Origin of the sequence: Aquitalea sp. LB_tupeE, from assembly GCF_013391415.1 — a bacterium.
Classification (GTDB): domain Bacteria; phylum Pseudomonadota; class Gammaproteobacteria; order Burkholderiales; family Chromobacteriaceae; genus Aquitalea.
Genome location: NZ_JACAXB010000026.1, coordinates 172,505 through 228,908 on the forward strand (window position 1 = coordinate 172,505; position 56,404 = coordinate 228,908).

General features: G+C 60.6%; 52 protein-coding genes and 4 tRNA genes (1 of these 56 only partly in view). 20 read left to right on the top strand and 36 right to left on the bottom strand.

Annotated elements, in window-relative coordinates; translation table 11 throughout:
- The 5 genes from HWX34_RS13655 to HWX34_RS13675 form a co-directional block, all read right to left on the bottom strand.
- Complete coding sequence (locus HWX34_RS13655; RefSeq protein WP_062789410.1) at window positions 1–672, bottom strand: GntR family transcriptional regulator; 672 nt, start codon at window positions 670–672, stop codon at window positions 1–3.
- Window positions 673–839: 167 nt separating this feature from the next.
- Window positions 840–915, bottom strand: a tRNA-His gene (locus HWX34_RS13660).
- Window positions 916–965: 50 nt separating this feature from the next.
- Window positions 966–1,041: transfer RNA gene (locus HWX34_RS13665), tRNA-His, on the bottom strand.
- A gap of 71 nt (window positions 1,042–1,112) precedes the next feature.
- Window positions 1,113–1,189, bottom strand: a tRNA-Arg gene (locus HWX34_RS13670).
- Between the two features lie 19 nt (window positions 1,190–1,208).
- A tRNA-Pro gene (locus HWX34_RS13675) sits at window positions 1,209–1,285 on the bottom strand.
- Between the two features lie 261 nt (window positions 1,286–1,546).
- Here HWX34_RS13675 and folD point away from each other — a divergent pair.
- The 3 genes from folD (at window position 1,547) to HWX34_RS13690 (ending at window position 4,032) form a co-directional block, all read left to right on the top strand.
- Complete coding sequence (gene folD / locus HWX34_RS13680; RefSeq protein ID WP_178972752.1) at window positions 1,547–2,398, top strand: bifunctional methylenetetrahydrofolate dehydrogenase/methenyltetrahydrofolate cyclohydrolase FolD; 852 nt, start codon at window positions 1,547–1,549, stop codon at window positions 2,396–2,398.
- 155 nt (window positions 2,399–2,553) lie between these two features.
- Complete coding sequence (purU, locus tag HWX34_RS13685) at window positions 2,554–3,417, top strand: formyltetrahydrofolate deformylase (RefSeq protein WP_178972753.1); 864 nt, start codon at window positions 2,554–2,556, stop codon at window positions 3,415–3,417.
- Window positions 3,418–3,426: 9 nt separating this feature from the next.
- Window positions 3,427–4,032, top strand: a complete 606-nt coding sequence (locus tag HWX34_RS13690) for a hypothetical protein (RefSeq protein ID WP_178972754.1) — start codon at window positions 3,427–3,429, stop codon at window positions 4,030–4,032.
- 268 nt (window positions 4,033–4,300) lie between these two features.
- On the opposite strand, the gene HWX34_RS13695 is transcribed toward HWX34_RS13690, so the two are convergent.
- From HWX34_RS13695 to recA, 19 genes are all read right to left on the bottom strand, one after another.
- Entirely contained in the window at window positions 4,301–4,657 is a 357-nt protein-coding gene (locus HWX34_RS13695) for a co-chaperone YbbN (RefSeq protein WP_178972755.1), read from the bottom strand.
- Window positions 4,658–4,663: 6 nt separating this feature from the next.
- A complete protein-coding gene (locus HWX34_RS13700) occupies window positions 4,664–5,137 on the bottom strand; it encodes an NUDIX hydrolase (RefSeq protein WP_131359005.1) in 474 nt (157 codons plus the stop codon).
- Window positions 5,138–5,298: 161 nt separating this feature from the next.
- On the bottom strand, window positions 5,299–6,126 hold the full coding sequence (locus tag HWX34_RS13705) for an undecaprenyl-diphosphate phosphatase (protein ID WP_178972756.1): 828 nt from the start codon (window positions 6,124–6,126) through the stop codon (window positions 5,299–5,301).
- Window positions 6,127–6,181: 55 nt separating this feature from the next.
- Window positions 6,182–7,252, bottom strand: coding sequence for an alginate lyase family protein (locus HWX34_RS13710; RefSeq protein WP_178972757.1), 1,071 nt, complete (start codon window positions 7,250–7,252; stop codon window positions 6,182–6,184).
- Between the two features lie 112 nt (window positions 7,253–7,364).
- A complete protein-coding gene (locus HWX34_RS13715; RefSeq protein ID WP_178972758.1) occupies window positions 7,365–7,988 on the bottom strand; it encodes a YecA family protein in 624 nt (207 codons plus the stop codon).
- A gap of 72 nt (window positions 7,989–8,060) precedes the next feature.
- Window positions 8,061–8,795: a proteasome-type protease gene (locus HWX34_RS13720; RefSeq protein ID WP_178972759.1), complete on the bottom strand. Its 735-nt coding sequence runs from the start codon at window positions 8,793–8,795 to the stop codon at window positions 8,061–8,063.
- Window positions 8,796–8,841: 46 nt separating this feature from the next.
- Window positions 8,842–9,630 (bottom strand): transglutaminase family protein, encoded by a 789-nt coding sequence (locus tag HWX34_RS13725; RefSeq protein WP_178972760.1) that lies wholly within the window; start codon window positions 9,628–9,630, stop codon window positions 8,842–8,844.
- Between the two features lie 37 nt (window positions 9,631–9,667).
- The gene (locus tag HWX34_RS13730; protein WP_178972761.1) at window positions 9,668–10,600 is read right to left on the bottom strand and encodes an alpha-E domain-containing protein; all 933 of its coding nucleotides are present in this window, start codon (window positions 10,598–10,600) and stop codon (window positions 9,668–9,670) included.
- Entirely contained in the window at window positions 10,594–12,039 is a 1,446-nt protein-coding gene (locus HWX34_RS13735; RefSeq protein WP_178972762.1) for a circularly permuted type 2 ATP-grasp protein, read from the bottom strand. Before HWX34_RS13735 ends, HWX34_RS13730 begins: the two co-directional genes overlap by 7 nt.
- 359 nt (window positions 12,040–12,398) lie before the next feature.
- On the bottom strand, window positions 12,399–12,761 hold the full coding sequence (locus HWX34_RS13740; RefSeq protein WP_045846088.1) for a roadblock/LC7 domain-containing protein: 363 nt from the start codon (window positions 12,759–12,761) through the stop codon (window positions 12,399–12,401).
- A 49-nt stretch (window positions 12,762–12,810) separates the two neighbouring features.
- Window positions 12,811–13,446 (bottom strand): peptidase M23, encoded by a 636-nt coding sequence (locus HWX34_RS13745; protein ID WP_255496738.1) that lies wholly within the window; start codon window positions 13,444–13,446, stop codon window positions 12,811–12,813.
- Window positions 13,446–13,988, bottom strand: coding sequence for an ATP/GTP-binding protein (locus HWX34_RS13750; RefSeq protein WP_178972763.1), 543 nt, complete (start codon window positions 13,986–13,988; stop codon window positions 13,446–13,448). Before HWX34_RS13750 ends, HWX34_RS13745 begins: the two co-directional genes overlap by 1 nt.
- Window positions 13,989–14,006: 18 nt before the next feature.
- Window positions 14,007–15,458: a hypothetical protein gene (locus tag HWX34_RS13755; protein ID WP_178972764.1), complete on the bottom strand. Its 1,452-nt coding sequence runs from the start codon at window positions 15,456–15,458 to the stop codon at window positions 14,007–14,009.
- An 11-nt stretch (window positions 15,459–15,469) separates the two neighbouring features.
- Window positions 15,470–16,978 carry a hypothetical protein gene (locus HWX34_RS13760; protein WP_178972765.1) on the bottom strand — a complete coding sequence of 503 codons (1,509 nt, stop codon included), beginning with the start codon at window positions 16,976–16,978 and terminating at the stop codon, window positions 15,470–15,472.
- Window positions 16,979–16,990: 12 nt separating this feature from the next.
- Entirely contained in the window at window positions 16,991–17,758 is a 768-nt protein-coding gene (locus tag HWX34_RS13765; RefSeq protein WP_178972766.1) for an MBL fold metallo-hydrolase, read from the bottom strand.
- A gap of 336 nt (window positions 17,759–18,094) precedes the next feature.
- A complete protein-coding gene (locus HWX34_RS13770; RefSeq protein ID WP_178972767.1) occupies window positions 18,095–18,832 on the bottom strand; it encodes an ABC transporter substrate-binding protein in 738 nt (245 codons plus the stop codon).
- A 93-nt stretch (window positions 18,833–18,925) separates the two neighbouring features.
- Complete coding sequence (alaS, locus tag HWX34_RS13775) at window positions 18,926–21,559, bottom strand: alanine--tRNA ligase (protein WP_178972833.1); 2,634 nt, start codon at window positions 21,557–21,559, stop codon at window positions 18,926–18,928.
- Window positions 21,560–21,671: 112 nt separating this feature from the next.
- Window positions 21,672–22,130, bottom strand: a complete 459-nt coding sequence (gene recX, locus HWX34_RS13780) for a recombination regulator RecX (protein ID WP_178972768.1) — start codon at window positions 22,128–22,130, stop codon at window positions 21,672–21,674.
- Between the two features lie 15 nt (window positions 22,131–22,145).
- On the bottom strand, window positions 22,146–23,195 hold the full coding sequence (gene recA, locus HWX34_RS13785; protein ID WP_178972769.1) for a recombinase RecA: 1,050 nt from the start codon (window positions 23,193–23,195) through the stop codon (window positions 22,146–22,148).
- Between the two features lie 160 nt (window positions 23,196–23,355).
- On the opposite strand from recA, the gene hrcA reads away from it, so the two are divergent.
- From hrcA to recR, 6 genes are all read left to right on the top strand, one after another.
- Complete coding sequence (gene hrcA, locus HWX34_RS13790; protein ID WP_178972770.1) at window positions 23,356–24,372, top strand: heat-inducible transcriptional repressor HrcA; 1,017 nt, start codon at window positions 23,356–23,358, stop codon at window positions 24,370–24,372.
- A 31-nt stretch (window positions 24,373–24,403) separates the two neighbouring features.
- Window positions 24,404–25,447 carry a lytic murein transglycosylase B gene (mltB, locus tag HWX34_RS13795; RefSeq protein WP_178972771.1) on the top strand — a complete coding sequence of 348 codons (1,044 nt, stop codon included), beginning with the start codon at window positions 24,404–24,406 and terminating at the stop codon, window positions 25,445–25,447.
- Between the two features lie 75 nt (window positions 25,448–25,522).
- On the top strand, window positions 25,523–27,490 hold the full coding sequence (dnaX, locus tag HWX34_RS13800; protein ID WP_178972772.1) for a DNA polymerase III subunit gamma/tau: 1,968 nt from the start codon (window positions 25,523–25,525) through the stop codon (window positions 27,488–27,490).
- A gap of 1 nt (window position 27,491) precedes the next feature.
- Window positions 27,492–27,830 (top strand): YbaB/EbfC family nucleoid-associated protein, encoded by a 339-nt coding sequence (locus HWX34_RS13805; RefSeq protein ID WP_045846077.1) that lies wholly within the window; start codon window positions 27,492–27,494, stop codon window positions 27,828–27,830.
- A gap of 174 nt (window positions 27,831–28,004) precedes the next feature.
- Window positions 28,005–28,409 carry a GFA family protein gene (locus HWX34_RS13810; RefSeq protein WP_178972773.1) on the top strand — a complete coding sequence of 135 codons (405 nt, stop codon included), beginning with the start codon at window positions 28,005–28,007 and terminating at the stop codon, window positions 28,407–28,409.
- A gap of 45 nt (window positions 28,410–28,454) precedes the next feature.
- A complete protein-coding gene (recR, locus tag HWX34_RS13815) occupies window positions 28,455–29,084 on the top strand; it encodes a recombination mediator RecR (RefSeq protein ID WP_178972774.1) in 630 nt (209 codons plus the stop codon).
- Between the two features lie 18 nt (window positions 29,085–29,102).
- On the opposite strand, the gene HWX34_RS13820 is transcribed toward recR, so the two are convergent.
- From HWX34_RS13820 to HWX34_RS21500, 7 genes are all read right to left on the bottom strand, one after another.
- A complete protein-coding gene (locus tag HWX34_RS13820) occupies window positions 29,103–30,482 on the bottom strand; it encodes a PLP-dependent aminotransferase family protein (RefSeq protein ID WP_178972775.1) in 1,380 nt (459 codons plus the stop codon).
- A 26-nt stretch (window positions 30,483–30,508) separates the two neighbouring features.
- Window positions 30,509–31,849: a cytochrome c oxidase accessory protein CcoG gene (gene ccoG, locus HWX34_RS13825; RefSeq protein ID WP_178972776.1), complete on the bottom strand. Its 1,341-nt coding sequence runs from the start codon at window positions 31,847–31,849 to the stop codon at window positions 30,509–30,511.
- Between the two features lie 201 nt (window positions 31,850–32,050).
- Window positions 32,051–32,680 carry a MarC family protein gene (locus HWX34_RS13830; RefSeq protein ID WP_178972777.1) on the bottom strand — a complete coding sequence of 210 codons (630 nt, stop codon included), beginning with the start codon at window positions 32,678–32,680 and terminating at the stop codon, window positions 32,051–32,053.
- Window positions 32,681–32,804: 124 nt separating this feature from the next.
- A complete protein-coding gene (locus HWX34_RS13835; protein ID WP_218645180.1) occupies window positions 32,805–34,721 on the bottom strand; it encodes a cation-translocating P-type ATPase in 1,917 nt (638 codons plus the stop codon).
- Window positions 34,718–35,761 (bottom strand): SPFH domain-containing protein, encoded by a 1,044-nt coding sequence (locus HWX34_RS13840; protein ID WP_178972778.1) that lies wholly within the window; start codon window positions 35,759–35,761, stop codon window positions 34,718–34,720. Before HWX34_RS13840 ends, HWX34_RS13835 begins: the two co-directional genes overlap by 4 nt.
- Window positions 35,758–36,735, bottom strand: a complete 978-nt coding sequence (gene hflC, locus HWX34_RS13845) for a protease modulator HflC (RefSeq protein ID WP_218645181.1) — start codon at window positions 36,733–36,735, stop codon at window positions 35,758–35,760. Before hflC ends, HWX34_RS13840 begins: the two co-directional genes overlap by 4 nt.
- Window positions 36,736–36,745: 10 nt before the next feature.
- Entirely contained in the window at window positions 36,746–38,722 is a 1,977-nt protein-coding gene (locus HWX34_RS21500; RefSeq protein WP_178972780.1) for an SPFH domain-containing protein, read from the bottom strand.
- Between the two features lie 91 nt (window positions 38,723–38,813).
- On the opposite strand from HWX34_RS21500, the gene HWX34_RS13855 reads away from it, so the two are divergent.
- Window positions 38,814–39,047 (top strand): hypothetical protein, encoded by a 234-nt coding sequence (locus tag HWX34_RS13855; RefSeq protein ID WP_178972781.1) that lies wholly within the window; start codon window positions 38,814–38,816, stop codon window positions 39,045–39,047.
- 4 nt (window positions 39,048–39,051) lie between these two features.
- Here the strand turns inward: HWX34_RS13855 and dapE are convergent, their stop codons facing one another.
- The 4 genes from dapE to HWX34_RS13875 form a co-directional block, all read right to left on the bottom strand.
- Window positions 39,052–40,179 (bottom strand): succinyl-diaminopimelate desuccinylase, encoded by a 1,128-nt coding sequence (gene dapE, locus HWX34_RS13860; protein WP_178972782.1) that lies wholly within the window; start codon window positions 40,177–40,179, stop codon window positions 39,052–39,054.
- Complete coding sequence (locus tag HWX34_RS13865; RefSeq protein ID WP_178972783.1) at window positions 40,176–40,526, bottom strand: ArsC family reductase; 351 nt, start codon at window positions 40,524–40,526, stop codon at window positions 40,176–40,178. Before HWX34_RS13865 ends, dapE begins: the two co-directional genes overlap by 4 nt.
- A gap of 13 nt (window positions 40,527–40,539) precedes the next feature.
- The gene (locus HWX34_RS13870; RefSeq protein ID WP_178972784.1) at window positions 40,540–41,697 is read right to left on the bottom strand and encodes a PilT/PilU family type 4a pilus ATPase; all 1,158 of its coding nucleotides are present in this window, start codon (window positions 41,695–41,697) and stop codon (window positions 40,540–40,542) included.
- A 141-nt stretch (window positions 41,698–41,838) separates the two neighbouring features.
- The gene (locus HWX34_RS13875) at window positions 41,839–43,518 is read right to left on the bottom strand and encodes a long-chain-fatty-acid--CoA ligase (RefSeq protein ID WP_178972785.1); all 1,680 of its coding nucleotides are present in this window, start codon (window positions 43,516–43,518) and stop codon (window positions 41,839–41,841) included.
- 307 nt (window positions 43,519–43,825) lie between these two features.
- Between HWX34_RS13875 and rimP the strand changes: the two genes are divergently transcribed.
- The 7 genes from rimP to pnp all read left to right on the top strand — a co-directional run bounded on the left by rimP (window position 43,826) and on the right by pnp (window position 52,950).
- A complete protein-coding gene (gene rimP, locus HWX34_RS13880) occupies window positions 43,826–44,254 on the top strand; it encodes a ribosome maturation factor RimP (protein ID WP_045846116.1) in 429 nt (142 codons plus the stop codon).
- A 51-nt stretch (window positions 44,255–44,305) separates the two neighbouring features.
- Complete coding sequence (gene nusA / locus HWX34_RS13885) at window positions 44,306–45,784, top strand: transcription termination factor NusA (protein WP_045846064.1); 1,479 nt, start codon at window positions 44,306–44,308, stop codon at window positions 45,782–45,784.
- Window positions 45,785–45,823: 39 nt separating this feature from the next.
- On the top strand, window positions 45,824–48,793 hold the full coding sequence (gene infB, locus HWX34_RS13890; protein ID WP_178972786.1) for a translation initiation factor IF-2: 2,970 nt from the start codon (window positions 45,824–45,826) through the stop codon (window positions 48,791–48,793).
- Between the two features lie 134 nt (window positions 48,794–48,927).
- Window positions 48,928–49,350, top strand: a complete 423-nt coding sequence (gene rbfA, locus HWX34_RS13895) for a 30S ribosome-binding factor RbfA (RefSeq protein ID WP_178972787.1) — start codon at window positions 48,928–48,930, stop codon at window positions 49,348–49,350.
- Window positions 49,347–50,270 carry a tRNA pseudouridine(55) synthase TruB gene (truB, locus tag HWX34_RS13900; protein ID WP_178972788.1) on the top strand — a complete coding sequence of 308 codons (924 nt, stop codon included), beginning with the start codon at window positions 49,347–49,349 and terminating at the stop codon, window positions 50,268–50,270. Before rbfA ends, truB begins: the two co-directional genes overlap by 4 nt.
- An 80-nt stretch (window positions 50,271–50,350) precedes the next feature.
- The gene (rpsO, locus tag HWX34_RS13905; RefSeq protein WP_045845302.1) at window positions 50,351–50,620 is read left to right on the top strand and encodes a 30S ribosomal protein S15; all 270 of its coding nucleotides are present in this window, start codon (window positions 50,351–50,353) and stop codon (window positions 50,618–50,620) included.
- A gap of 182 nt (window positions 50,621–50,802) precedes the next feature.
- The gene (gene pnp / locus HWX34_RS13910; protein WP_178972789.1) at window positions 50,803–52,950 is read left to right on the top strand and encodes a polyribonucleotide nucleotidyltransferase; all 2,148 of its coding nucleotides are present in this window, start codon (window positions 50,803–50,805) and stop codon (window positions 52,948–52,950) included.
- On the opposite strand, the gene HWX34_RS13915 is transcribed toward pnp, so the two are convergent.
- Complete coding sequence (locus HWX34_RS13915; RefSeq protein ID WP_178972790.1) at window positions 52,941–53,168, bottom strand: hypothetical protein; 228 nt, start codon at window positions 53,166–53,168, stop codon at window positions 52,941–52,943. The two genes, pnp and HWX34_RS13915, sit on opposite strands and share 10 nt — an antisense overlap.
- A 151-nt stretch (window positions 53,169–53,319) precedes the next feature.
- Here HWX34_RS13915 and HWX34_RS13920 point away from each other — a divergent pair, with 151 nt between their 5' ends.
- From HWX34_RS13920 to astA, 3 genes are all read left to right on the top strand, one after another.
- On the top strand, window positions 53,320–54,534 hold the full coding sequence (locus tag HWX34_RS13920) for an aspartate aminotransferase family protein (RefSeq protein ID WP_178972791.1): 1,215 nt from the start codon (window positions 53,320–53,322) through the stop codon (window positions 54,532–54,534).
- A 108-nt stretch (window positions 54,535–54,642) separates the two neighbouring features.
- A complete protein-coding gene (gene aruF, locus HWX34_RS13925; RefSeq protein WP_178972792.1) occupies window positions 54,643–55,662 on the top strand; it encodes an arginine/ornithine succinyltransferase subunit alpha in 1,020 nt (339 codons plus the stop codon).
- Window positions 55,663–55,673: 11 nt separating this feature from the next.
- Window positions 55,674–56,404 carry the 5' portion of an arginine N-succinyltransferase gene (gene astA, locus HWX34_RS13930; RefSeq protein ID WP_178972793.1) on the top strand. The gene runs 304 nt beyond the window's last position, so only the first 731 of its 1,035 coding nucleotides appear in the window; it begins with the start codon at window positions 55,674–55,676; the stop codon falls past the right edge of the window.

Here is a 56,404-nt window from a genome sequence, read left to right on the forward strand (position 1 = left end):
TCAATGGCCTTGCTGGCCTTGCAGATAGTGTTCCAGCGCATGACCGGCCGACAGGATGTGAAAGCGGATGAACTCGGCCGCTTCTTCCGCTGCGCCTTGCTTGCATAATTCCAGCAGGCGGGTGTGTTCCTCGTGGGCGCGTTCCATGGTGCGGGTGAACAGAATCTGCATGCGGGTGTAGCGGTCGGTCTTGTTGTGCAGTTGTTCAATCAGCGCCAGCGTGTTGGGGCGCTTGGCCGCGCGGTACAGGGCCAGGTGAAAGCGGGAGTTGAGTTCGCCCCAGTGGCGGACATCATTCTTTTGCAGTGCCAGCTCGAATTCGTGCAGGGTTTGCTCCGCCAGCACGATGTCGGCCGGAGTCTGACAGGGAATGGATGCCTTCAGCACCGCACTTTCCAGCATGGCACGGATTTCCAGCAGTTCCAGCACGTCTTCCAGCGACAGCTTGGAGACCACGGCACCCTTGTGGTCGATGATCTGGATCAGTCCTTCGGCTTCCAGCTGGCGCAGGGCTTCACGTACCGGCACCCGGCTGACGCCGTATTCGTTGGATAGGGCTTCCTGGCGCAATTGCTGGCCATCAACAAACTCACCGGAGAGTAGGCGCTGGCGAAGCGATTCGGTTACGGCACTGGTCAGCGTCTGGCGCTTGATCGGCTGCAGGGTAGTCATGGTTTTTTAGGATCTGTCAGTCAATCGGATAAATGCAAATGGATTCGATTATACGGTGCTTCCATTGTCAGACAAGAGGGGATCGCGATGCTTTTTGTCGCAAAAGTGAAAGATTTTGCCAAACGGAAAAGAAAAACCCGGCCGAAGCCGGGTTTTTCTTGTAAGACTGGGGTGGATGATGGGGCTCGAACCCACGACAACAGGAATCACAATCCTGGACTCTACCAACTGAGCTACATCCACCGCCGAAGCGGGTTGACTTGCCAGCCATGAGCTGACCGTCTGAAAGAGGGTGGGGTGGATGATGGGGCTCGAACCCACGACAACAGGAATCACAATCCTGGACTCTACCAACTGAGCTACATCCACCACAGGGTACTGCATTCTACTACCACAGCCAGTTACTACAAAAGCTGAGGTTACTGCAAAAACTGGGATACTGGCGCGCCCGACAGGAATCGAACCTGTAACCCCCGGCTTAGAAGGCCGGTGCTCTATCCAGTTGAGCTACGGGCACTCACTTATCGGGCTTTGTCTGGTCGGGGCGGCGGGATTCGAACTCGCGACCCCCTGATCCCAAATCAGGTGCGCTACCAGGCTGCGCTACGCCCCGACGACAGAGACCGCAACTATACGGATAGCCCTCTTTTCTGTCAACACCGTAGTGCAATCTTTTTTGCAGGGCGTTCTGCCCGGCTATGTTGTAAGCGACATCCGGCTGTCCCTGTGCCATGACTAACTTCATGATAAATAGATGCTTATTCTGTGAATTTTGCTTTACGTGAAATTATTCCTAATGTATTTTTGTAGTTTCGTAAAAAGCCAAAAAATGAGAAAATTGCCGCCTCTTTTCAAGTTCCATACGGAATCAGGCATGGCGGCGCAACTCATTGATGGTAAGGCAGTAGCAGAACAACTCATCGCCAAGGTAGGCGAAGGGGTAAAACAGCGTGTGGCGGCAGGTAAGCGCGCCCCCGCGCTGGCAGTGATCCTGGTGGGCAACGACCCGGCTTCCAGTGTTTATGTAGGTAGCAAGAAGCGTTCTTGCGAAAAGGCTGGTATTCGTTCGGTTGCTTACGACCTGCCGGCCGAAACCAGCCAGCAGGAATTGCTGGACATCATTGACACCCTGAATGCCGATGCAACGGTAGACGGCATTCTGGTTCAACTGCCACTGCCCAAGCAGATCGATCCGCAAGCCGTGATCGAACGCATCGACCCCAAAAAGGACGTTGATGGCTTCCATCCCTATAATATGGGGCGTCTGGCCATCAAGATGCCGCTGCTGCGTCCGTGCACGCCGCGTGGCGTGATGACCCTGCTGGAAGAATACGGCATCGACCCCAAGGGCAAGAAGGCAGTGATTGTTGGCGCTTCCAATATTGTGGGTCGCCCGCAGGCCCTGGAAATGCTGTTGGCGCGTGCCACGGTGACTGTGTGCCACAGTGCCACTGCCGACCTGGCACATGAAGTGGCCCAGGCTGACATCGTGGTGGCTGCCGTTGGTATCCCTGGCTTCATCAAGGGTGAGTGGATCAAGCCCGGTGCCGTGGTGATTGATGTGGGCATCAACCGCCTGGATACCGGCAAGCTGGCTGGCGATGTGGAATTTACCACCGCTGCCGAGCGCGCCAGTTTCATCACCCCGGTGCCGGGCGGTGTCGGTCCGATGACCGTGGCAACGCTGTTGCAGAATACGCTGGATTCGGCCAATCTGAACGCCTGATTCCATTATTGGCAACCAGCGCCACAGGCTGCAGGGGTAATCATCCCTGCTGCGTGTGGCGTTTGTCTTTTGCCAGATGGTGACGGCGAAGCGGAATGGGCAAGTGACAGCCGCAAGGCTGCCGTTGATCATGTAATGACAAAGAGACTGTAATAATGAGCAATACCCGACAATCGGCCACACTGCTGATCAGTGCGCCGGACAAGAAGGGCCTGGTAGCGGCCCTGGCCAATTTCCTGATGACATACAACGCCAACATCATGCATGCGGACCAGCATCAGGATACCAGTGAAAACCTGTTCCTGATGCGTATCCAGTGGGAGCTGGACGGCTTTACCCTGCCGATGGATGCCTTTGCTGCTGCGTTTCAGCCGATTGCGGCCGAACACAACATGACCTGGAAGGTTTCCCTGTCCAGCCGCAAGCCGCGCATGGCCATTTTCGTGTCCAAGTATGAACACTGCCTGGTGGATTTGCTGCACCGCTGGCGTATTGGCGAGCTGAACTGCGATATTCCGCTGGTGATTTCCAACCATGAAGACTGCCGTCGTCTGGTTGAATTCAACGGCATTCCCTTCCATGTTGTCCCGGTGAAGCGCGAGAACAAGGTCGAGGCCGAGGCCGAACAGTTCCGCCTGCTGGAAGAAGCGGGTGCCGATTTCATCGTACTGGCGCGTTACATGCAGGTATTGTCCGGCGAGTTCGTCAAGCGCTATCCGGACCGCGTCATCAACATCCACCACAGCTTCCTGCCGGCATTTGACGGCGCCAAGCCTTATCACCGCGCTTTTGCCCGCGGCGTGAAGCTGATTGGTGCCACCAGCCATTACGTGACGGAAGATCTGGACGAAGGCCCGATCATCGAGCAGGAAGTCACCCGTATTTCACACCGTGACGATGTGGAAGACCTGATCCAGAAAGGCCGCGACCTGGAGAAAGTAGTGCTGTCGCGTGCGGTGCGCTGGCATGTTGACGACCGCATCCTGTCTTACAGCAACAAAACCGTTGTTTTTGACTGAGCCGGCATCATGCACCGTCTGATTGATGATTTGCTGGGGCTGCTGCGTTTCCGGGTGGGGCCGCTGGAGCAATACCAGTACCCGCGCTGGATGCCAGCCTTGTTGCTGACGGTACTCGGGCTGGTTGCCAGCGGCGGCACCGGTGAGCTGGGCAATAACGTGCTTGGCCGCATGCTGTTCATGCTGCTGTTTACCTGGCTGGAAACCTTGCTGTTCACCCAGTTCATCACGGTGTGGCTGCGCTTGGCCAAGTGGCGGCCCGAAGGTTCGCTGTTCGGCCTGATCGTGCTGTGCAACAGCTTGCAGTTTGTCGAGCCGCTGACCAGCTGGCTGCCGGATGACGCCGCTCTAGGTGCTGACCTGGCGCTGTCTTTGCTGACCATCGCCCTGATGGTGAACAGCATGGCGGTGGTGTCCGGCGTTGGCCGGGTGCGCGTGCTGTTGGGGGTGATGCTGTTTGCTCCGGTGGCCATGCTGACACTGGCCATGAGCTTGCAGCTGGCCAGCAGCATGGGCTGGGTGACCATTCCGCAGGACATGCTCAGCGCCGTGGGTGAGGTCTCGGCTCCGGCTGACAGCGCGCCTGCAGGCGGCAAGAGCAGTAGCGATTTGTAATACGCAGCAGCGTATTTGTCAGCAGCCTGGGCTGCCCACGGGCAGCCCAGGCTGCTGACAAAGTGATTTGCTGCGATTTCAGCGGACCCGGCAAAGCCGGGCCTTTTGATGAAGTGACTGATTCCGCAGCCTTCCCATCTATTCCCTATTCCCCCGCCCTTACCCTGTAAGGGAGCCTCGCTTTCTGAAAGGAAAGCGAGAAGGGGTTGCCAGCGACAAGGGCTGCCCATGGGCAGCCCTTGTCGCTATATGCGGCGCATGGCCCGCTTCAGGGTTCTTCGCTGGCCGGTGCCGCCAGCAACTGTTGTAGTACCTGGTTGATGGCGTGGCGCTGCATGGGGCTGTGCAGTTGGCCGTGATACTGGCCATTCACAAACAGCAGCAAGGTGGGCAGGTGGAAAATTTCAAAGGCATGGGCCAAGGCCATGCTTGCTTGCACATCGACATAGGCCAGTTGTTGCAGGCCGTCGGGTTGCCATGTCTCCAGTAGCTGGTGCCAGGCGTGGCAAGCAGAGCAGCCCGGCTGGCCAAACAGCACCAGGGTATTGCCGGGCAGGGCAGCCAGTGTGTGATGAAAACCGAATTCGTCCAGCTGAAGCCAGCGGGCGCTGTCCGTGCCGGACATGGTGGCTCAGTCTACCTTGGCGATATAGCGTGCCAGGCCCAGAATGGCACGTAATGCCTGGCCTTTGGCGGTTTCTTCATTACGCAGGCGGGCGTAGCGGCGCAGGATGGCGCGGCTTTCCACGAACAGGTCCAGCTCGGTGTCTGGTGAGGAAACCAGCGCAATCCGTTCGATTTCGCCTTGCGGGCGTGCCTGGCCCTGCGCAATGCACAGGTAAACCTTGTGGGCATTGTGCGGGGTGATGTGGTCGAACAGGTAGAGCATGGAGTTGATGCGCAGCCCGGTTTCCTCGCGGATTTCGCGAATCAGCGCCTGGGAGCGTAACTCTCCCCGATTGGCCTTGCCTCCCGGCAGGTTGTAGCGGCTGCCACGCGCAGCGGTAACCAGAACGCCGTCGGGCAATTCGATAATGGCGGTGGCACGTCGTGCCAGATCAGCCGGCAGGCGTTGATCGGGCTTTTTGTCGTCCTGATTTCTCATGCGTCTCGATATAACAGATACGGGCCGCAAATGGCGGCCCAGTTCTGTCGACTATTCTAATGGAAGCCCTTGGCCGGGACAAACAGTCAATGTGTCTTTATGCCTGTCCTGGACGATTTGATGGCATGTACTGCCATGCATCCAGAAAACCCCCACATTGCTTATAGCCAGTGTAGTGCCAGCCCACCCAAGCCCAGCAGCAGACAATACCAGCCGAAGGGGCGCAGCGATTCGAATTCGCTTTTCTTGAAATAGCGCATGAGAAACCAGGTGCTGGCATAGGCACAGGCCCCGGACAGCAGTCCGCAGCTCAGTAACAAACCCCAGGGCTGGGCATGGCCGCTGTGTGCCAGTTTGGGCAGTTCCAGCACGCCGGCCGCCAGGATGATGGGGGTGGCCAGCAGGAAGGAGAAGCGCGCTGCGGCGGCGTGGTTCAAACCATGGGCCAGGCCGCTGAGCAAGGTGACGCCGGAGCGGGAAATGCCAGGCAGCAGGGCCAATGCCTGGCCGCTACCAATCTTGATGGCACCCATCCAGCTCAGTTCGTCCAGCGTCTTGACGCTGGACGCCTGTTGTTTACGGTCGCCCCACAGCAGGAGTAGGCCGTTGATACTGAGAAAAACCAACACGGCCGTAGCACTGCTGAACAGCACGCGCAGTTGCTTTTCCAGCAGCAGCCCCAGCAGGCCGGCCGGAATGGTGCCAGCTACCAGTCGCCACATCAGCCGGGCTTCCGGATTGCTGTTGCTGCCACGCGCACGGATGAAGCCGGTGATGAGCGCGCGCCAGTCGCGATGGAAATACAGCAGCAAGGCAAGGGCGGTGCCCAGGTGCAGCATCACCATGAAGGGAAGGAAGTCAGGGTGATTACGATTGAGAGACCAGTGCAGCCAGTCCGGAATCAGGATGCCATGTCCCAGGCTGCTGATCGGAAACAGTTCACTGATACCCTGGATGACGGCAAACAAGAGTGCTTCAACTGGATTCATGATTCTGATGTGTAGGTACGGTATGGAATGGGAAAGCTTTTACCAGACAAATAAGTCATTTTGATGACGTGTCATCTGGCCCACCTGGCCAACATTGCTGAATCCAGTCTGGCAGTTGAGGGCCGGTCAGCAGTGTGCTGTCGTAGTCGGGCGAGAGCCGGGAGGCCAGTGCATACAGTTTGCGACTGGTGTTCGCTTGCCAGTTACCGGCATAACCTGGCAGTCCGGCCTCACGCCGGACGAAGTCGAAGCGAACCTGGGAATGGACAAATTCCTGATGCTGCAACTGGCCTTCGGCATAGGGGCGTAACCAGTTGAGTGCCAATTGCAGACTGCCGCCAGAGGGCGCCTTGTCGTGCAGCCAGTCCTGCTGCCACTGCCGTGCGGCAATCGCCGCCCGTACCAGCGGTTCCAGATCGTAGGTGACATAGTGCAGGGCATCGCGTTCGCGGTAGTCCAGCGTTTCACCCTGGGCATTGATATTGCGTTCCAGATGCTGACGGAACAGCTCGCCAGCCGTTTTTTGCAGGCTGGCATCCTGCAGGGCAAGGGCCGACAGGGTAATCAGCTTGATGCGGTGACTGTTCCAGTTGTTCTTGAAGGTGGCACCCAGCGGCTGACTGGCCGTACGAATCCGCCAGATATAGCCTTCGGCCAGCTGTCGTAGCAGTTGCCGTGTCTGACTGGCGGTGGCAGCGGGTAACTGATTGGCGGTAATGGCGTAGGCGTCAATCAGGGCTTCCAGATCGGTTTCGTCAATGGGGTTGAAGGATGGTTGATACACCGGGGTCCAGGCATCCAGCTGTCTTGCCACTCCGTCCAGATAGCGAGAGTCGCCAGTGCCGCGCCAGGCCAGTGCCAGGTCGCGCATGCGGAACCAGTCCTGTTTGGCCTTGACGCTTTGGTCGAAAATGCCCTGGTGCGGCAATGTTCCTTCGGTATGGATCTGCGGCAAGGGGGAGGGCGCTTGCTTGAGCGCGGCCTCTGCCCTGTGCAGTAAGGAGGGGGCAGCATTGCCAGCCATGCACCAAGGGGCTGGCTGGCTGGCAATGGCCATGCTTGTCCCCGCAAGCCAGCACAGCAGCATGCTCAGGGAAATGGGCAGTGAACGCCAGTTAGTCAGCATGTCTGGGAGTCTGGCAGCAGCTGGGGAAGCCAGACTGCATGCACGCAGGGCCATCAAGGGTGAAGATTTGCTGAGTCTAGCAAATATTTACGCTTGCTGCGGCACTGGGCGCTCAGTGTTCCGGGTCGAGGGCGTCCTGCTCCAGCTCGGCTTCCATCTGGGCGCGGATGGCGGCAAAAAACTGGTGGATTTCCTGTACGGCGGGGGAGATGGCGGCCAGCCATTGTTCGCGCTGGCTGCTGTCGCTGTTGTCGATGTAGGGGCGCATTTCCGGGTCCGGGTGGCGTTCGAAGGCCAGTGCCATGATGGCTTCCAGTGCTGTTGCATGTTCGGCATCGTCAAACAGCAGGTTCCAGTCGTCTTGCTGTAGTTGCATGCCTTCGACAAAACCTTCGGCCCAGTCATTGCCATGCACCACGCCTTGTTCATCCGCATCCAGCCAGGGCTGGAATTCCGCGCCTTGTTGCAGGGTGTGGGCGATATCCAGCCAGTGGCCCATCAGCAGGCCGACGAATTTTTCCAGATCCTTTTCACTGCGAAAAGCCTGCTCGTCATCAAAGGCTTCGCCCAGGATCAGCGGCAGGCATTCGGTGGGTTTGATGGCTTCGGGGCCACACAGCAAGGCGGTGAAAAAGCCGTCCAGCTTTTCCAGGTTCATGCACTGCAGGCGGGAGAAACGTTGCAGGGTAGTGGACAGGCGCTGGTAGTCGGCCTCGGTCAGCGGAGCGTGTTTCATCGGCGGGTCTTTCGGTCTCAATGCGCCATTATCGCTGATCGCGGGCCGGACTGCCCACTTCCCTGTTCTGGTTTACTCCTTCCAGCGCATCGGTGGCAGGGCGGCAAAGGCATCGCGCAGTGCCCGGCCCCAGCCGGTGTGCAGTTGCTGGTAGTAGGGGTCGTGCTCGGTAATGCGCTGGTGGATGCCGGGGCCGAAGTCGTCCTTGTCATACACCAGCATATCGATGGGCAGGCCGACCGACAGATTGCTCTTCATGGTGGAGTCAAAGCTGATCAGTGCACACTTGGCGGCGTCTTCCACCGGGGTGTGGTAGTTCACCACCCGGTCGATGATGGGCTTGCCGTACTTGGCTTCGCCGATCTGGAAGTAGGGTGTGTCCTGCGTGGCCTCGATGAAATTGCCCTGCGGGTAGATGTTGAACAGGCGCGGCGCCTCGCCGCGGATTTGCCCGCCCAGCAGGAAGGAACAGCCGACTTCGATCTTGGACTGGCTGAGGGTAGGGCCGTCACGTTCGACAATTTCCCGCAGGGTGTCACCCACCAGGCAGGCGGCATCGTACATGGACGGCACATTCAGGATGTTGCGCTCACTGCTGCTGGCACTGGCGCGCTGGCGCAACAGGCTGACCACGCTTTGGGTGGTGGCCAGGTTGCCGGCGGACAGCATCACCAGCAGGCGCTCGTCCGGTTGCTGGAAAAATTGCATCTTGCGAAAGGTGGACACGTGGTCCACCCCGGCATTGGTACGGGAGTCCGAGGCAAACAGCATGCCGGACGCAAGATTCATGGCGACGCAGTAAGTCATGATGCAGCTACTTGTGTGGTGGAGTTGAGTCAATCTAGCTGCTGTGTCACTGGCCGTCCAGCCAGACGCGCGCCTGAGCGGTCATGCTTTCGGTGCCACCGCCAAAGCGCACACCGCGCACCGGGCAGGCATCGAGATAATCCATGCCGATGGCCAGCTTCAGGTGATGCTCGTTGGCTGCCACGGCATTGGCCACGTCAAAACTGTGCCAGGCTCCATCCACCCAGGCTTCGGCCCAGGCATGGCTGGATACATGGTCTGCCGCATGTGCGGGCGAGTAGACATAGCCGCTGACATAGCGCGCCGGAATACCCAGCTGACGGGCGCAGCAGAGAAAGACGTGGGTATGGTCCTGGCACACACCGGCACCTTTGGCAAAGGCCGCCGCCGCCGGGGTGTGGCTTTGGGTTTCGCCGGGCAAGAAGGGCATGCGCTCGCGAATGCCTTCCACCAGCGATTGCAGCTGGGCGAGGCTGGGCGTTGTCTGGCGGTAAGCGGCGGCAAAGCGGCACAGGGCTTCATCCGGTGTGGTCAGCTCGGTCTGGCGCAGGAAGAACAGCGGCGGCAGGTCGTCGCTCAAGGGCGCGGTGTCGTCGGTTTCCACTGTGCCGCTCACCTTGATGCGGATTTCCTGGTGCGGGTAGTCCAGGGTGAGGACGTGCAGGATGTTGCCGTAGCTGTCGGTGCTGCGATGGGCAGCCACCGGTAGCTCCAGTTGCCAGTCCAGAATGTTCAGGCCGTTGCCGCCTTGTGGGGTCAGGCGCAGGTATTGGGTGCTGTGACGTACCGGGCTGTCGTAGCGATACAGCGTTTCGTGGCTGATGGCGAGTCTCATGGCTATCCCTTTCTGTGTGATGCGGACCGGTCTGCACTCAGGCAGCTTCCAGATAACTATGGTGGATGGTGTTGCCCAGCAGGATGATGTCGTTGATCAGGCTGTCCAGTGTTTGCTCCAGCCCGTCGGCAAAGATGTCCTCGATGCTGCTGTAGGTCAGCCGTGCCTGGATTTCACTGGCGCGACGGCGTGCGCTGCGACCGGCATGGCCTTCGATACGTGCCAGTACCTTGTTGATTTCGCCAAAGCAGGCGCGCAGGCTGCGCGGCATGTCGTGGCGCAGGATCAGCAGTTCGGCCACCCGCTCCGGAGTGATGCTGTCGCGGTAGATGTCGCGGTAGGCCTCGAAGCCGGACACCGAGCGCAGCAGCGCCGCCCACTGGTAGTAGTCGAGGATGTTTTCCGCTTCCGGCTCGTTGTCACTGATCTGCTTGGTTTTCACGTTCAGGATGCGCGCGGTGTTGTCGGCGCGTTCGATGAAGGTGCCCAGGCGGGAAAAGTGGAAGGTGTCGTTGCGCAACATGGTGCCGTAGCCTGCGCCACGGAACAGGTGGGAGCGTTCGCGCACCCATTCCAGAAAGGTGGAAGCGCTGCGGGTATCCATGCCGCGGGCATGCCATTCGCGCATTTCCAGCCAGGTGCCGTTGACCTGTTCCCACATTTCGGTGGTGATTTTCACCCGCACCACATGGGCGTTTTCCCGTGCATTGCGCATGCAGTTGTAAATACTGCCAGGGTTCTCACTGTCCAGTGCCAGGTAGTGCAGCACGGCTTGCGGGGTGGGGGTGTGGTGACGGCGCAGAAAATCCGCCGTGCTGCCGGTGACATCCAGCGGTACCAGCAAATCGTCTTGCGAAGACGCATGCAGCAGCGACATCTGCAAGCTGACATCCAGCAAGCGCGCAGTATTTTCGGCGCGTTCCATATTGCGTGCCATCCAGTACAGGCACCCTGCCATTCGGCTCAACATGTGATGTCCTCCTTCAGTATCCAGGTATCTTTGGTGCCGCCGCCTTGCGACGAGTTGACCACCAGCGAGCCTTCTCGCAGTGCCACACGGGTAAGGCCGCCGGCCACCAGCTGCACTTTCTTGCCCGACAGCACGAAGGGGCGCAGGTCGATATGGCGCGGCGCAATGCCGGATTCGACAAAAGTGGGGCAGGTGGACAAGGACAGCGTGGGCTGGGCAATGAAGTTGGCCGGGTCTTCCAGAATACGCAGGCGATAGGCTTCGATTTCCGCCTGGGTGGCGGCCGGGCCCACCAGCATGCCGTAGCCACCGGCACCGTGGACTTCCTTCACCACCAGCTCGGCCAGATGCTCCAGCACGTAGGCCAGGTCGTCCGGCTTACGCAACTGCCAGGTGGGCACGTTATGCAGGATGGGCTCCTCGCCCAGATAAAAGCGGATCATGTCCGGCACATAGGGGTAGATGGACTTGTCATCCGCCACGCCGGTGCCCACCGCATTGCATACGGTGACGCGGCCTTCGCGGTACACCGACATCAGGCCGGGCACGCCCAGCATGGAGTCGGGATTGAAGGCCAGCGGGTCCAGATAGGCATCGTCCAGTCGGCGGTAAATGACATCCACCTGTTGCGGGCCGGAGGTGGTGCGCATGTAGACATAGCCGTTCTTGACGAACAAGTCCTGGCCCTCTACCAGCTCCACCCCCATCTGGCTGGCCAGGAAGGCGTGCTCGAAATAGGCGCTGTTGTACTGACCGGGTGTGAGTACCACTACCGTGGGGTTGTCCACTTCGGCAGGCGATACCGAGCGCAAGGTATCCAGCAGCATGTTGGGGTAGTGCTCCACCGGGGTGATGTCATGGCTGGCAAACAGCTCGGGGAACAGCCGCATCATCATCTTGCGGTTTTCCAGCATGTAGCTCACGCCGGATGGGGTGCGCAGATTGTCCTCCAGCACATAAAAGCCACCGTCGTTGTGGCGGATGATGTCCACCCCGGCAATGTGGGCGTATACCTGGCGCGGCAGGTCTATGCCCTGCATGGCCAGCTGGTAGCCGGCATTGGTGAGGATTTGCTCGGGCGGGATGATGCCGGCCTTGAGGATCTCCTGTTCGTGGTAAATGTCGTGCAAGAAGCGGTTGAGTGCCGTGACGCGCTGGATGCAGCCTGCTTCCAGGGTTTTCCATTCACTGGCAGAAATGATGCGTGGAATGGTGTCAAACGGAATCAGCCGTTCCGAGCCGCTCTCGTCGCCGTATACGGCAAAGGTGATGCCCACGCGGCGAAACAGGGTGTCAGCCTCGCTTTGCTTGTCGCGCAGCCAGGCCAGTGGCGCCTGGTTCAGCCAGTTGGCAAAACGCTGGTAGGACGGGCGGGTGTCTTGCCCGGGCATCAGCATTTCGTCGTAGTGGGTGTGGTCTAGCGGTGTAATCCGGTGCATCGCGCATTCCCCCTTGTTGGCTTGTAAAGGGAGTAAGGCAATAAGCGTGCCCAGAAATGCCGGGCAACCGTCATTTTGACCGTGACCCAGGCAGGGCGCAGGCCTGAAGCAGGTAAAGCGCTGGGCGAGCAGGTGGGAGGTCGTGGTGCTGAGCGCCGTTTTTCAGCGCTGCATTGAAAATTGATTGATTAATGCTGCTGTAAAAAATAAAGAAAGATGGCGGTGCTGCACCTTAATGACACATGGGTGCAAACTGTGGTGCAGGCTGTGGCTGAGAATGGTGCAGGGCGGTGCAGTCCGGGTTGGCGATGCCGGGGCAGGTGGGCGTGAAGGCCACCTGCCACCGGCTGTCCGGGTGATCAGAGGATTTCGGCGATATTGCGTGCGGCGCGTTTGGCATCGAGGAAAATCAGGCCCAGCTTGGCTTCACGCCGGGCAATCACGGTGAGTACGGCATCCTTGCCGGCATAACTCATCAGGATGTAGCCGTTGTCCCCTTTTACCATGACTTGTTCCAGTTCACCGCGAGCCAGTTCCTTGGCGGTGCGCTCACCCAGTGACAGCATGGCGGCGGCCATGGCACCTACCCGGTCTTCGTCCACATCCTGTGGCAGCAGAGCGGCCATGGTCAGGCCGTCGGACGAGATGATGGCCGAAGCTTCGATATCGGCCGAGGCACCGTTGAGGTCACTCAGGATGGATTTGAGCATTTGTTCACGCATGGTTTTCTCCAGGGGATATTCTGTGGCCCGTGTCGGGGCGGGCGCTTGTTCAGGCGTAACGACGGCTGAGCAATTCGATCAGCGTCACGAAGTGTTCGTCTTGCAATTGCGGTGTACCGCCTATCACCAGCACGAATGACTGCTGGCCCACATGCAAGGGGAAAAAGCCCAGCTCGCTATGACCGGCCGGGTTGCTGACCGCCCAGGCGAGACTATGGATGTTGAGATTGTTTTTCAGCAGCAAACCATGGCGGCGATTGAGCGACATGATGTCGCCGGCCAGTGCGGCAATTTCTTCGGCCGATTCGTGGTGAAAACCCGCGGTGGCGTAGTACAGGCCGTTGTCGTCGGCCAGCAAGGCCCGGCCGGTATCGGACAATGCGGCCAGCAGCGTGGGCAACTGGCTTTCCAGATTCATCGCCAGTGCGGGGCGCGGCTCGGTGGTGCCGTGGACAAAATCCAGTCGTTGCAGGCGATACAGGGTTTCCAGCCCGCGTTCCAGATTGTTGTCATGCCATTCGGCCAGCAAATCGGTGGTGAGCGGAACTGCATGTCCAAGGCGCAGGATATGGGTGAGCAGCACGCGCGCGGCATCCTGATCCGGGCTGGATACCGCGTAATAGGCACCGGCCGGACTGGTGATCGGATACAAGGCGTCCTTGAGCGCAAGGTGGTCTGACATCATCAGCTTTCCAGCCCGGGATCAATGGAGAACAGCAAGGCCAGCACCAGTTTTTTGACGTCCTCCCGGGAGCGGGCGTCAATTTCGAAAATGGGCGGGCGCATATCGAATTTTTCCAGCAGCGCGGCATAGGTTTCGATGCTGGGCGTGGCGCGCACATCGGTCTTGGTGACGCCAATCACCAGCGGGGCGACTTTCAGCATGTCGCGAAAGGCATTCAGGAAGAATTGCAGGTCTTTCACCGGGTTGGCCCGGGTATTGTCCAGCAGCAGGATCAGCCCGATACCGCCATGGCTGAGAATGTCCCACATGAAGTCAAAGCGTTCCTGACCTGGTGTGCCATACAGGTGCACCTTGGTGGCCTCGTCCAGCATCAGCACCCCGTAGTCCAGTGCTACGGTGGTGGTGTCTTTGCGGTTGAGCGTCATGTCGGATGCGCGGGCATCGGTCGTAACCGGTGCAATATCACTGATGGCGCCAATGGCGGTGGTTTTGCCAGCGCCTACCGGTCCGGCAAAGATGATTTTGTTATCGTAAGCTCGCATGGATAAGGGGGTTCCTGGTTACAGGCCAATGACTTTTTTCAGCAGTCGCGACAGCAAGCTGCCACTGCCTGGTGCGGTCTGGATGCTGGCCGGGGCTGTATCCGTCGCGGATACGGCAGCAGCGGCTTCCTTGCGTGGCGGGGGGCGCACCGGTTCGGTGCTCATCACCTGCAAGGTGGTGTTGCGGTTTGGCAAGTCCAGGATGCCGATGCCATAGGCGGCTGCCAGATAGTTGAACAGATGCTCCGGCGGCACTTTCAGCAAGCGGGTGATCAGCTTGAGATTCACCGGGGTACGCGTCAGAAAGGCAGTGATGCGCATGGCTTCCGGAATGGGGGCCAGCCGCGTCAGATTTGGCCAGTAGCGCAGGCGTATAGGGGTGTCGGCGGAGATGCCACGCATCAGCCTCCCCTGACAGGTCCAGATGGCAAGCTGCCAGGCCAGGGTTTGCGGGCGGATTTCCTCCCCTTTGGCGGGGGCGCTGCCGTCGTTCCAGGCTTGATGGTCCACTTCCTGGCTGCTGTGGGCGCATAGCGCTTGCAGGCTGTCCAGTGGTTGCAGCAGCCAGGCCTTGTCTTGCGCTGCCTGTACGATCAGCACCGGCACCTCGCGCACGCGCACTACCGCATTGCTGCGCTGGCGCAACAGGCGCGCCACCAGGCCGAACAGGCCGGCATGCGGATCGAAACGGGCATAGTTGATGATGTGTGTTTCGGCATGGGCTGCAGGCTGAGTGGGGCTGGTGTGATTCGTACTGCTCGGCGGCAGCATGCTGCGCACCACGTCGTCATGGCTGTTTGCCTGCGCGGTATCCTGCTGCTCTGCTGCGCTATCCGCCGCGGTCGAGTCATCCGGCAAGTCCATCAGCTGGGGCAAATCGGATGCTGCCACCTTGTGGCTTTCCTGCTGGCGGGCGGCGGCCTCGGCACGATGGGCGGCCTGTGACTGGCTGATCACCGCATCCAGCGTGGGGGCCACGCTGGCCACATAGGCTGCGGCATCGCTGACCGTAGCGTGGCTGCTGGTGTCCGCCTGGTTTGTAGTCCTGGCTGGGTGTGCAGCGGCATGCGCTGGCCGCTGTGCGGGTGTTTGCTCCAGCATGGTGCGCAGCGGGCTGGTTTGCGGCGGCTGGCGTAGCAGCTCGCGCATTTGCGGAAACAGGGTTTCAATGCGGATAGGCTTGCGCAGTACCGCTGCCGGGGCGTCACTGGGTGGCGTGGTGGTGACGATCAGCGCAGGCAGGTGCGGGTGTTCGGCGCGGAAATCATGCCAGGCATTCCAGCCGGTGATGCTGTCCACATCGACAATGGCCAGGTCCGGATTCAGGCCCGGGGCCTCATCCAGCAGCTGGTAGTGCTGATGCGAGTGGTGCATGCGAAACGCCATGCGGAATACCGACAGTTTGCGGGTATCCATGCCCACCGGCATGACGGTGATGGATTGGGTTTGTGCAGTGTTGCTGGGCATCATGGTCTGGTTTCTCAGGCCGCAAGACGTGGCTGGTTGAGGCGTTGCTTCATGGCTTGTACGAACTGGCCCAGCATGGCGGTGATTTCGATGGGCGGGCAGGCCAACTGCTCGCGCACTTGGCGGGTCAGCCAGGTAAAGCGCGCCAGATCGCCCAGGTGTTCGTACAGCTTGAGCAGCGGCGGGTAGAGCGTGGCATCAGCCGGATTCGCCAGTACTGCCGCTTCCAGCGTCTTGATGGCCATGTCGATCTGGCCGAATTCAACAAACTGCTCGGCTTCGGCCAGTGCATCATCCAGCACCTGTCCAGCCTGTTGCGGCTGACCGACCAGCAGTAGCGGCAGGCGCTGAGTGCTTGGTGCCTGCGCGTGGATATACCCCATGCGACGGCCGATTTCTTCCAGCGCCATACGGTCTGGCTGGGCTTCCAGTGCCAGTAACAGCGGGTGTTCACCCAGCCGGTAGCCCAGTTGCAGCAACTGTTGCTTCAGATTGAGCCCGGCGTTGCCAATGGCCACGTGAAATTGCCACAGATAGCGGCAGAACAGGGACAGCTTGCGCGTCATGTAGCAGGCTCGCAGGGTGTCGATCAGCCGGGACAGCGAGACGCCTTCTTCAGCGGCCATGCTTTGCAGGGCGGGCAGGGCAGCGGCCGGTTCGTGGCAGGCCAGCAGGATGCTGGCCTGACGGGCCGCAGGCAGCAGGGCGGTGAGCGTAGCCAGTTCGCGCGGGTTCAGCGGAGAGAGTTCGGTGCTGCCTTCCACCAGCACTACGCGGGGAAGTTGCGCGGCAATCTGCACGGCTTCACTGGTGGATACCACCGGCTGATCCGGTGTCTGGCCGACAGCACGCAGCAGCAGTTCTTCATGACTGTGCTGGGGCAGGTGATCGCCCAGTTGCTGGTTGACCGCGTCTATGCCCAAGCCCAGCCGGCTTTCGGCCACCACGCGCAGCGACAGGTTTTGCGGGTCTTCCTGCAAGCCCAGGAACACCGCGTCGGTCAGCTGCTGCCGGTCCAGCAGGCTGCGTTCATGCAGGCGTTCGAGCATGTCGCTGTAGTCATCAATCCAGCGCAGGCTGAGATAAAGCTCGGACAGGCGCTTGAGCTGGCTGGGCGCATTGACCGAACTGCCATCCACATAGCTGCGCAGGGCCAGAGCGGCCTGTTCCAGATAGCCAAACTGCAAAAACACGTCAACTTCGGCCAGGATGTCCAGGTCGTCAACGGCGTAGGACAGTGTTTGTTCGCCCTCATCTTCGCTGTCGGCTTCGCTGAGCTCTGCTGTCTCGGCCAGTACGTCGGCCTGGATGGTGGGCTGAGGCGCTGCCTGGGGGCGAGGCTGGCGGATGACAGCTTCCGGCAGCAATTGCCCTTGTTGCAGAGGCGCAGGGCCGCTGGCCTCGGGCTGACGGCGCAACAGCACCACCAGCAGCATGCCCACCAGCAATAGCAGGACGAGGCTGGCGGCCATGGCTTCTGGTGATGCGCTTAATTGGGCAAGCAAGGTGCTAAGGGAGTCCATGGGGCAGGCTGCTCAATCCAGCGTGTAATCGGCGGCGGTAATCAGGTCGGTACCGCATTCCAGGGTTTCAAACCAGTCGAGGAAACGCTTGACCATGTCCTTGCCCTTGAACGAGCCGCCGTGCTGCGGCACGATCCATTCCACATCCAGCTGGCGAATCATGTTCACCCACAGGCGGCAGGCCTTGTTATTGGTCATGTAACGCTTGTGAAAGCCCAGCATGTGCCGGTCGATCAGGTGGGCGTCGAAGTCGGCCACCGGTTTGCCGGCGTCGTGGCCGTCCATCAGCGAGGCACCGATGTCGCCGGAGAACAGGATTTTGCTGATCGGGTCGTACACCTGGAAAAAGCCGACGGTGTGCAGGTAATGCGCCGGAATGATCTTGAGGGTGGACTCCCCCAGTGTGATGTCCATGCCACGTGGCGGGATGGGAATCAGCCGGCCTTCGGTGGCCCCGCGAATGCAGAAGTGCGGCAAGAAGCGCACCCATTCCTGCGCGATGATGATCTGGGCATCGGTAATCAGCAGCCAGCCATTGGCCGAGGCGATGATGTCCGGGTCCTGGTGGGAGGCGAAAATGTAGCGGGTGTGCGAGGGCAGGAAGTAGTCGGCCAGCTCGGCAATCAGGTGCTTGTAAGTCAGGTTGCCGCCCGGGTCCAGCAGCATGCCGTCGCCTTTGTCGATGATGGCAAACTGATTGGACTGGATGCCTTCTCCCTGTACCAGCTCGGTAAATGCAACGCACTTGTGATTACCATCATCATAAAGCACCAGAGCCATGACTGTTCCTTGCGTGAAATTGCCGCCCGGACGTGGTGCGCAGAAGGAATGCAGCCGATTACGGCAAAATCGGCAGCAGTCTGCTTGTCAACGTCATCGGGACTTGTGAGAAGCTGTTTATTATTTTCATTTGGCTCTAAACGGTTTTGATATGAGTCAATAATGGCATAAATGCATGATGAATATGCATATGGAATATAAATTTTACATGGCCGGTGAAATGTGGAAGTAGATTCAAAGACTTCCAGAGGCAGATGGCAAAGCAGATGTGAACCAAGCAGAAGCAGGCCTGTCCGGGCTGCTGCCCGGACCAGCAGACAATCAGGCGATGATGGCTTAGCGTTGTCTGAGTGCGTGCGCGGCTTCGCTGATGGCTTGCAGCAGTTGTGGGTCGCTGGCCGGATTGGCGGCCAGGTATAAGGGGTCGCCCTGTGGCAGGGTGAATACCGCGTCAAATTGCTGCTCGGGCAGCTTCAGTCGTATCAGCTGGCTGCGCAGCTGGTCCGGGTCGGCAATCAGCAGCTGGGCAGCCCCGCTCTGAAGCAAACGCGGGCACTCCTGCTGACTGTTGGTGGTGATGTACTGGCTGTTTTCCTGGAATCCGGCCTTGACCAGGAATTCCTCTTGTACGTCACGATTGCCCACGCACACCTTGCAGCAGTTTTTTACCTGTTCCAGGTTTTGTGGAGCAACGGAGGTTTCGCCGTGCAGCCGGTAGAACACCCGTTGCATGTAGGCAATCTGACTGAGCCAGACAAACTGGTTTTCCCGGATGCTGGTACGGGCAATCGAGTAAATCAGGGTGTTGGGACGGGTGGATGCAATACGATAGGCACGGGCCCAGGGCAGGACCTGAAAATCGGCTTTCAGCCCGGCGCGAGCCAGGATGTCTTTGACCTTGCGCGTACTGGCACCAACCAGGCTGCCCTGGCCATCCACCGTATTCAGCCAGGACTCGTTTTCCGTGACCACCAGCAGCCGCGCTTCCGCCACGGCAGGCTGGGCCAGGCTGTTCAGCAACAATACCGTGCAGACGAGGTTCAGGCATGACAGAAGGCGGCGAATGACTGGCATGGGAGACTCCGGCAAGCACGCGATAATGAATACACTATAAACGACAACAGCCGCAGGGTTGCCCCTACGGCTGTTCTCATCCTGCGGCAATGCTTACAGCTTGCCTTCCAGCCAGGACGGCAGGCTTTCCAGTGCTGCAGCCAGGTTTTCCGGCTGGGTGCCGCCGGCCTGTGCCATGTCCGGGCGGCCACCGCCCTTGCCGCCTACTTGCAGGGCAACCTGATTCACCAGCTCACCGGCCTTGACCTTGCCGGTCAGGTCCTTCGAGACACGGGCAATCAGGCTGACCTTGCCGTCGGCCACGCAGGCCAGCAGTGCCAGGCCGCTTGCCAGCTTGTCCATCACCTTGTCGCTCATGTCGCGCAGGGTGGCAGCGTCGATGTCGTCGATCTTGCTGATCAGGCAGGCCACGCCCTTGATGCTTTGCTGTTTGCCGGCCAGCAGTTGGTCGAGCTGACCCAGTGCCAATTGGCCCTTCAACTGCTGCGCCTGTTTCTGCGCGGCTTTCAGTTCAGCCTGCAGTTTTTCCAGCTTGGACAGCAGTTCGCCCGGTTGGGCCTGGGCGATGGCCGCGGCGGCTTTCAGTTCGCCATCCTGTGCCTGCACCAGTGCCACGGCACCTTCGCCGGTGACGGCTTCGATACGACGTACGCCAGCAGCCACGCCGGTTTCGGCGATGATCTTGAACAGGCCGATGTCGCCGGTGCGCTGAACGTGAGTACCGCCGCACAGTTCGGTGGAGAAGTCGCCCATTTTCAGCACGCGCACGGTGTCGCCGTATTTTTCGCCAAACAGGGCAATGGCACCGGCCTTGATGGCGTCGTCGTAGGACATGTGAGCAACGCTGACTGCCACGTTGTGGATCACCACGCGGTTGACGATACGCTCTACCTCGGCCAATTGCTCGGCAGAAACCGGTTCGTTGTGGGCAAAGTCGAAGCGGGCACGTTCCGGGTTCACCAGCGAACCCTTCTGCGCCACATGTTCACCCAGTACATGACGCAGCGCGGCATGCAACAGGTGCGTGGCAGAGTGGTTGCGTGCGGTGGCGGCACGCTTGTGCAGGTCGATGGTGGCGGTCACGCTGTCGCCCACCTTCAGGCTGCCACGTGCCAGACGGCCCTTGTGACCGAATACCGCAGCCTGCACCTTCTGGGTGTCGGCCACATCGAACAGCGCAGCGACGCCGCCCTGGGCGGAGATTTCACCCACATCGCCCACCTGCCCGCCGCCTTCTGCATAGAAGGCGGTATTGTCCAGCACTACGATGCCTTCGTCGCCGGCTTCCAGCTGCTGTACGGCTTCATTGCCCTTGTACAGCGCCAGAACCTTGGCATCCACGCTGGTGGATTCGTAGCCGTTGAACACGGTGTCGGCACCGCTGTAATCCACATTGCCGGCCATCTTGAAGGACGAAGCGGCACGGGCGCGTTCGCGCTGGGCTTCCATCGCCTTGTCGAAGCCGTCCTGATCCACTTCCACTTCGCGTTCGCGGCAGATGTCGGCGGTCAGGTCCAGCGGGAAACCGAAGGTGTCGTACAGCTTGAAGGCGGTTTCGCCATCCAGCACCTTGCTGTTGGCTGCCAGAGCGGTTTCCAGCAGGGCCATGCCCTTGTCCAGGGTTTCGGCAAAGCGCAGTTCTTCCTGGCGCAGGGTGTCTTCGATTTCGGCCTGCTTCTGGCGCAGTTCCGGATAAGCCTGACCCATTTCCTCGGCCAGATCAGCCACCAGCTTGTGGAAGAACAGGCCTTTCTGACCCAGCTTGTAACCGTGGCGGATGGCGCGACGGATAATGCGACGCAGCACATAGCCACGACCGTCGTTGGACGGAATCACGCCATCGGCAATCAGGAAGGAACAGGCACGGATGTGGTCGGCAATCACTTTCAGCGACGGCACGTCCATGCTGAAGGGCACGCCGGTTTCGCGGGCGGCGGCTTTCAGCAGGTTCTGGAACAGGTCGATCTCGTAGTTGGCGTGTACGTGTTGCAGCACGGCCGAGATGCGTTCCAGGCCCATGCCGGTATCCACCGACGGCTTGGGCAGCGGATGCATGGTACCGGTTTCGTCGCGGTTGAACTGCATGAACACGTTGTTCCAGATTTCGATGAAGCGGTCACCGTCTTCTTCCGGGCTTCCCGGCGGGCCGCCCCAGATATGGTCGCCGTGATCGTAGAAGATTTCGGTACACGGGCCGCAAGGACCAGTGTCGCCCATTTGCCAGAAGTTGTCCGAAGCGTAGGGTGCGCCCTTGTTGTCGCCGATGCGGACAATCTTGTCAGCCGGAACGCCGATTTCCTTGTTCCAGATGTCGAAGGCTTCGTCGTCGGTGGCGTACACCGTCACCATCAGCTTGTCCTTCGGCAGGGCCAGCCATTGTTCGCCGGTGAGGAATTCCCAGGCGAAGTGGATGGCGTCGCGCTTGAAGTAGTCGCCGAAGCTGAAGTTGCCCAGCATTTCGAAGAAGGTATGGTGACGTGCGGTGTAGCCGACGTTTTCCAGGTCGTTGTGCTTGCCACCGGCGCGTACGCATTTCTGGCTGGTGGTGGCACGGGTGTAGGGGCGCTTGTCAAAGCCGAGGAACACGTCCTTGAACTGGTTCATGCCGGCATTGGTAAACAGCAAGGTGGGGTCTTCCCACGGTACCAGCGAACTGGAGGCTACTACCTGGTGGCCTTTGGAGGCGAAGAAATCCAGGAATTTCTGGCGAATTTCGGAGGTTTTCATGTCGTTTTCGTCAAGATTGAATTCGTTGGCATCGGCGTGGGGGCTGATGCTGAGCATGCTGGATTGTGTCAAGCCGCAACAAGGCTGGCAAGGGCTTCGGCTCAGGCTGCGTCTAGTCCGGGTTGTCCGGAGGGAAATCATCATCGCCGCTGCCTGCCATCACCTGCCGGATGACACTCATGCCAAAGCCGCGTGCCGCCAGAAAGCGCATCTGTTTTGCCCTTTCCTGCGGCGTGCTGGCCACGCTGCCAAACTTCTTTTCCCACTGTTGCCGGGCCAGGGCCAAATCGTCACGCTCGGCCAGGACGTCGGCAATGTCTTCCTGGCCGACACCGCGCTGGCGCATTTCCTGCTGCAGCCGCCGGGTGCCGTATTTCTGGCCCTTTATGTCGGCAAACTGGCGGGCAAAGCGGCTGTCGGACTGCCAGTTACGCTCGGCCAGTTCGTCCAGCAGGGTGGCCAGTTGTTCCGGGCTTTCGGCAAACGGCGCGAGCCGCCGCTCCAGTTCCCGCCGGGTGTATTCGCGGCGGGACAGGAGATCGACGGCTCGCGCCTTCAGGCTTTTTTCCATCAGCCAGCCGGGTACTTATACGTCCAGTACGTCGTCAGCCATCTCTTCGGCGTCGTTCTCGGTGATTTCCACCTTGATGCCGACCGCTTCGCGGATCTTGCCTTCGATTTCCTGGGCGATGGCCGGGTTGGACTTCAGCCATTCGCGGGTATTGTCCTTGCCCTGGCCGATTTTCTGGCCGTTGTAGGCATACCAGGCGCCGGATTTCTCAATAAAGCCGTGCTTGACGCCCAGCTCGATGATTTCGCCTTCGCGGCTGATGCCTTCACCGTACAGAATATCGAAATCGGCCTGGCGGAACGGCGGCGATACCTTGTTCTTCACCACTTTGACGCGGGTTTCGTTACCGATTACCTCGTCAGCCTTCTTGATGCCGCCAACGCGACGGATATCCAGACGCACCGAGGCGTAGAACTTCAGCGCGTTACCACCGGTGGTGGTTTCCGGGTTGCCAAACATCACGCCGATCTTCATGCGGATCTGGTTGATGAAGATCACCAGGGTGTTGGTGCGCTTGATGTTGGCGGTCAGCTTGCGCAGTGCCTGGCTCATCAGGCGGGCTTGCAGGCCGACGTGGCTGTCGCCCATTTCGCCTTCGATTTCGGCCTTGGGTACCAGGGCGGCCACCGAGTCGATCACGATTACGTCAACACCGCTGGAGCGCACCAGCATGTCGCAGATTTCCAGCGCCTGTTCGCCGGTGTCCGGCTGGGAAATCAGCAGGTCTTCCACGTTGACACCCAGTTTCTGGGCGTAGATCGGGTCCAGTGCGTTTTCTGCGTCGATGTAGGCGCAGGTGCCACCCAGTTTCTGGGCTTCGGCCACGGCCTGCAGACACAGGGTGGTTTTACCGGAAGATTCCGGGCCGTAGATTTCCACGACACGGCCGCGCGGCAGACCGCCAACACCCAGTGCCAGGTCCAGGCCCAGCGAACCGGTGGATACCACTTGCAGGTTTTCGTTGATCTGGTTGTCGCTCATCCGCATGATCGAACCCTTGCCGAACTGCTTTTCGATCTGGGCAAGGGCTGCCGCCAATGCGCGGCTCTTGTCTTCTGACGCCATGCTGTCTCCAATTGCGTGTAGTGGAATCGATAGATGGGGGATTATCGCACAAAGGCAAGAGCCGACAAATGCGAAACGCGGCTTGAAATGACACCAATACACGCAACATGGTATTGATGGAGAGGCTGGTCGGAATCGCCCGGTCAGGTAAAATGAGAGCATGATGAACGAGCGCGCACAACGTCTGCTGAAAACGCTGATCGAACGCTATATTGCCGATGGTCAGCCGGTCGGGTCGAAAACCCTGTCCATGCTGTCCGGCATGGAGCTGTCATCTGCCTCCATCCGCAACATCCTGGCCGACCTGGAAGGCATGGGGCTGATTGCCTCGCCGCATACCTCGGCCGGACGCGTGCCGACGGCCAAGGGCTATCGCCTGTTTGTCGACCATCTGCTGACCATCCAGCCGCTGGAAGAGCTGGCCATGCGCGAGCTGGAAAGCAGCCTGCAGCCGGACAGCCCGCAGCGCATTGCGCAGGCGGCATCCACCTTGCTGTCCGACCTCACCCACTTTGCCGGGGTGGTGGTGACGCCGCAGCGCTCTGATGTCGCTTTTCGCCAGATCGAATTCCTGCGCCTGTCCGAGCGGCGCATCCTGATGATTCTGGTGACGCTGGATGGCGATGTGCAAAACCACTTGCTCACCACCGAACGCGATTACAGTCCGAGCGAACTGGTGGAGGCCGGCAATTTCATCAACCAGCATTATGCCGGCCAGGGCCTGAGTGCCATCGCCAGCCGCGTGGCAGTGGAGTTGCGCGAACTGCAGGGTAACATCACCGAACTGATGTCGGCCGCGGTGCGCTTTGGTCAGAGTTCGCTGGGCAGCCCCAGTGATGCGGTAGTGATTGCCGGTGGCATGAATCTGCTGAATGTGCGCGACCTGTCGGAAGACCTGTCGCGTCTGCGCGAGCTGTTTGCCACTTTCGAGCGCAAGACCGAACTGCTGAAGCTGCTGAACCAGGGGCAGGAAGCGCAGGGCGTGAATATTTTCATCGGCGAGGAGTCCGGCGTGATGACGCTGGATGAATGCTCGGTGGTGACCGCACCCTACAGCATCAACGGCATGGTGGTGGGCACGCTGGGCGTGGTCGGCCCCACCCGCATGGCCTACGAACGGGTGATCCCCATTGTCGACATTACCGCGCGGCTGGTTTCCAGCGCGCTCTCTTATTAAGCCGCACTGACGGCAACAAACGGAATTTCCGATGAAACGATTTTTGATGGCCGCCGCGCTGGCTGGCAGCATGATGTCTTCCCTGGCGCAGGCTGATGCCGCCTTGCTGGGCAGGGCGGACGTGCAACGCTATATCGACGAGCAGGTGGCCAGTGGCGTGTTCAACCGCCCGGAACTGGAAGCGGTATTTGCCAATGTGGAGCTCAAGCCCAACATCATTGCCATTCTGGACAAGCCGGCGACATCCCGGCCCTGGTATCAGTTTCGCGGTAGTTTTTACAACGAACGCCTGCTGAAAAACGGCGTGGCTTTCTGGCAGCAGCATGCCGCCACCTTGCAGCGTGCCGAGCAGGTGTATGGCGTACCGCCGGAAATGGTGGTGGCCATTCTGGGCATAGAAACCAATTACGGCCGCAACACCGGCAGCTTCCGCCTGGCTGATGCGCTGACCACCATTGCCTTCAACTACCCGCGCCGCGCCGAGTACTTCCGCGGTGAGCTGACCGAATTCCTCAAGCTGTCCAAGGAAGAAGGCATCGACCCATTGACGCTCAAAGGCTCTTACGCCGGGGCGATGGGTCTGCCGCAATTCATGCCGTCCAGCTTCCGCAAATGGGCGGTGGATTTTGACGGCAGCGGCCATCGCGACATCTGGAATAACGTCGACGATGCCATTGGCAGCGTGGCGCATTACTTCCAGCTGCAAGGCTGGCGGCATGGCGACGACGTCGTTATTCCTGCCGCAGTGCAACCGGGCGTCGATTTGAGCAGCCTGGTGGCGGACAAATTCAATCTGCATCTGACGGTGGGTGAACTCAAGGCGCGCGGTGTGCTGCCGCAAGCCCAGGTGGCCGATAATGTGCAGGCGGTACTGGTGCCGCTGGAAACCGCGCCGGGTGTGACGGAATACTGGCTGGGGCTGAACAATTTCTACGTGATTACCCGCTACAACAAGAGCACCCTGTATGCCAAGGTGGCACAAGAGCTGGCGGCCGAGCTGCGCTTGCGCTACCTGAATGCCCAGGCCCAGCAAGCAGCGCAGCCGGTGGCTGATCCCGCGAATCCGGCCCAGTAAGGCCAGCCATACCGGCAGGCGGCCACTGTCAAAAGAAGTCGCCTTGCCGGCCGATTGCCATTAAAATCCGCCCCCATGAGCTATCAAGTCCTTGCCCGCAAGTGGCGCCCCAAACGCTTTGCCGATCTGGTCGGCCAGGAGCACGTGGTGCGCGCCCTCTCCAATGCCCTGAAAGAAGAGCGGCTGCATCACGCCTATCTGCTGACCGGCACCCGCGGGGTGGGCAAGACCACCATCGCACGCATTCTGGCCAAGAGCCTGAACTGCGAAACCGGCACCACAGCCGAGCCTTGCGGTGAGTGTTCCGCCTGTCGCCAGATCGATGCAGGCCGCTTTGTCGACCTGCTGGAAATCGACGCTGCTTCCAATACCGGCATCGACAATATCCGTGAAGTACTGGAAAACGCGCAGTATGCGCCCACTTCCGGCCGCTTCAAGGTGTACATCATCGACGAAGTGCACATGCTGTCCAAGAGTGCCTTCAACGCCATGCTCAAGACGCTTGAAGAGCCGCCGGCCCACGTCAAGTTCATTCTGGCCACGACCGATCCGCAAAAAGTGCCGGTGACGGTATTGTCGCGCTGTCTGCAGTTTTCCCTGCGCAACATGACGCCACAGCAAGTGGCAGGCCATCTGGCCCATGTGCTGCAAGTGGAAAACGTGCCGCACGAAAGCGCTGCGCTCGCCCTGCTGGGCCGTGCCGCTGCCGGTTCCATGCGCGATGCGCTGTCACTGCTGGATCAGGCCATTGCCTATGGCATGGGCGATGTCCGTGAAGACGGTGTGCGCGCCATGCTGGGCGCGGTGGATCGTCGCTACCTGTTTGTATTGCTGGATGCACTGGCCGCTGGTGATGGCGCAAAGCTGATGGCCGAAGCTGAACAGCTGGCACAGCGTGGCATCGGTTTTGACAGCGTGCTGGCCGAAATGGCCGTGCTGTTGCAACAACTGGCCATGGCGCAGACCGTGCCTACGGCCATTGCTGACGACGAACCCGAACGCGACGCATTGTTTGCACTGGCCAGCCTGATTGCGCCGCAAGACGTGCAGCTGTACTACCAGATTGCCATTCATGGCCGTAAGGATCTGGCGCTGGCACCGGACGAACACGCCGGTTTCAATATGACCCTGCTGCGCATGCTGGCCTTCCATCCGGTCAATGCCCAGGCTGAGACTACCACCGCACCGCGCAGCAATGCCGCGCCAGCCAGTCATCGACCGGCACCGGCAGCCGCCAGTGCACCGGTTGCGGTGACTGCCGCCGAGCCGACCACCGATGGTTCGGCTGCCGCCCGCGCCTTGCTGGCCGGCCTGGCCAATCGCAAACCGGCCAGCCGTCCCGCCGAGCAGCAGGCTTCCCCGGCGGCCGACGCCGACCCGGAACCTGCGCCCCGGCCTGAGCCTGTCGCACCGCCACCCGCGCCGGTAGAGGCGGTAGCCACACCGCAAGTTGCGCCTGCTGTGGCAGCGCCGGTTGCTGCATCCGCGCCTGCTGAAGAGACGCCTGAAGCTGAAGACCAGGCCAGCGAGCAAGATAGCGAACTGGAAACCGCGGCGCCGTGGGACGAAGGAGACGAAGGCGATGCCCTGCCAGCCTATGCCATGGCCGAGGAGGCCGAGGAGGCCGAGCTGGCGGAAACCGTGGCCTATCAGTTTGACGGCGACTGGGGCGCGCTGGTGGGCCTGCTGGGTACCCGCCTGGGTGCCGCCCGCATGCTGGCACACAATGCCGTACTGAAAAACTGGAGTCAGTCGCGGCTGGAGCTGGCGGTGCCGGACAGCTTCCGTCACATGGCCACCCGCGACTATCAGGAAAAACTCAAGGCTGCGCTGACCGAGCAATTCGGTCAGCCGGTCGAACTGGTGGTGACAATCGAGGAACTGGGGCTGGAAACTCCGGCCATGCAGGGTGCCCGTCATCGTCAGGAACAACTGGCCCAGGCCCGACAATGCCTGGAAAACGATCCGGTCATCCAGCAACTGGTGCGCGAAATGGGCGCCACGCTGGTGGCGGAAACGATTCAACCTTTGCAGGAGTTGTGACATGTTCGGTAAAAACGGTATCGCTGGTCTGATGAAGCAAGCCCAGCAAATGCAGGAAAACATGAAGAAGGCCCAGGAAGAACTGGCCACCGTGGAAGTGGAAGGCCAGTCCGGTGCCGGCCTGGTGAAAATCGTCATGACTTGTGCCCACGATGTGAAGCGCGTGTCCATCGACGACAGCCTGCTGGATGATGCCAAGGAAGACAAGGAAATGCTGGAAGACCTGATTGCCGCAGCCGTCAACGACGCGGTACGCAAGGTGGAAGCCACTTCCCAGGAAAAAATGTCCGGCTTTACCAACGGCCTGAATCTGCCGGCCGGCATGAAGTTGCCGTTCTAAGACCCGCTCACAAAACCCCCGATTCTGCGTTGCGCCGACTTGCCGTACTCACTGTACTGTCTGCGTCGGCGCGCCTTGACTCGGGTGCTCTACGAGGTTTTGTTAGCGGCTCCAAGCCCCTTGCAACTGGCGGGGCCCGCCAATGATTGACAGCCTGTGGGAGTGGGAGCCGGCATGGAGCAGGTATTGCAGGGACGTTGTCTGTGCGGAGCGGTGCGCTATCAATGCCATGGCCGCCCCTTGAGCGTGACTTACTGCTATTGCAAGACCTGCCAGCTGGCCAGCGGCGCGCCGGTTTATCTGGGAGCGCTGTACCCTGCTGGTGCCGTGCGCTGGCAAGGCAGCACCACCGCCTACCGCTCCTCGGCGCTTGGCCTGCGGCATTTTTGCGGGCAGTGCGGTTCCACCCTGTTTTATGAATGTACCGATGGCAGCGGGCGGGTGGAAATCACCATTCCCACACTGGAAACGCCAGCGGTATTGCGGCCTGACTGTCATGAGTGGACGGCCAGTGCCATTCCCTGGTTTCACCTGGACGACGAGCTGCCGCGTTATCCGCAGGGCGCGCCGGACGACTGATGCCTTGCCTGTTCCTCTTTGCCAAACCCGTATCTCGGATTGCCGATGAAAAACCCACCCGCGCTTGAACAATTGATTGCTGCCCTGAAAGTCCTGCCTGGTGTCGGCCCCAAAACCGCCCAGCGCATGGCCTTCCATTTGCTGCAACGGGACAAGACCGGGGCGGACAAGCTGGCGCGGGCGCTGGATCGGGCGCTGAACCATCTCACCCATTGCGAGCGCTGCAATACCTTCAGCGAAACCCCGCTGTGCAGCATCTGTGCCGACCCGGAGCGCAGGCCGGACCAGCTGTGCGTGGTGGAAATGCCGGCCGACCTGATGACGCTGGAGCAGGCCAAATGCTATCAGGGCCTGTATTTCGTGCTGATGGGGCGTATTTCGCCGCTGGACAATATCGGCCCCAAGGAAGTCAATCTGGACAAGCTGATGGTGCGGGCGCTGGACGATGTGGTGGAGGAGGTGGTGATCGCCACCAATTTTACTGCCGAGGGCGAAGTCACCGCCCACATGATTGCCGAGCTGATCAAGGGCCGTGGTCCCAAGGTGTCGCGCATTGCGCGCGGACTGCCGGTGGGCGGCGAGCTGGAATACGTCGACCTGAGCACGCTGGCACAGGCGGTGTACGAACGCAAATCGCTGACCGCCCAGACCGACCCGTCCAGGCCGCCGGGCTGAGCGTTACGGCAAGCGCTGTCACTCCATGGTTTGCCGCAGCAGTGCGCCTAACAGGGCAATGCCCTCGCGCTGGTGCAGCGGGTCGAAAAAACTGAAGTTCAGCCGCAAGGCATTGGCCGCGACCGGGTGCGGGTAGAACAGCGTGGCCGGTGCGTAATGTATGCCCTGTTCGATGGCCAGCGGCAGCAAGGCAGCACAGTCCAGCCCTTCCGGCAACACCACCCACTGGAAATAGCCGCCCTCGGCGCGCAGCAAGCGGCTGCCCGCCGGGAAACTCTCCATGATTTGCTGCACCATGGCATCGCGCCGCTGCCGCAGGCCGGCACGCAGCCGGGTCAGCATGTCGCCGTGCTGGCCGGTGGCCAGCAGCCGTGCCAGCGCCATCTGGCTGGGCAGGGGGGTGCCCAGCGAGCTGCACAGCTTCAGCCCGCGCACGGTGTCGCTCAAGCGCCCGGCTGCAATCCAGCCTACCCGGTAGCCCGGTGCCAGCGATTTGCTGAACGACGAGCAGTGCAACACCGTGCCGCTACGGTCGTAGGCCTTGAGCGGGCTGGCCCCCTGCTTGCCGAAGTACAGTTCGCGGTAGGTGTCGTCCTCGATGATGCATACCCGGTATTTCTCGGCCAGTGCCACCAGCGCGCGCTTTTGCGCTTCCGGCATCACCAGGCCGGTGGGGTGCTGGAAGTTGGCCATCAGCACGATGCCGGCCGGGCGTTGTGTGCGGAGCGTTTCTTCCAGTGCAGCCAGATCCAGGCTGCCTTGCTCGGACAGGGCCGCCGGCAGCATGGCAATGCCCAGATGACGCAGTTGTTCCAGCGCTGCCGGGAAGGCTGGTGTCACCACCACCATGCTCTGGCTGCCGGAGGCGCTGACCGCCGCGCGCATGGCCAGGGTGAGTGCCTCCATGCCGCCGCAGGTGATCAGCAGTTCGTCCCCCGCCAGCGCAATGCCCTGACTCAGATAATGCAGGCCCAGCTCGCGGCGCAGACCGTCAAAACCTTCCAGCGGTGTGCTGGACAGGGCTGCGCGGTAGTCCTGCAAGGCACGGCCCAGCGCCCGGTTCATCGGTGTGGTGTTGATCAGCGCCGGGTTGATGAAGGGGCAGCCCCAGGGCATGGGCAGGGCGGTGGTCAGGTGTTCCATGCGCAGGGTTTGCGGCGCGGCGGTTTCGGCCGGTGCTGCGCGTGTGGCGGGCGGACACACGCGGAAGCCGGAGCGCGGCAGCGCTTGCAGCAAGCCCTGCCGCTCCAGCTCGGCATAAGCGCGCTGGGCGGTGGTGAGGCTGACGCCATGGTCCTGGCATAGCTGGCGCAAGGAGGGCATGCGGTCACCGGCGCGCAGCTGGCCCTGTTCGATGGCGTGGCGGAACAATTGCGCCAGTTGCTGGGTTTTGCTCATGGGCTGATTACTCGCGGATTGGGCGTTCATTCGCCGATAAAGCTGCTTTTTTCCTGCAGCACATGCGCCGGTTGCGCCAGCGAACGAATGACAAAACGGATGTCATTGGCCCCGCGCGCTGCGTACTGCGGCTCCACCTGCACCCGCACGCCGATCGTCTCGGTGGCGGTGGCGGCCAGGCTGACTGTCGGCGTGGCTGCTACCAGCCGGATGCCGGGCAGGCCTTCCACGCTGATGGCCAGGCGCTGCGCGCTTTCGCTGCTGTTGATCAGCCGCACACTATAGCTGTTTTCCAGCCAGCCATCGTCGGTTTCCCGTACCAGGCTGGCGCGGTCGCGCAGGATGTCGGCCTTGAACGGCAGGCGCTGGCTAAAGCTGAATACCGACAGGCTGATGATGCCCAGCAGCAAGCTGCTGTAAAACAGCACGCGTGGGCGCTGCCATGCCGGTTTGCTGGTGCTGTCGCCTGCCAGTGCGGCCTCGCTGGTGTAGCGGATCAGCCCGCGTGGGGCGTGCAGCTGCTCCATCACCTGATCGCATGCGTCGATGCAGGCCGCACAGCCTATGCACTCGTATTGCAGGCCGTTGCGGATGTCGATGCCAGTGGGGCAAACCTGCACGCAGATGCCGCAGTCGATGCAGCCACCGGCGGATTTGTCGGCCTGCTTGCCGCGTGGTTCGCCACGGCGGGCATCATAGGAAATGATCAGCGTGTCACGGTCGAACATCGCACCCTGAAAGCGGGCATAAGGGCACATGTGGCTGCACACCTTTTCCCGTAACAGCGCCGCCAGCAAATAGGTGAAGGCGGCGTAGAACAATATCCAGAACACTTCCCACGGCCCGGCCTGGCCCTGCCACAGATTGCTGGCCAGTTGGCCTGCCGGGGCAAAGTAGGCCACCAGCGAAAAGCCGGTCCATAGCGAAAACAGCAGCATCAGGCCGTGGGCCAGTGCTTTTCTCAGCAGCTTGGTCGTGCTGTTGGGGGCGGCATCCAGCTTGCGTCTGGCCTTGTGGTCGCCCAGCACCAGCCGTTCAATCCACAGCATGATCTGGGTGTACACCGTTTGCGGACAGGAATAACCGCACCACAGCCGCCCGGCCAGTGTGGTCCACCAGAACAGGCCCAGTGCGCTGACCACCAGCAGGGCGGCCAGATAGACAAAATCCTCTGGCCAGAAGCTGGCACCGAAGACGAAAAACTGGTGGCGCTCCAGGTCAAACAGCACCGCCTGGCGATGATTCCATTGCAGCCACGGCAGGCCGAGGAAAACCAGCTGGGTGAGGATGACCAGTGCCACGCGGATGTTGTTGAAACGGCCACTGGTCAGGCGGGGGTAAATCTTGATGGGGACGGGCTGGCTCATGCTGCGGGCTCCGGAAGGATAACCCGCCCTTTTTAGGCGCTGTCACCATGACAGACAATGCACAGATCTGTCCGTATTTATCGGTACAGATCATAATATTCTTTTTTTAATCAACTACTTGGTTATGATGGCAAGATGCCGCGACCCAGTCTGGTGAGTACAGTTTTGGTACAGCTGTTTGCGCCAGATCAAACCGCTGGCTTAGCGCGTCAGCTGCGGAAACAGCCGGTACAGGCCATCGACGATGATTTCCACCGATACCGCCGCCAGCAGCATGCCCATCACCCGGTTGACGATATTGATGCCGGTCTGGCCCAACAGGCGGCTGATGGGGGAGGCCAGCACCAGCGCGCCATAACAGGTAACGGCCACCAGCAGGCTGCTGATCAGCAGATACACCACCTGCACCCAGGAATGGGCGGTGGAAGCATAAATGATGACGGTGGAAATGGTGCCGGGACCGGTGAGCAGCGGAATGGCCATGGGTACTACTGCGATATTGGTTTTGGCCTCGGCCTCGGACTGCTCTTCCTTGGTGGTTTTGGTGGGGGCCGGCTTGGCATTCATCAGCGCAATGGCAATCAGCATCACCAGCAAGCCGCCGCCTACCTGAAAGGAACCGATGCTGATACCGAGAAAGTGCAGCAGCGTTTCGCCCACCACGGCAAACAGGCACAGCACCACCGCCACGGCCAGCGTGGTGGTCTTGGCAATCCGCTTGCGTTCCAGCTGACTGGACGTGGGGGTCAGGCTGATGAAGATGGGAATGGCTCCCAGCGGATTGACCAGCACCAGTAAGGCGACAAATATCTTGGCGATTTCGAGTTCCATGGTGCATCCATGCTATGGCAAAGCCGTGGGGCTGACATTCAGCGGCGGGACACAAAGCTGCAAGCTTGCGCCAGCGCTGCCATGCGATTCATGCAGCATAGCCGCACCCAGCCGGATTTGCCGCTCAGGCCTTGGGCGTGATGGCGGACAAGGGCTCGTGAAAGCGCAGCAAGCGTCCGGCATTGGCCATCACCAGCAAGGTGCTCAGATTGTGCAGCACCGCCGCCAGCAGCACGCCGGCACTACCCAGTAGGCCAAAGGCCGCCAGCAGGGTGAGTACCACCGCCCAGGCCAGGCCCAACACCACGTTTTGCGCCAATACGCGACGGCTCAGGCGACTGAGCCTGACGGCGGTGGCCAGTCGGCGTAAATCATGGCTGATCAGTACTACATCGGCAGCGGCCACGGCAATGTCAGCGGCGGATGCACCCATGGCCACGCCAACGGCCCCTGCTTTGAGCGCCAGCGAGTCGTTGATGCCATCCCCCACCACCAACGGGCGGTATCCGGCGCTGATTTCTGCCTGTACTGCCTTGAGCTTGCCAGCGGGCAATACCTGCGCCACCACACGGTCCATGGCCAGTGCCTGGCCTACCGGCTCCGCTGCCTGCCGGTGGTCGCCGGTCAGTAGCATTTGCCGTTGCAGGCCCAACTGGCGCAAGGCTTGCATGGCTGCAGCGGCCTCGGCGCGCGGGCTGTCCGCCAGATGGAACCAGGCCAGCAGGCGGCCATCCAGCGCCAGCCCGGTCAGCGCAGCACTGCTGTGGGCTGGCAGTGCATGCAGCACGCCCATTTGCTGCAACAGGGCAGGGCGGCCCAGCAACACCTGCCCCCAGTCGCTGTCGGCCTGCATGCCCATGCCGGGCAGTTCCTGCACATTGCGCAAGGCGGGCGCGGGCTGGTCGGTGGCGAGGGAGGCCAGCGCGCGGCTGACCGGGTGGGTGCTGCAGGCGGCCAGCCCGGCAGCCAGCCAGACTGGTTCCACCGGGCTGTCGCTGACCATGGTTTCCACTGATTGCACCACCAGTTGGCCGCTGGTGAGGGTGCCGGTCTTGTCGATGACCAGCGCGTTGACATCGGCCAGCTCCTCCAGAAAGGCTGCGCCGCGAATCAGCACGCCGTGGCGTGCTGCCACCGCCACCCCGGCCACGGCAGTGGAGGGGGCGGCCAATACCAGCGCGCAGGGGCAGGCGGCCACCAGTACCGCCAGCATGGCCTGGCTGTCGTGGCTGACAAACCAGCACAGTGCGGCAATGGCCAGCACCAGCCCCATATAGGACGCTGCATGACTCTCCACCAGCCGGGTGACTGGCGGTTTGGCTTGTTCGGCCTGTTGCATCAGCGCGCTGATGCGCCCCAGTGCCGATTGTTCGCCCACCTGGCTGACTTCCAGTTGCAGCAGGCCTTGCAGATTCACCGCCCCGGCATACACCAGGCTGCCGGGTACGACATCCTGCGGCAGGGCTTCGCCGGTGACGGCCGAGGTGTCCAGGCTGGATTGTCCGCTCACCACCATGCCGTCGGCCGGAATCCGTTCACCCGGGCGCACTTCCACCCGGTCGCCGGCATGCAGCTGGCTGTTGTCTACTTCTTCCAGGCTGCCGTCGGGACGGTAGCGGCGGCTGCGGCTGCTGGTAAGGCTGGCCAGCGCGCGGATGGCTTCTTGTGAACCCAGCAGGCTGCGTTCTTCCAGCACATGGCCCAGCACCATCAGGATGGGCAGCAGGGCGGCGCTGAGGGTGTCGCCACTGGCCCAGGCTCCCAGCATGGCCAGCGCCACCAGCAGATCGGTCATGCCGTGCAGGTCCGGGTGTTGCAGGCTGTGCCAGGCGGCACGCAGCAGCGGTACCGCCATCAGCAGCGCGGCGGCGCTGGTCAGCCATTGGGCGATGATCTGTCCGTCGGGAATCAGGAAATGCCAGATACCTGCCAGCAGCAACAGGCCGATGGCCAGCAAGGCCAGTTGCAACTGGCGGGCGCTGCGCTGTTGTTCGGCGGCATCCAGCAAGCCGTGATGGGGATGGGAACAGCACTGGCTCACGGGTGGACTCCCGGCACAATCACCCGGCCACTGCTGTCCGGGTCCATGGTGGTAACCTGGCCTGCCTTGGCCAGCACATGCTGGATTTTTTCCTGATACAGCTGGCGTAGCAGGGCCGGTCCGTCCGGCTGCTGCATGCGTGGTGCCAGCGCCAGGATTTCGCTGGTTTCATTGCGGGCCTGGGCCAGCCGTTCGTCGGCGCGGGCATGGGCGGTATTCAGGATGGTGCTGACTGCGGCACTGGCTTGCTGCTGCTGCTGGGCGGCTGCGGTCTGTGCTTGCGCCAGTTGCCGCTCTACAGTCTGGTCGGCGGTCAGTACCGCGTCAAAAGCGGCCTGGGCGGCATGCGGCAGGCTGGAGGTGAGGTCGATACGGGCGACTTGCAGGCCAAGCGGCACACCGGTCTGGCGCAGCTGTTGCAGGCGCTGGTTGACCGCTTGCACCAGTTCGCCACGCAGCCGTTCGCGCAGTTCGGCCTGCTGGCTGGAGGGCTGATTGCTGCGCGTCACCAGAATGCTGTCCAGGTCGCGGCCTGCACTCAGCTGCAAGGCGGCGGCACTCACCAGCCGGTCCAGCGCGGGCAGGGCCTGTTCGCCTTGCTGTGCGTAAGCCGCCGCATCATCAATGCGGTAATACACGGTGGCATTGAGCTGCACCACGCCCACGTCAGCGGTCAGCAGGTATCCCGAGCCAGCCAGTTCGTCGCCCATCTGTTGCAATGATGTCCCGGCGCCATCCAGCGCCAGCGCATGGGCATTGCGGCTGAGGCCCTCTACCTGCCGTTGTTGCAGTCTTTCGGTGGCGGGCAGCCAGATAATGCTGTCGATGGGGCTGGGCCAGGCCAGCAGTAGCCCGGCGCGCTGTACCCGGTCGATGGCGCCAAAATGCAGCACCACCGCCTGGCTGTCGGCCGGTACCGGCCTGACATGGCCAAACAGCCAGCCAAGGCCGGCCAGCAGGGTGATGGCCAACAGCAGGCGGTAACCCAGACGCAGCGACTGCGCCAGCGCGCTGGCGGGTAGTGATGAGTCCGCCATCATTTGCCTTTTGCACTCTTGCCGGCGGCCAGTCCCGGCGGGCCATCCACCAGCGCGCGGAACGGGGCGGCATCGGTGCGCAATATCAGGTGGGTGCCGGAACCCACCACGCCGTTGAGGGTGTCCAGCGAGCGCAGGGTCTTGTACAGCTCGGGTGCCTTCTGCCAGGCATCGGCGTAAATCCGCGCTGCCTGTACGCGTGAACCGGCTTCGATTTCGGCAGCGGCCACACTGGCATCGGCTTGCTGGATACGGGCATCGCGTGCCGCATTGGCACGGATGGTGGCGGCTTGTTCATTGCCACTGGCGGTACGTTCGGCGGCAATGGTGTCGCGTTCGGCCCGCATGCGCGCCACGGTGGCATCCAGTGTGACGGCGGGCAGGGTCAGCCGTTCCAGCCCGACATCCACCACGCGTACGCCATAACTTTCCAGCAGTTGCGGGGCCAGTTGCTGGCGCAGTTGCTGTTCCAGCTGGCTGATGCGCAGCTGGCTGCGGTCGGTATTCACCAGATTGCCCAGCGCAAAGCGGCTGCTGCCGGTTTCCATGGCCGAGCCGGCAAAGGTGGCAATTTGCCGCGCTGCTTCGTCCGGCTGGTTTTGTACTGCGCGCAAAAAACGGGTGATATGGCTGCTGTCGGCCGGCACCTGCCAGGCGACATAGCTTTGCATGATCACCCGCAGCCCGTCGCGGGTGCCTACGTCCTGCAAGCCGCTGGAGGTGGTGCGCAGGCGCAGGTCCACCGGGACCACGGTTTCCAGTGGCGGCGGTAGACGCCAGGCCAGGCCCGGCTGCAGCAATACCCGTACCGGTGCACCAAAGCGGGTGATGACCAGAGCTTCACCCGAATGCACTTGCAACATGCAGGCGGACAGCCCGGCCAGCAGCAATACGCCAAGCGCGGCGGCGGTTTTCCAGTGTCGCCAGCCGCTGCTCGGGCTGGCGCTCGCGTGAGGGTGGTGGTGAAACAGCGCCAAATCAGGCTCCTCAGGGATGCGTCCCCGCGATGGCGGGCGGCGGTTCGGTGGCAATGGGCGCGCCATGCAGGTCGATGGCGGGCAGGCCGGGGTTGTTGGCGGCCGGGCGCAGGTCAATGGTGGGCAGGGCGCTGGCCGGAATGCGATGGTCGATGATGATGGGCTGGGCCTGATGCAGCCCCTGGCCAAGAGCGTGCAGATAGCGTTCCAGCAGGAAGGACTGTCCGCCAACACTGGCGGCTTGTCGGTCAGCCTGAAAGGCAATGGCGTCCACCTTGCTGTGTGCCACCCGCTCGGCGGCACTGGCGCTGGCTTCCCGGGCGGCTTGCACGGCAGCCTGAACGGCCGCGCTATGACTGCGTACCGCCAGACCTCGCTCGGTGGCCACGCGGGCTTGCGCCAGAATGGCCGCAGCCTGCACACCGTGATAGGCATTGGCTGCTGCCGCAGGCGGGTGAATGGCCTGAATCACCACGGCCAGTAGTTCCAGCCCACTACCCGAACGGTTCAGTGCCTGCTGGATTTGCTGTTGCAGCTGGCGCGAGGTATCGGCAAGGGCATCGCCCAGCAAATTATCCAGCTGTTGGCCGGCAAAATAATGCAGCATGGCGCGGTCTGCCACCGCATGCAGCAGGGCGGTGGGGTCGGCCTGCTGGTAGAGCGCCAGGGCGTCGGCATCGCGCAGGCCCTCACGGTAAACCAGCCGCACATCCAGGCCTACTAGCTGGGTGCTCTGGCGCTCGCCTTGCTGGCTGGCAATCAGCTGGGTGGTTTCGGCAGTGTGGTTGCCGTCCCACAAATGATTATTGCTTGTCGTGCTGGTGTTGTCCGGGCTTTGCCAACGGCCCTGGCTGTCTTGTTGCAGGCCACTGGCCAGTTGATGCACCACGCCATATTCCACCCGGCGCACCTTGCCAAACGGCCAAGGCAAACCCAGATGCCAACCGGCCTGCCATACCGCTACCGGCTGGCCGAAGCGTTCGTATATCCCGCGTTGATCCGTATTGATGGTGCTGATGCTGCTCAGCAGCCAGCCGCCCACCAGCAGGGCCAGTGCAAACGGCCGCATGGCGCGGCCCAGGTATTGCAAGGCCCAGCTTTGGCGCAGCTCCAGCCCCAGCCCCTGTTGCAGGCGGCTACGCCAGTTGCGCACACCATCCCGCCCCAGCAAGCTGGCCAGCAGACTGTTGAACGGCAGGGCAGCAGGCTGATGGCGCTGGTAGGGCTGAAAGATTTGCCACAGCGCCCGCAAGCCCAGCTCAAGCGCCAGCAGTGCCGTCAACAGCGCCCCGGCCTGTAACAGGCGCAGCAGCCAGTCCAGCCCCAGCAGCAAGCCAGCAGCGGCCAGTGAAGGCAGCAGCATGGACAATAATACGGCGCGCAAGATGGCTTGCAGTTTCAGGGCTTCCGGCCATTGCGCCGCATCTTGCAAGGCCAGGCTGCGCTCCAGCAGCAGGGTGGCAAAACTCAAAACCAGACCGCACAGCAGGGCAGCTAGCAAGCCATCCGGGTTGAGCGGGCTTTCCGGCGTAGCCTGCATCACCAGCAGGCTGAGGGGCAGGGCCAGCAGGCTGGCGCTGGTTTGTTGCACCACTGCCCAGCCGGTACTGCGGCCAATCAGCCGTCGCAGACGTGGCCATAGCAGCCAGCGGCGCAAGCTGTATTTACCTGCGCTACCGTGGGTGCGCGCTGTATTGTTGGCAGGGCTGGGTTTGCCTGGCAGCAGCCTGGGGAGTAGGGGCAGTGCGGGCAAGGCCTGTCGTTTGCGTCGCCAGCCAGCCAGGTGACTGCTGCTGTATAGCGTACCACTTAGCAGCCACAGGCTGGCGGACAGTGACAGGCACAGCAGGCGCGCTGTCCCGCCGGATAGCAGCAGTCCGGCCAGCAGGCAGGTGATGGCCAGCAGCAGGGTCGGCAGGGCGCAGCGCCGGTACAGCAATTCCTGCCGGGTGGCAGCATCAGCAAGTGTGGAAGGGGATGTCTTCATGGTCCTGAGACGGGGTCTGGCAATGCCCGCGCAGCGTGCCGGCAATGCTACACTGCCTGCATCGCCGGATTGTCACGGGAGCAGGCAAAGCATGGATCATACACCTTACCTTGGCATGACGTGTTGCGGGCTGATGGCAGCCGCACACGGGGCCGTGCCAGCGGCAGAGCCGCCTGCGGTGCCGGCCATGCAGCAGCAGGCTCCCGCCAACAGCAGCTATCAATGCGTGAACCCGGCGCAACAGCTGCATGCCATGCTGGCGCGTTACGCCCTCAAGTGTGGCGATGCGACCTGCCCGCTGTGCAATCCGCCTGCTGCGCCGTGAGGCCTCAGGCCAGCAGCTTTTCCAGGGTGCGCTGGTAAATTTCCGCCAGCGGTTCCAGGTGGGCCACTTCCACACATTCGTTCAGCTTGTGGATGGTGGCGTTGACCGGGCCAAACTCCACCAGCTCGCGCGCAATGCGTTTGATGAAGCGGCCATCGGAAGTGCCACCGGTGGTGGACAGCTCGGCGCTATGGCCGGTGACCTGATAGATGGCCTCGCCCAGTGCATCGGTGAGTGCGCCCGGTGCGGTGATGAAAGGCATGCCGGACAAGGACCAGTGCAATTCATAACCCAGGCCGTGCTTGTCCAGAATGGCGTGCACGCGGTCTTTCAGCGACTCCACCGAGCTTTCCGGGCTGAAGCGGAAGTTAAAGCGGATTTCACACAAGCCGGGAATGATGTTGACCGCACCGGTACCCGCATGGATGTTGGACACCTGCCAGCTGGTGGGCGGGAAGAAATCATTGCCGCGGTCCCATTCGGTGCTGGCCAGCTCGGCCAGTGCCGGGGCCATCAGGTGGACCGGGTTCTTGGCCAGATGCGGGTAGGCAATATGGCCTTGAATGCCGTGAATTACCAGGCGGCCGGACAGCGAACCACGACGGCCGTTCTTGATGGTGTCGCCCAGCTTCTGGTCAGACGTCGGTTCGCCGACAATGCAGTAGTCAATCAGCTCGCCACGCGCTTCCAGCGTATCCACCACCTTGACCGAGCCATCCACCGCCACACCCTCTTCGTCGCTGGTCAGCAGCAAGGCAATGCTGCCGGGGTGATCCGGATGATCTGCCACAAAGGCTTCAATGGCGGTAATGAAGGCCGCCAGCGAGGCTTTCATGTCGGCAGCACCACGGCCGTACAGCAAGCCGTTGCGCTGGCGCGGTTCAAACGGCGGGCTGTCCCATTGCTCTACCGGGCCGCTGGGCACCACGTCGGTGTGGCCGGCAAAGCACAGTAGCGGGCCGCTGTTGCCACGCCGCGCCCACAGATTGTCCACTTCGCCAAAGCGCATCGGTTCAATGACAAAACCCAGTGCGTGCAGGCGTTCGGCCAGCAGTTGCTGGCAGCCGGCATCGTACGGGGTGACGGAATCACGGCGGATCAGCTCGCAGGTCAGGTCCAGGGTCTTGCTCATGCGGCAAACTCCTCGGCCCATTGTGCTTCGTTGAAACCCACGCTGACCTTGCCCGGGCGTTCCAGCACCGGCCGCTTGATGATGGACGGTTGTGCCTGCAGCACGGCAATCGCGCCGTCAGCTGTACTCGCCTGGGCTTTCAGTTCGTCGGACAGGCCGCGCCAGGTGGTGCCTTGGCGGTTGATCAGCTTGTCCAGGCCCACGGCGGCGATCCAGGCTTGCAGCTGGGCTTCGGTCACGCCCTGCTTCTTGAAATCGTGGAAGGCAAAGTCGATGTGATGATCGGTCAGCCACTGGCGGGCTTTCTTGACCGTGTTGCAATTGGGAATGCCGTAGAGGGTAATCATGTTGTGTGCTTGCTTATAAATCCAGGGTGAATCCGTCAAAGCTGGTGGAGGCTTTGTCAGGGTCTTGCTTGTCCAGTTGCGGGGTGGCAACCGGTTTGGCTTCTGCCTGCTTGCTTTGGGCGTGGTTGATCTGCCAGTACAGGTTGGTGGGCGAGTCAGCATTTTTCAAGGCATCGTCCAGCAAAATGCGGTCTTGCTGATACAGGCGGAACAGCGATTGTTCGAAGGTTTGCGCGCCTTCGCTCATGCTGTTTTCGATGGCTTCCTTGATCTGGTCGATCTCGCCATTGCGAATCAGCTCGGCAATATGCGGGGTATTGATCAGGATTTCCAGCGCCGGAATCTGCTTGCCATCCTTGGTGGGCACCAGGCGCTGCGAAATGACGGCGCGCAAGGAAACCGACAAGTCCATCAGCAGTGCGTTGCGGCTATCGGTGGGGAACAGGCTGATCACCCGGTTGAGCATGTGATAACTGTTGTTGGCATGCAGCGTGGACAGGCACAAATGGCCGGACTGGGCGTAGTTGATGGCATGCGTCATGGTTTCGGCATCGCGGATTTCGCCAATCATCAAGACGTCCGGCGCTTCACGCATGGCATTTTTCAGCGCGTTTTCGTATGAAAAGGTATCCACGCCGATTTCGCGCTGGTTGACGATGGATTTCTGGTGGCGATAGACAAACTCGATCGGGTCTTCCACCGTCAGGATATGGCCGGACTGCGTCTGGTTGCGGTACTCCAGTAAGGACGCCACAGTGGAGCTCTTGCCGCTGCCGGTGGCCCCCACCACGATGATCAGCCCGCGCTTTTGTTGCACCAGCGTTTGCAGGGTATCAGGCAGGTTCAGCTCGGTCAGCGACGGAATGCGCGGGCGGATGAAGCGCACCACCATGGCCACCGTGCCGCGCTGCTTGAAAATATTCACCCGGTAATTGCCCAGTCCTTCAACCAGGCGGCCGAAGTTCATTTCCAGCTCGCGTTCGAAGGTGGCGATCTCGACGTCATTCATCAGGCTGTAAGCCAGCTGGCGCACGATGTCAGCCGATAGCGGCTTGTCGTTGATGGGCAGGGTGACGCCATCTATCTTGATCTGCGGCGGCGCTTCTGCGGTAAAGAAGATGTCGCTGGCGTGTTTGTCGGCCATCAGCTTGAAAAATGGCAGCATCAGCATGGTCGGGCTTTCCAATCCGGTATTCAGTATGGCGGCTGCACAAAGTGCATGGTCTTTTTATAGCGCTATTGTGCCTGCTCCAGGCCGCAAGCGACAGCCAATAAGAAAAAAGCCCGCATCAGCGGGCTTCTGTGAGGTGGTTCAGGCCTGTTTGCCGACTTCCTGGTCGCGCAAGGCGCGGCGCAGGATCTTGCCGACATTGGTCTTGGGCAGCTCCTGGCGGAACTCCACACTGCGCGGTACCTTGTAAGCAGTGAGGTTCTCGCGGCAATGCTGGATCACGGCTTTTTCCGTCAGGCTGTCATCCTTGCGCACCACGAACACCTTCACCGCCTCGCCGGACTTGTCATCCGGCACGCCGATGCAGGCGACTTCCAGTACCGCCGGGTGGCTGGCTACCACGTCTTCCACTTCATTGGGATAAACATTGAAGCCGGACACCAGAATCATGTCCTTCTTGCGATCCACCAGCTTGACGTAGCCTTCCGGGGTGACCACCGCCATGTCGCCGGTGGCCAGGAAGCCGCGCGAATCAATCACCTTGGCGGTTTCGTCCGGGCGGTTCCAGTAGCCCTTCATCACCTGCGGGCCCTTGATACACAACTCGCCTTGTTCTCCCTGCGGCACGGCCTGGCCGTCGGCACCACGGATTTCAATATCCGTCGACGGAATCGGCAGGCCGATGGTGCCGTTGTAGGCCTGGATATCCAGCGGGTTGATGCAGGCGGCCGGGCTGGTTTCGGTCAGGCCGTAGGCTTCTGCCAGCGTGACGCCGGTCAGTTGCTTCCATTTGTCGGCCACGGCTTTTTGCACCGCCATGCCGCCACCCAGTACCAGACGCCAGCTGGAAAAGTCCACCGACTGAAAGTCAGGGTGATTGAGCAGGGCATTGAACAGGGTGTTGACCCCGGTCATCGCCGTGACGCGGTATTTCTTGATTTCCTTGATGAAACCCGGAATGTCGCGCGGGTTGGTAATCAGCACGTTCAGTGCGCCCAGCTCGGTAAAGATCATCAGGTTCGCGGTGAGCGAAAAGATATGATAGAGCGGCAGGGCGGTGATGATGATTTCCTCGCCCTCGCGCGCCACCGGTTTCACCCAGGCGCCGGCCTGCAGCATATTGGCAATGATATTGCGGTGAACCAGCATCGCCCCTTTGGAAATGCCGGTAGTGCCGCCGGTATATTGCAGGAAGGCAATGTCCTCGTGGCCGATACTGACCGGGACAAAAGGCTGCGCTGCGCCGGCGGCCAGTGCGTTGTTGAAGCGGGTATGACCGGGCAGGTTCCAGGCCGGCACCATCTTCTTGATGTTGCGCACCACAAAGTTCACCAGCAAACGCTTGGGGAAGCCCAGCATGTCACCGATGGAGGTCACGATGACATTCTTGACCTTGGTGCGCTTGATCACGTCTTCCAGTACGCTGGCAAAGTTTTCCAGGATGACGATGGTTTCCGCGCCCGAATCGTTCAGCTGGTGTTCCAGTTCACGCGGGGTGTACAGCGGATTGACGTTCACCACCGTGCCGCCGGCGCGCAAGGTGCCGAATACCGCCACCGGATATTGCAGCAGATTGGGCATCATCACCGCGACGCGATCGCCCTTTTTCAGCTGCAAGGTGTTTTGCAGATACGATGCAAACTGCTCGGTCAGTGTTTGCAGCTGTCCATAGCTGAGGATCTTGTCCATATTGGCCATGGCAGGGCGGTCACGGAACTTGTGAACGCTGCGATCAAACACTTCGACAATCGACTGGAACTGATTGATGTCGATCTCGTGTGCTACCCCTGGCTGGTAATTCTTTAGCCAAACCTTTTCCATAAGTAGGGTTTCTCCATCGTGCTGATACGAGAGTGCCGCGCCGGCATCGCTGCTGTGGCGAGCATCTTCTATATAATTGTTTCTGAATTTTCGAATGGGTATTGCGCCCATTCCTATGTACCCGAACTTCGTCAGGTTGCAGCTAATTTACAGTATGTGAAAAATGCACGCAAAGCACAGGCCGATGCATGTCGGGGCGGCGGGTAGGGCCTTGACAGGCTTCGGTTTTCTTTTTTGCAGGAATGGGTTACAATCGCGATGTTTAGGGATGGGCGTTTCGCCCATTTTTTATTTGTGGAAAGAAGCAATGGATGTACGTTTGCTGCTGGAAAACACCCTGCCAGGTCTAGGCTACGAGCTGGTCGATTTTGAAATGACCCAGGGTGGTGGTTATCGCGTGTTTATGGACAAGCCCGGTGGTGTCACAGTGGAAGACTGTGTGCTGGTCAGCAACCACCTGACCCGTCTGTTCATGGTTGAAAACGTCAATTACGAACGACTCGAGGTTTCCTCCCCGGGTCTGGATCGTCCTCTGAAGAAAGAGGCGGACTTCGTGCGCTTTGCCGGACAGCTTGCCAAGATCAAGACGCGCATGCCGGTCGAGCAGCAAAAGAAGTTTGCCGGTCGTCTTGTCGGGGTTGAGGATGGCGCGGTCAAGCTGGAAGTGGACGGCGGCCGCATCGTGGCAATTGCCCTGACCAATATCGACAAAGCCAGGCTCGAGCCTGAGTTTTGAGCGCGGATAGGTCCTGTTGCCGCGCATAAGGACAAAAATTCGGAGGAATGCATGAGTCGCGAGATTTTGTTGCTGGTTGATGCCCTGGCAAGCGAGAAGAATGTCAGCAAGGATGTGGTTTTTTCCGCTCTTGAAATGGCACTTGCTTCGGCAACCAAAAAGAAGTTTACCGATGACGAAATGGATGTGCGTGTCGAAATCGACCGTCACACCGGGCAATACCAGACTTTCCGTCGCTGGACGGTGGTGCAGAACGAGCTGATCGAAAACGAGAGCCGCGAAATCACCATTACCGACGCGCGTGATGATGATCCGCGCATCGAAGTGGGTGCAGTGATCGAACAACCGATGGAAGCCGTCGAGTTTGGCCGTATCGGGGCCCAGACTGCCAAGCAGGTCATCCTGCAACGCATCCGCGACGCCGAGCGTGAACAGCTGCTGAACGAATTCCTGCAGCGTCGCGAACACCTGATCACCGGCACCATCAAGCGCATCGAACGTGGCAATGCCATTATCGAATGCGGCAAGCTGGAAGCCGTACTGCCGCGCGATCAGATGATTCCGAAGGAAAACCTGCGCGTGGGCGACCGCGTGAAAGCCTTCCTGCTGCGCATCGACCGCATGGGTCGTGGCCCGCAGCTGGTGCTGTCGCGTACCTCCAGCCAGTTCCTGATCAAGCTGTTCGAGCTGGAAGTGCCGGAAATCGAAGAAGGCCTGCTGGAAATCAAGGAAGCCGTCCGCGATGCCGGTCTGCGCGCCAAGATTGCCGTCAAGGCCAACGATGCCCGTATCGACCCGCAAGGCACCTGCATCGGCATGCGCGGTTCCCGCGTTCAGGCCGTTACCCAGGAGCTGGCCGGCGAGCGCATCGACATCGTGCTGTGGGCACCGGAACCGGCACAGTTCGTGATCAACGCGCTGTCCCCGGCGGAAGTCAACCGCATCATGATCGACGAAGACAACCACAGCATGGATGTGGTGGTCGAGGAAGATCAGCTGGCGCTGGCCATTGGCCGTAGCGGTCAGAACGTGAAGCTGGCAGCAGAATTGACCGGCTGGTACCTGAACATCATGACCGTGACCGAAGCCGAGGAAAAACACCAGGCAGAGGATGCGCAGTTGCGTGACCTGTTTGTCACCCATCTGGGTGTGGACGAAGCCACTGCCACCGTGCTGGTGCAAGAAGGTTTCGCCACGCTGGAAGAAGTAGCGTATGTGCCGATTTCCGAAATGCTGGAAATCGACGGTTTTGACGAGGAGTTGGTGAATGAGCTGCGCAGCCGTGCACGTGACGCCATCCTCACCCAGGCCATTGCGTCCGAAGAGAAAGTCGAAGGTGTATCCGAAGACCTGAAGGATATCGAGGGTCTGGATGCCGAGCTGGTTCGCAAGTTGGCCGAAAACGGCGTGTCCACGCGTGATGATCTGGCCGATCTGGCCGTTGACGATCTGGTGGACATGACCGGCATTGAAGCTGAAGCTGCACGTGCAATCATCATGAAAGCGCGCGAACACTGGTTCAACCAGTAAGGCTTCTTCGGGAAGTATTTACGGAATTTGGGAAGACGCATGGTATTGACGAATGTAAAACAGTTTGCCGGTGAGCTGAACCTCACGCCTGAACGATTGCTGGAGCAGCTTCGTGCAGCGGGTGTGGCTAAGCGCGCGCCGGATGATACGCTCTCCGAGCAGGATAAATCCCAGCTTCTTGACTACCTGAAACGTTCGCATGGCGCGCGTGATGAGTCGCGTATCACGCTGACTCGCAAGTCCACCAGTGAAATCAGGACTGCGGACGGTAGTACGGTAAAAGTTGAAACACGCAAGAAGCGTGTGGTGGTACGTCCGGAAGAAAGCCCGGCCGCTGCCGCTGCTGTTGTTGCACCCGAACCGGCTGCTGCTGCACCGGCCCCGGTTGCCAAGCCTGTTGAAGTGGCTGCTGCCCCTGCTCCGGCGGCAGAAGCCAAGCCGGTTGTTGAAGTGAAACCGGAAATCAAGCCGGAACCGCAAGTAAAGGTTGAACCCAAGGTGGAATCCAAGCCCGCCGCACCGGCTGCCCCGGTTGCGGAAGTCCCGGCCAAGGAAGCTGCACCTGCTGCCAAGCCGGCTCCGGCTGCGGCACGAACCGTAGCCTCCATTCTGTCGCCGGAAGAAGTAGCTGCGCGTGAAGCTGAAGAAAAACGCCAGGCTGCTTTCCGTGCCCGCCAGCAAGAGCTGATGCGCGAGAAGATCGAACGCGAAGAGCGTCGTCAGGCTGCGCGTCTGGCTGCGCAGCAGCCGGCTCCGGCTCCCAAGCCGGTAGAAGCACCGAAACCGGTTGAAGCCCGCAGTGAAGAGCGCCGTGATGACCGTCGTGACGAACGTGGTCCGCGCCCGGCTGGCGACAACCGTGGCCCGCGTCCGGCTGGCGACAACCGTGGCCCGCGCCCGGCTGGCGACAACCGTGGCCCGCGCCCGGCTGGTGACAACCGTGGCCCTCGCCCGGCTGGCGACAACCGTGGCCCGCGTCCGGCTGGTGATAACCGTGGCCCGCGTCCGGCTGCTGCCGCTGCACCGGGAGCCCCGGTGGTACCGGCAACCGTAGCCGGTCGTCCGGATGCCAAGAAGGGCGGCGGCGCCAAGAAAGGCAACGAGCGCTGGGAAGAAGGCAAGAAGGGTGGCCGTGGTCTGAAGACCAAGGGCGGCGATGCCGGTAATGACTGGAAATCCCGCGGCGGCAAGGGCAAGCACAAGCAAAACAATCAGCATGCCTTCCAGGCTCCGACCGAGCCCATCGTGCATGACGTGCTGGTGCCGGAAACCATCTCTGTGGCTGACTTGGCTCACCGCATGGCCGTCAAGGGCGTTGAGGTGATCAAGGTCCTGATGAAGATGGGCATGATGGTGACCATCAACCAGGTACTGGACCAGGAAACCGCCATGATCGTGGTGGAAGAGATGGGCCACAAGCCGCGTGCGGCACAGGCGGATGATCCGGAAGCCTACCTGGAAAAGCCGGAAGGCGAAGAAGTGGAAGTGGCAGTACTGCCGCGTCCGCCGGTCGTGACCGTGATGGGTCACGTCGACCACGGCAAGACCTCGCTGCTGGACTACATCCGTCGCGCCAAAGTGGCCGCGGGCGAAGCCGGTGGCATTACCCAGCACATCGGTGCCTACCACGTGGAAACCCCGCGCGGCATGATCACCTTCCTGGATACCCCGGGTCACGAAGCGTTTACCGCCATGCGTGCCCGTGGTGCCAAGGCGACCGACATCGTGGTGCTGGTGGTGGCTGCCGACGACGGCGTGATGCCGCAAACCATCGAAGCCATTCACCATGCCAAGGCTGCCAAGGTGCCGATGGTGGTGGCGGTCAACAAGATCGACAAGATGGGTGCCAACGCAGAGCGCATCCGCCAGGAACTGGTCTCCCACGAAGTGGTGCCGGAAGACTGGGGTGGCGACACCCAGTTCGTCGAAGTGTCTGCCAAGCAGGGCACCAATATCGACGCGCTGCTGGAAGCCATCCTGCTGCAGGCTGAAGTGCTGGAGCTGACCGCTCCGGTTGACGCTCCGGCCAAGGGCATCATCGTGGAAGCCCGTCTGGACAAGGGTCGTGGCCCGGTTGCCACGCTGCTGGTTCAGTCCGGCACCCTGAAGAAGGGCGATGTGGTACTGGCTGGCACGGCATTCGGTCGCGTTCGCGCCATGATCGACGAAAACGGCAAGGCCATCGAAAGTGCCGGCCCTGCCATCCCGGTGGAAATCCTGGGTCTGTCCGACGTACCGCAAGCCGGTGAAGACGCCATGGTGTTGACCGACGAGCGCAAGGCGCGTGAAATCGCCCTGTTCCGTGCCGGCAAGTTCCGTGACGTACGCCTGGCCAAGCAGCAAGCCGCCAAGCTGGAAAACATGTTCGCCCAGATGGCCGATGGCAGTGGCGAGGTGCAAACCTTGTCCATCATCATCAAGGCCGACGTACAGGGTTCCTACGAAGCTCTGGCTGGCAGTCTGCAGAAGCTGTCCACCGACGAAGTGCGCGTCAGCATCCTGCACTCCGGCGTGGGTGGTATTTCGGAATCGGACATCAACCTGGCGATCGCTTCCAAGGCCATCGTGATCGGCTTCAACACCCGTTCCGATGCCGCAGCGCGCAAGCTGGCCGAAAACGAAGGCGTGGACATCCGTTACTACAGCATCATTTACGATGCCGTGGACGAAGTGAAAGCAGCCTTGTCCGGCATGCTGGCTCCGGAGAAGAAGGAACAGATCCTGGGTACCGTCGAGATCCGTCAGGTGATCCCGGTCTCCAAGGTTGGCAACATTGCGGGTTGTATGGTGACCGACGGTCTGATCAAGCGCACCGCTTCGATCCGCCTGATCCGCAACCACGTGGTGGTGCACACCGGCGAACTGGACTCGCTCAAGCGCTTCAAGGACGACGTGAAGGAAGTGAAGCAGGGCTACGAATGTGGTCTGATGCTGAAGAACTTCAACGACATTCAGGAAGGCGACCAGCTGGAAGTGTTCGAAATCGTGGAAGTGGCCCGCTCGCTGTAAAGCGGCACTTTCCCGGCGAGTGCAGTGCAAGCCATGGCTTGCCGGCGCTCGCCTTTTGCATTCAAGGCGGCTGACTGCTAGTCGGATACATCCGACTATCCGTTGGCCGCTTTCATGACTACAGGATGGAAATCATGGCCAAAGCCAGAAAAGGTTTCTCCCGCGCCGACCGCATTGCTGAACAGATTCAGCGCGAGCTGGCCGAGCTGGTACGTACCGGTCTGAAAGACCCGCGTGCCGGCTGGATCACCATTACCGCCGTGCAAGTGACGCGTGACTATTCCCACGCCAAGGTGTTTTACACCGTGATGGACGAAAAGACCCGCGAAGTCAGCCAGGAAGCGCTGGAGCACTCCGCCGGTTACCTGCGTTCCGAACTGGGCCGCAGCATCAAGATGTTTACCACCCCGCAACTGCACTTTGTCTACGACGAATCGGTTTCCCGCGGCATGCACATGACCAGCCTGATCAACCAGGTAGCCAAGGAAGACGCGGAAAAATTCGGTCAGGCCGACGCTGCTGCTCCGGCCGCAGATGAAGAAGGTAGCGCCGAATGAGCAAGCCGCGCAGCAACCGCCGCCAGATTGATGGCGTGCTGCTGATCGACAAGCCCTACGATATTTCCAGCAATAACGCGCTGCAAAAGGCGCGCTGGTTGCTCAATGCCGCCAAGGCAGGGCATACCGGCGTGCTGGACCCGCTGGCCACCGGCCTGTTGCCGATGTGCCTGGGGGAGGCCACCAAGTTTTCCTCCTATCTGCTGGATGCCGACAAGGGCTATCGCGCCACCGTACGTTTTGGTGCCGCCACCAGTACGGGGGACATCGAAGGTGAAGTGGTGCGCGAGTGTCCGATTGCCTTTGATGAAGCCCGCCTGCTGCAAGTGATGCAGCAGTTCGTCGGTGAAGTCAGCCAGGTGCCGCCGATGTATTCGGCGCTCAAGCACCAGGGCAAGCCCTTGTACGAATATGCGCGTGAAGGCATTGAAATTGCACGTGAGCCGCGCAACATCACTATTCACTCGCTCAAGCTGGTCAGCTTTGATGGCGCGGAGGCAGTCATCGATGTGCTGTGCAGCAAGGGCACGTATATCCGTACCCTGGCGGAAGATATTGCCATTGCACTGGATTGCGCAGCGCACCTGACCGGGCTGCGCCGAACCACGACTGGCGGCTTCCAGTTGTCCGAGGCGTTCACGCTGGTCGATGTGGAAGCGCTGGACATGGCCGGGCGTGAGGCCCTGTTGTTGCCGGTCGACGTATTGGTGCAACACTTTCCGGCACATACGCTGGATGCAGCCAGCGTTGCACGTTTTATTCACGGTCAGGCCGTGCGTTTTGTTGGCGAGTGTGCGAAAATGACGCGCTTTCGTGTTTACAGCAATGTTGATGCGGAATTTCTGGGTCTGGCCGAGTTGCGGGATGATGACATGCTGCATCCGATCAGACTCCTGGCTGTCAAACAGGCAGCCTGCTAGCGAAGTGCGGATGGGTTGGGCAACCGGCTCGCTGCACTTGTCGGATCGCAAGATCCTTACCTGATTTGGAGTTACCCAAAATGGCAATGACCGCCGCCCAAAAAGCAGACATCGTTAAAAGCTTCCAGCACAAGGAAGGCGATACCGGTTCGTCCGAAGTGCAAATCGCACTGCTGACCGCTCGTATCAACGACCTGACCCCGCACTTCAAGGCCAACACCAAAGACCACCACAGCCGTCGTGGTCTGCTGAAGATGGTGAGCCGTCGTCGTCGTCTGCTTGACTACCTCAAGCGCACCGATGCTGACAGCTACCGCGCTCTGATTGCCCGTCTGGGTCTGCGCAAGTAATTGGTTCAGGTTTGAAAAAGTCGCAGCAAGTCTGCGACTTTTTCACGCCGGCCTTCAAGCACGCTGTATTACTGTGACAACGGGGGGAGCCTCTAGAAATTTTGATCGAAACCGGTCCGAATTTTTAGGGGTTCCCGTTGTGTTTTCAGCTTGAAAAAACAATTTTGACTAAGGGATGCCCTGTGTTCAATAAAATTACCAAAACGTTTCAGTATGGTAACCAGACCGTTACCCTGGAAACCGGCGAAGTAGCGCGCCAGGCTTCCGGCTCCGTTATTGTTTCTGTTGATGAAACCGTTGTTCTGGTCGCCGTGGTCGGCGGCAAAAACGTCAAGCCGGGTCAGGATTTCTTCCCGCTGACCGTAGACTACCTGGAGCGTACCTACGCTGCCGGTAAAATCCCGGGTGGCTTCTTCAAGCGCGAAGGCAAGCAGTCCGAGAAGGAAGTGCTGACCAGCCGCCTGATCGACCGTCCGATCCGCCCGCTGTTCCCGGAAGGCTTCTACCACGACGTACAAATCGTGGCTACCGTGCTGTCGCTGAACCCGGAAGTGGATTCCGACATTCCGGCCATGATTGGTGCTTCTGCTGCGCTGGCCATTTCCGGCCTGCCGTTTGCCGGCCCGATCGGTGCTGCCCGTGTGGGTTACGCCAACGGCGAATACATCCTGAACCCGACCAAGACCGAACTGGCTAGCTCCGAAATGGACCTGGTGGTTGCCGGTACCGAGCGCGCCGTGCTGATGGTTGAGTCCGAAGCCAAGGAACTGTCCGAGTCCGTGATGCTGGGCGCCGTGGTATTTGGTCACGACCAGATGCAAGCCGCCATCAAGGCCATCAACGAGCTGGCTGACGAAGTCAACCCGGTGATGTTTGACTGGACCGCTCCGGCCAAGAACGAAGAGCTGATCGCCCAGGTACGTGGCATTGCCGGTGCCAAGCTGGCCGATGCTTTCCGTCTGCGCCAGAAGCAAGCCCGCACCGTTGCCATCAACGAAGCATGGGCCGACGTGAAGGCTGCACTGATCAACGAAGATACCGACACCCTGCTGGCCAACGAAATCAAGGGCATCTTCAAGGGTCTGGAAGCGGAAATCGTACGTGGCCAGATTCTGGCCGGCGAACCGCGTATCGACGGTCGCGACACCCGCACCGTGCGCCCGATCAGCATCCGCAGCAACGTGTTGCCGCGCACCCACGGTTCCGCCCTGTTTACCCGTGGCGAAACCCAGGGTCTGGTGGTGACCACGCTGGGCACCAAGCAAGACGAGCAGATCATCGACGCGCTGGCCGGTGAGTACACCGAACGCTTCATGCTGCATTACAACTTCCCGCCGTACTCCACCGGTGAAGCCGGCCGCATGGGCCCGCCGAAGCGTCGTGAAATCGGCCACGGCCGTCTGGCCAAGCGTGCCCTGGTTGCCGTATTGCCGCCGGAATCCGAATTCGGTTACTCCATGCGCGTGGTATCGGAAATCACCGAATCCAACGGTTCTTCCTCCATGGCTTCGGTTTGCGGTGGCTGCCTGTCGCTGCTGTCCGCCGGTGTGCCGCTGAAGGCGCACGTGGCTGGTATCGCCATGGGTCTGATCCTGGAAGGCAACCGCTTTGCCGTGCTGACCGACATTCTGGGTGATGAAGATCACCTGGGCGACATGGACTTCAAGGTGGCCGGTACTGCCGAAGGCATTACCGCCCTGCAGATGGACATCAAGATCCAGGGCATCACCAAGGAAATCATGCAGGTTGCCCTGGCACAAGCCAAGGAAGGCCGTCAGCATATCCTGGGCCTGATGAAGGAAGCCGTGGAAGGCCCGCAAGAGCTGTCCGCCCACGCTCCGCGCCTGTACGTGATGAAGATCAATCCGGAGAAAATCCGTGACGTGATCGGCAAGGGTGGCGAAACCATTCGCTCCATCACCAAGGACACCGGCACCGAGATCAATATCGAGGAAGATGGCACCATCACCATCGCCTCCATCTCCGGTGAAGGCGCCGAGGCTGCCAAGAAGCGTATCGAAGAAATCACCGTTGAAGTTGAAGTGGGCAAGATCTACGAAGGTACCGTAGTGAAGATCCTCGACAACAACGTCGGTGCCATCGTTTCCATCCTGCCGGGCAAGGATGGTCTGGTACACATTTCTCAGATCGCCAATGAGCGCATCAAGAATGTGTCCGACTACCTGAAAGAAGGCCAGGTTGTGAAGGTCAAGGCCATCGAAATGGATGATCGCGGTCGCATCCGCCTGTCCATCAAGGCGCTGCTGGAAGACGAATCCAAGGTTGCGCGCGAAACCGCCGACTCCTTCGGTCTGAAGACTCAGCAGTAATTCCTGGTAATGTGCCAAGCAAAAGCCCGCAGCAATGCGGGCTTTTTTGCGTCTGGCGGCAGGGGAGGGATGCCGGTGTGGATGTCGCGATTACGGCAGGCGCGACGCGCGCTGCGCGGCATTTTGACCGCCAGATGGCGCTTGTTGTGGCGATTTGTTTTGCAAGATACTGAAAATGAAGGTGAAAATGGCGGTTTGACGGGTTTGAGATAGGTCAAGTAATTTTATAAGCTGATGTCGCAAACCGGATATGGGTTGGCCGGAAGATTCGATTAGAATCATTTCAAGCGTATTAAATCATAACAATGCCGTTTACTGCCCCGGACAGCAGGCAGGAACGGAGGACCAAGCAGGAAGGGAACTATAAAGATGAGCAATTCGATCACCCGCGCTGATTTCGACCAGGTCATGGTCCCCAACTACGGCCCGGCCGCATTCATTCCGGTCAAGGGTCTGGGTTCGCGTGTCTGGGATCAGGATGGTCGTGAATTCATTGATCTGGCAGGCGGTATCGCCGTGAATTCCCTGGGCCATTGCCACCCGCAACTGGTGGCTGCGCTGACCGAACAGGCTGGCAAGCTGTGGCATGTGTCCAATGTGTTCACCAACGAGCCGGTGCTGAAACTGGCTCACGCGCTGACTTCCGCCACCTTTGCCGACCGCGCCTTCTTCTGCAACTCCGGTGCCGAGGCCAATGAAGCCTGCTTCAAGCTGGCACGCAAATATGCCGCCGATCATTTCGGTCCGGAAAAGAACGAAATCATTTCCTGCAAGAATTCCTTCCACGGTCGCACCCTGTTTACTGTGAGCGTGGGTGGCCAGCCCAAGTACACCGAAGGCTTTGCCCCGGTACCGGCCGGCATCCACCATTTCGAGTTCAACAATATCGACTCGCTCAAGGCGGCCATCAACGACAAGACCTGCGCCGTGGTCATTGAACCGGTGCAAGGCGAGGGCGGCGTGCTGCCGGCCGACAAGGCTTTCTTGCAAGCTGCGCGTGAACTGTGCGACCAGCACAATGCGCTGCTGATTTTCGATGAAGTACAAACCGGCGTGGGCCGTACCGGCTCGCTGTACGCTTATCAGGAATATGGCGTGACGCCGGACATCCTCTCCAGCGCCAAGTCGCTGGGTGGCGGTTTCCCGATAGGTGCCATGCTCACCACCGACAAGATTGCCCAAAGCTTCTCGGTCGGCACCCACGGAACCACTTATGGCGGCAACCCGCTGGCCGCCTCGGTTGCCCTCAAGGTGATCGAAATCGTCAACACCCCCGAAGTGCTGGCCGGTGTACGTGCCAAGAGCCAGCGCCTGCGCGATGGCCTGAATGCCATCAACGACAAGTACAAGGTATTCAAGGAAGTGCGCGGCATGGGCTTGCTGCTGGGTTGTGTACTGACCGATGCCTTTGCCGGTCGCGCCAAGGATTTCGTTAACGCTGCCAGCAAGCATCAGCTGCTGTTGCTGGTTGCCGGCGTCAATGTTGTGCGCATGGCTCCGTCGCTGGTAGTGGAAGACCGTGACATCGACGAAGCGCTGCAGCGTTTTGATGCTGCCGTGGCCGAACTCGTCGCCGCCAAGTAAGCCCCGTTTTTTCCCGCAAGAGACACCACAGCCAGGCTTTGCCGTGGCTGTGGGTACGGCTGCGCCCGCGAAACGGCGCAGCGGCTTACCCCCCAGAGGGAGGTTTCCATGTTTATCGTGCGCCCAGTCCGCACTGCCGACTTGCCCGCCATCGAAAGAATGGCCGTAGCCAGCGGCATTGGTGTGACCAGCCTGCCCAACAATCGGGACAAGCTGTTCGAACGGATCCAGCAGTCCTCATCCTCGTTCGAGTTTGAAGCCACCGCTGAAACCGGCAGCGAATACTATATGTTTGTGCTGGAGTCCGCCGGCGAGGTGGTGGGTACTGCCTCCATCAGCGCCTGTGCCGGTTTCGACGAGCCGTTTTACAGCTACCGCAGCGAAACCTTTGTGCATGCCTCGCGCACGCTCAAGGTGAACAACCGGGTGCATGTGCTGAATATCTGTCACGACCTCACCGGCATGGTGCAGCTGTGCGGCTTCTATGCCGATACCGTGCTGGAACCGCTGGCCGCCGAACTGCTGTCGCGCGCGCGCCTGCTGTTCATCGCCACGGCACGGCAGCGTTTTGGCCGTCGCATCATTGCCGAAATGCAGGGCATTCATGACGATGCCGGGCAGTCGCCGTTCTGGAATGCCATTGGCCGCCGCTTCTTCAATATGGATTTCCTGCAGGTGGAGCAGGCTTTTGTCGGCCACAGCAAAACCTTTATTGCCGAGCTGATGCCCAGCTACCCCATCTATGTGCCCTTGCTGCCGGATGATGCACAAAACGCCATTGGCCAGATCCATGCCAATTTCGAACGCCCCTGTCAGCTGCTCACCACCGAAGGCTTCGAGGCGGACAACTACATCGATATCTTTGATGGCGGCGCGGTGCTGACTGCCGAGCTGGACCGATTGCAAACGCTGGAGCGCAACCGCTGCCATGCCGTGGAAGTGGCTGCCAGCCTGCCAGCCCAGGCCAGCATGCATCTGGTGTGCAACCAGCAGGTAGGTGACTTCGTGGCGGCAGCCATCCGTGTGGCCATTGTCGATGGTGTGGCCTTCATCAATCCGGATGCCGCTCAGGCGCTGGGTGTAAGCAGCGGCGACACCGTGCGTGTGGTCGGCTTACAGCAAGGCTGAGGAGAGACAGCATGATGATTATCCGCCCGATCGCGCATAGCGATCTGCCCGGCCTGATGAATCTGGCACGAAGTGCCGGTGTCGGCCTTACCTCCTTGCCGGTGAACGAAGAACGGCTGTCGCGTCGCATCAGCCGTTCGGTTTTGTCCTTTGCCGGAGAGCTGGACCGCGCCGACCAGGGCTATGTGTTTGTGCTGGAAGACAGCGAAACCGGCCAGGTTGGCGGTATCTGCGCGCTGGAGGCCGCTGTTGGCCTGAAAGAGCCCTGGTACAACTACCGCGTTGGCACCATTGTTCATGCCTCGGACGAGCTGGGTGTGTACTCGCGTCACGAAACCCTGTTCCTGTCCAACGACCATACCGGTTATTCCGAGCTGTGCACCTTGTTCCTGCATCCGGATTTCCGCGCCAACCGCAATGGCGGCCTGCTGTCCAAAAGCCGCTTCCTGTTTCTGGCGCAATTCCCGCAGCTATTCGGCAAAACCGTGGTGGCGGAAATGCGCGGCGTATCCGATGCCGATGGTCGCTCTCCCTTCTGGGAAGGCCTGGGACGTCACTTCTTCTCCATCGATTTTGCCCAGGCGGATTACCTCACCGGTGTTGGCCAAAAGGCTTTCGTGGCCGAGCTGATGCCCAAACACCCGGTATATGTCGACTTTTTGCCGGCGGATGCCCAGGCGGTGATTGGTAAGACCCACGACAACACCCGCCCGGCCGTGGCCATGCTGGAATCGGAAGGCTT

Excerpts from the sequence above, each read along its gene's own strand:
- HWX34_RS13655 (WP_062789410.1), bottom strand. The coding sequence starts at position 672 with ATGACTACCCTGCAGCCGATCAAGCGCCAGACGCTGACCAGTGCCGTA.
- folD (WP_178972752.1), top strand. The coding sequence starts at position 1,547 with ATGGCGGCGCAACTCATTGATGGTAAGGCAGTAGCAGAACAACTCATC.
- purU (WP_178972753.1), top strand. The coding sequence starts at position 2,554 with ATGAGCAATACCCGACAATCGGCCACACTGCTGATCAGTGCGCCGGAC.
- HWX34_RS13690 (WP_178972754.1), top strand. The coding sequence starts at position 3,427 with ATGCACCGTCTGATTGATGATTTGCTGGGGCTGCTGCGTTTCCGGGTG.
- HWX34_RS13695 (WP_178972755.1), bottom strand. The coding sequence starts at position 4,657 with ATGTCCGGCACGGACAGCGCCCGCTGGCTTCAGCTGGACGAATTCGGT.
- HWX34_RS13700 (WP_131359005.1), bottom strand. The coding sequence starts at position 5,137 with ATGAGAAATCAGGACGACAAAAAGCCCGATCAACGCCTGCCGGCTGAT.
- HWX34_RS13705 (WP_178972756.1), bottom strand. The coding sequence starts at position 6,126 with ATGAATCCAGTTGAAGCACTCTTGTTTGCCGTCATCCAGGGTATCAGT.
- HWX34_RS13710 (WP_178972757.1), bottom strand. The coding sequence starts at position 7,252 with ATGCTGACTAACTGGCGTTCACTGCCCATTTCCCTGAGCATGCTGCTG.
- HWX34_RS13715 (WP_178972758.1), bottom strand. The coding sequence starts at position 7,988 with ATGAAACACGCTCCGCTGACCGAGGCCGACTACCAGCGCCTGTCCACT.
- HWX34_RS13720 (WP_178972759.1), bottom strand. The coding sequence starts at position 8,795 with ATGACTTACTGCGTCGCCATGAATCTTGCGTCCGGCATGCTGTTTGCC.
- HWX34_RS13725 (WP_178972760.1), bottom strand. The coding sequence starts at position 9,630 with ATGAGACTCGCCATCAGCCACGAAACGCTGTATCGCTACGACAGCCCG.
- HWX34_RS13730 (WP_178972761.1), bottom strand. The coding sequence starts at position 10,600 with ATGTTGAGCCGAATGGCAGGGTGCCTGTACTGGATGGCACGCAATATG.
- HWX34_RS13735 (WP_178972762.1), bottom strand. The coding sequence starts at position 12,039 with ATGCACCGGATTACACCGCTAGACCACACCCACTACGACGAAATGCTG.
- HWX34_RS13740 (WP_045846088.1), bottom strand. The coding sequence starts at position 12,761 with ATGCGTGAACAAATGCTCAAATCCATCCTGAGTGACCTCAACGGTGCC.
- HWX34_RS13745 (WP_255496738.1), bottom strand. The coding sequence starts at position 13,446 with ATGATGTCAGACCACCTTGCGCTCAAGGACGCCTTGTATCCGATCACC.
- HWX34_RS13750 (WP_178972763.1), bottom strand. The coding sequence starts at position 13,988 with ATGCGAGCTTACGATAACAAAATCATCTTTGCCGGACCGGTAGGCGCT.
- HWX34_RS13755 (WP_178972764.1), bottom strand. The coding sequence starts at position 15,458 with ATGATGCCCAGCAACACTGCACAAACCCAATCCATCACCGTCATGCCG.
- HWX34_RS13760 (WP_178972765.1), bottom strand. The coding sequence starts at position 16,978 with ATGGACTCCCTTAGCACCTTGCTTGCCCAATTAAGCGCATCACCAGAA.
- HWX34_RS13765 (WP_178972766.1), bottom strand. The coding sequence starts at position 17,758 with ATGGCTCTGGTGCTTTATGATGATGGTAATCACAAGTGCGTTGCATTT.
- HWX34_RS13770 (WP_178972767.1), bottom strand. The coding sequence starts at position 18,832 with ATGCCAGTCATTCGCCGCCTTCTGTCATGCCTGAACCTCGTCTGCACG.
- alaS (WP_178972833.1), bottom strand. The coding sequence starts at position 21,559 with ATGAAAACCTCCGAAATTCGCCAGAAATTCCTGGATTTCTTCGCCTCC.
- recX (WP_178972768.1), bottom strand. The coding sequence starts at position 22,130 with ATGGAAAAAAGCCTGAAGGCGCGAGCCGTCGATCTCCTGTCCCGCCGC.
- recA (WP_178972769.1), bottom strand. The coding sequence starts at position 23,195 with ATGGCGTCAGAAGACAAGAGCCGCGCATTGGCGGCAGCCCTTGCCCAG.
- hrcA (WP_178972770.1), top strand. The coding sequence starts at position 23,356 with ATGATGAACGAGCGCGCACAACGTCTGCTGAAAACGCTGATCGAACGC.
- mltB (WP_178972771.1), top strand. The coding sequence starts at position 24,404 with ATGAAACGATTTTTGATGGCCGCCGCGCTGGCTGGCAGCATGATGTCT.
- dnaX (WP_178972772.1), top strand. The coding sequence starts at position 25,523 with ATGAGCTATCAAGTCCTTGCCCGCAAGTGGCGCCCCAAACGCTTTGCC.
- HWX34_RS13805 (WP_045846077.1), top strand. The coding sequence starts at position 27,492 with ATGTTCGGTAAAAACGGTATCGCTGGTCTGATGAAGCAAGCCCAGCAA.
- HWX34_RS13810 (WP_178972773.1), top strand. The coding sequence starts at position 28,005 with ATGGAGCAGGTATTGCAGGGACGTTGTCTGTGCGGAGCGGTGCGCTAT.
- recR (WP_178972774.1), top strand. The coding sequence starts at position 28,455 with ATGAAAAACCCACCCGCGCTTGAACAATTGATTGCTGCCCTGAAAGTC.
- HWX34_RS13820 (WP_178972775.1), bottom strand. The coding sequence starts at position 30,482 with ATGAGCAAAACCCAGCAACTGGCGCAATTGTTCCGCCACGCCATCGAA.
- ccoG (WP_178972776.1), bottom strand. The coding sequence starts at position 31,849 with ATGAGCCAGCCCGTCCCCATCAAGATTTACCCCCGCCTGACCAGTGGC.
- HWX34_RS13830 (WP_178972777.1), bottom strand. The coding sequence starts at position 32,680 with ATGGAACTCGAAATCGCCAAGATATTTGTCGCCTTACTGGTGCTGGTC.
- HWX34_RS13840 (WP_178972778.1), bottom strand. The coding sequence starts at position 35,761 with ATGATGGCGGACTCATCACTACCCGCCAGCGCGCTGGCGCAGTCGCTG.
- HWX34_RS21500 (WP_178972780.1), bottom strand. The coding sequence starts at position 38,722 with ATGAAGACATCCCCTTCCACACTTGCTGATGCTGCCACCCGGCAGGAA.
- HWX34_RS13855 (WP_178972781.1), top strand. The coding sequence starts at position 38,814 with ATGGATCATACACCTTACCTTGGCATGACGTGTTGCGGGCTGATGGCA.
- dapE (WP_178972782.1), bottom strand. The coding sequence starts at position 40,179 with ATGAGCAAGACCCTGGACCTGACCTGCGAGCTGATCCGCCGTGATTCC.
- HWX34_RS13865 (WP_178972783.1), bottom strand. The coding sequence starts at position 40,526 with ATGATTACCCTCTACGGCATTCCCAATTGCAACACGGTCAAGAAAGCC.
- HWX34_RS13870 (WP_178972784.1), bottom strand. The coding sequence starts at position 41,697 with ATGCTGATGCTGCCATTTTTCAAGCTGATGGCCGACAAACACGCCAGC.
- HWX34_RS13875 (WP_178972785.1), bottom strand. The coding sequence starts at position 43,518 with ATGGAAAAGGTTTGGCTAAAGAATTACCAGCCAGGGGTAGCACACGAG.
- rimP (WP_045846116.1), top strand. The coding sequence starts at position 43,826 with ATGGATGTACGTTTGCTGCTGGAAAACACCCTGCCAGGTCTAGGCTAC.
- nusA (WP_045846064.1), top strand. The coding sequence starts at position 44,306 with ATGAGTCGCGAGATTTTGTTGCTGGTTGATGCCCTGGCAAGCGAGAAG.
- infB (WP_178972786.1), top strand. The coding sequence starts at position 45,824 with ATGGTATTGACGAATGTAAAACAGTTTGCCGGTGAGCTGAACCTCACG.
- rbfA (WP_178972787.1), top strand. The coding sequence starts at position 48,928 with ATGGCCAAAGCCAGAAAAGGTTTCTCCCGCGCCGACCGCATTGCTGAA.
- truB (WP_178972788.1), top strand. The coding sequence starts at position 49,347 with ATGAGCAAGCCGCGCAGCAACCGCCGCCAGATTGATGGCGTGCTGCTG.
- rpsO (WP_045845302.1), top strand. The coding sequence starts at position 50,351 with ATGGCAATGACCGCCGCCCAAAAAGCAGACATCGTTAAAAGCTTCCAG.
- HWX34_RS13920 (WP_178972791.1), top strand. The coding sequence starts at position 53,320 with ATGAGCAATTCGATCACCCGCGCTGATTTCGACCAGGTCATGGTCCCC.
- aruF (WP_178972792.1), top strand. The coding sequence starts at position 54,643 with ATGTTTATCGTGCGCCCAGTCCGCACTGCCGACTTGCCCGCCATCGAA.